The following is a 56,539-nucleotide window of genomic DNA, read 5'->3' on the forward strand; positions in this document are numbered from 1 at the left end:
ACCCCGGCCATCTCCTCAGGTGTCACACCACCCCAACGACACCCAGGCATCAACAGACACGCCGCTCACGGATGAAGATGACCAAGCCCTACTAGGGGCAGGCCCGGCTCGCCTCGTACAGCATCTCGATGTAGAAGTCGTCCCAGGGCTGCTGGTCCTCCGGCTTCAAAGGTGCGTGGAAGTAGTGGTAGACGGCTCGGTGGGCGCGCATCACGGCCAGCGCCCGGTGCCGGGGCGGAGGCGTGAAGTTCACGAGGTCGAGACCCTTGGTGACCAGCGGGATCGTCTGGTCCTCGTACGGGGCGAGCACCTGGGACTCTCCCGAGCCGAACAGGCCGATCTCGCCGATGCGGCACAGCAGTTGACCCAGATTGCGCACCGGGGTCGGCGGGTCGATGGACAGGCGCAGAGCCAGTGTGCGCGGACGGGGCGGTCCGGTCGGCACCGCGGCGCAGACCCGCTGTTCCGGCGGCACCGGCTCGGGTTCCCGCTCGAACTCGCGGAACGGCAGGTTGTTCCAGAGCCCGCCGTCCACGTACGTGCCGCAGGGCGGCCAGCCGTCGCGCTTGCCCTTGATCACGTACGGCTTGTAGATGAAGGGCAGGCTCATGGAGATGCGGACGGCGTCGGCGACCGGGAAGTCGGGCGTGTACTTGGCGGAGAACAGTTCGGTGCGGCCGGTCGAGAGATTGGACCCGGTCATCAGCAGGTCCTTGCCGAAGACGCAACGGTGTTCCCGGAAGGTGACGGCCTCGCCGGACGGTCTGCGCCCGCGCAGCCGCATCCGCTCCCTGAGCAGGGACTCCCAGGCGTTGCGCGCCTCCATCCCCGAGAACAGGCCCATGTCCCGGCCCAGGAAGGCGACGTACGTCGGCCAGTGCTCCAGAAGGATCTTGTACGGCTGCTTGTGCAGGTGGCCCTTCACCTCCTCCCACAGTTCCGGCGCGAAGGCGGAACCGAGCAGCGGCAGCAGCCGCTTGAGCGAGAACTTGGAGACGGACAGCGCGAGTTGCACCGTCCTTTCGATCTTGGTCCAGTCCGGTTCGACGCGCTGCCCTCCGCTTCCCGCTTCCGGGCGCCACCGGGGCTGCGGCGGCTCGAAGAACTTGTCGAATTTCGTGATCTCCATGTACTGGTCGATCGCCTTGCTGTCCATGCCGGTGGACAGCATGAGCGCCGTGATGGCGCCCGCCGAAGCCCCGCCGAAGCCCCGGATGTTCGGCATCACACCCAGCTCCTCCAGGGCCCGCACGGCGCCCAGGTAGGCGTGACCCTTGCCGCCGCCGCCCTCCATTACGAGATAGCGGACGTCGTCCTTGAGAAGCCTCCGGCGCGGCTCGGGGTCGCTCATGCCCCACCCACTTCCATCGTGCTCGGCACCGGACCCGCCCCCAGCGGCCTGGCCTGCGGCGGGTCCGGGAACTTGGCCTCGGCGTTGGTCTTGGGCAGGACGGGGTCGGGGTCGAGCCACACGAGGGTGGTGGGCAGCCGTACCTCCCAGGAGTCACCGACCGGTTCCCCGTCGTCCGGCGCGCCGGTCTGCGCCTGGATCTCCTTGGCCACGGACACGTACGCGGCACTGCCGGGCGCGGGTGCCGGGCCGCCGCCCCAGGGCTTGCCGGTGCCCAGGAAGTACAGCACCTGGCGGGCGTGCCCGGGCCGGGCCGACAGCACGACACGTGCCGAGCCCGCGCGCAGGAACCGCGCGTAGTCCGGGTCGGAGGATTCGATGCCGCGCAGCTCGTCCCACCGGTCCCCGGCCGCCCACAGGTACGGGTACAGGACGTAGGTGAGGTTCTCCCACTCGAAGGACTGCTCAAGGAACTGGATCATCGCGGCGTGCTTGCGGGCGTTGGCGATGTGGGTCCACGGCCGCCCGTCGGTGGCGTCGAACTCAAGGCCGTCGTAGCCCTTGTAGCGCTCGCCCAGCAACAACTCGACGACCTGGCGTTTGATTTCCTCGCGCATGACCCGTGCGTTCTCCGCGGGACTGCGTCCCTCGATCCGGATGCCGGCCCGTACCGCCCGCTCGTCGCGTTCCTGGCGGTGGGCGCGCAGCAGCTCGAAGTAGGCGGTGCGCAGCTTCTCGTAGGTGGTGGCGCGCCATTCGCGCAGCGCCGCTTCCTCGCGCCGGCACACCACCCGCACCTGTACGGAGAACAATCCGTAGTTGGCGGCGAGCACGGTGATCGGCAGTTTGCCGGTGCGTCGGCCGTCCAGTTGGCCGCCGATCGGTTTGGAGATCCAGCTGCGCTCGCCCCAGGCGATCACCCGGTTCTTGACCGGGTCCGGATCGGACTCCGGCGGCACGTTCGCGCTGTCCCCGACGGTGATCACGGCGGCGGGCGGCACGATGTCGCAGGAGGAGTAATCGGAGGTGTTCCAGCCGGGCTTGACCCAGTCGTCCTGGTCCCAGGCCACGACCCAGCCCGACCACCGGTCCTCGGCCCGGTATCCGGGCGGGACGGTGACGGGGGCGCCCTCGACTCCGCCGGTGCCGCTCGTCGAGCCCTCCAGCGGGGTCAGCCACACGTCGTGCGAGGTCTTGTCACCGCTGGGGTCGGTCTGCGGTACATGCAGATAGCCGTGTGCGACGACCTCGTCCGCCGGGGGCGCGGTGATGCCCACGGCGTGCCAGCGGGCGGCGAGCTCCAGGTAGTACCCCGGGTCCGCCGGGTTCTCCGAGATGTCGGTGGGGAGCAGTGCGGCGGGGTGTTCCTCAGCCGGGTTGCCGCTGAGTGTGAACGGGGTCGGCTCCGGGGTGTCGTAGCCCTCGCTGGTCCCGCGCTTGTCCCACCACCGTACGTACGCGGCGGGCTCGGGGATCTCGAACTCCAGCAGGAACCGGTGCGGATAGCGGTACGTGCGCAGCCTGACGACCTTGTCGACCCACCGGTACATCCCGCACACGGACGCGTCCTCGGCCTTGACCTGGTGGGTGTCCTTGGACTCGGTCCGGGTGAGGGTACGCGTCGTGCGCTGCTCGCTGACCCGTTCCTCGACCCGGTGCACGGCGCGGTTCACCAGCTCGGTGGCCTGGCGCAGGGCCTGGCGGGTCGACTCCTCGGCGGAGAAGTCGAGGCTGCCGCCGAGGTGGGTGGTCACCTGGGTGGGCCCGTACTGCCCGGAGGTGTCGACCTGGCCCTCAAGATGCACCTTGGACGCGGTCAACTCCGATGATTCCTGGGAGAGTTCGAAACGTGCCGTGGACTGGTTGTCGCGTTCCTGCGTCTCGCCCCGCTCGGTGCTCACCATCAGCGTGGACTCTGTCTCGTCGAGCCGCGTCAGGACGCGTTCCTTCATCTCGTGCGCGAGGATGTTCTCGATGTGGGCCAGCTCGCCGGATACGTAGCGGTTCCATTCCTGGCGGACGACGTAGAGGTCGGCGAAGCCGGGTTTGCGGACGAGCGCGGCCCGCACGGGCCTGGGAAACAGCTTGTGCGGCAGCAGCACGATCCGGTCGCGCAGCGCCCACAGGACATCTTCCGGCAGGCGCAGCACACCGTCGTTGAACAGGACCAGTTCGACCAGGCCGAGGACCAGGACGGCCCGCTGCACCACGAGCTGGGTGGTGGGCTCGGCGTCGACGTGGGCCAGGGCGACGAGTTGCTCGGCCAGGGCCAGCGCGGTGGGGTACAGGCCGTCGCCCACCGGGATGCTCGGCGGGTCGGCGGAGCCGTCCACCTCCTGCTCGACCGGGTCTCGGTCGAAGAATCGGTGCACGGCGGCGCGTACCTCTTCCGGGGTCGCGCGGTTGTCGCCGCACAGCAGCCACGAGTCCAGCCTCGCGAGCGCCTCGCACTGGGGTACGCCGGTGTCGGCCACCGAGGTCAGCGGCGGCCCGGCGGGATCGACGACCGGGACGACGCTCACCGCCATGTCCCGCGCCGCGTCCTCCTGGGCGGCCAGGAGCCTGTCCGGTAACGCCGATTCGACGAGCCATGCGTCCAGGCGCAGAACGGGTCGCCCCTGAACACGCGGGCATTGCCGTTGCGGTGCGCGTACCACCTGGAACCGGGTGACTTCGCTGGACATACCGGCCTCCTCCCCCATGAACTGCCGGTGATGACAGGGGAATTGTGGCGACGACGGCAGGGGCGGCACATGCGCGGAAGGTCGCTTGTGCGGGTATAGGCGGATCTGCTACGAGACGCCTGTCCCGCGGCTCTCTGATCGTCCGTCAATTCCGGAACCAGTAAGGAGGTTCGAGCGTGTTCGAATGCGGCGGTTGTCTTCGGACGGGGGTTTGAGGATGAGTACGCGTTGGGGACTCGGGGCTGTGGCGCTGGCTGCCGGGGTGGCGGCCGCGGTACTGACGGGATGCAGCCCGCCCACGGACTACAGCGAGATCGTCACGTTCACCGACGAGCACGGCCGGGTCTGCACCGCGGCGGTGGTCGTCGACCAGGAGCAGAGCGAGGGCGACGACTACGAGATCAGCAGCCTCGACTGCGACTATCCGCCGGAGGGCACGACCCCCGGGCCGACTCGCTACTCACCGCTTCCGTCCCGGGACGGGGACTGAACCGACCTGATGAGCGCCGTGTGCCACGCGCCGACGGACAGCTACGGGCTGGACGAGGGCAATGTCCGAAGCCGTCGTACGGGGAGTGTCGCCTTCCTGCCCGTACGGAATGCTGCCGGCCATCGACATCGACGCCGGCCGGCAGACACAATGCACCGATGGTTGATCTTGCTCGGACCGCCCCACGCCCGGACTTCCGCATCAAGCCCACGCTGACAGGGGAGCGCGTACTGCTCCGGCCCGTCACCGCGGATGACGTGGCCGCGCTGATGCCGGTGTTCCTGGACCCCGAGGTGTCACGGCTGACCGGGAGTCATGACGACGGCGGGCTCGACGAGGGGCGGCTGCGGGCCTGGTACGGCAGTCGTGGGGAGCAGGACGACCGGCTGGACCTCGCCGTGGTGGAGCGTGCGACGGGGAACGTGGTCGGAGAGGTCGTCCTCAATGGCTGGGACCCGGCGAACGAGAGCTGCGGCTTCCGCATCGCCCTGGCGCCCGGCGCGTACGGCGGCGGTCTGGGGACGGAGGCGACCCGGCTCGTCGTCGGGTACGGCTTCGAGAAGCTGGGGCTGCATCGCATCGCCCTGGAGGTCTACGCGTTCAATCCGCGAGCCCGCCGGGCCTACGAGAAGGTGGGCTTCGTCGCCGAGGGCGTCCTGCGTGACGCGCTGCTGTGGGAGGGCGAGCGGGTGGACGCCACGGTGATGTCGATCCTCGCGCCGGAGTGGTTCCGGCACGGGGGTCGCCACGAAGCGGGCTGACGGCGCGGACCGCCGGCACCCCGATCGGCCCAGTACCGCTCGACGCACGCCACCGCCCCGCCTTGACTGACCTCGACGGCTCGGTGTTCGAGCGGGAGGCGGCATGGCGTGGACGGCGCGGCTGAAGCAGTTGCACGTCCGTGCCGAGGAGCGCTTCCCCGTGCTCAGCGATCTGACCGGGCGCCTGGTTTCGGCGAATCTGCTGGACTCCGCGACGCGGATCGCGGCGCAGGCGTTCCTGGCCGCGGTACCGCTGCTGTTCGCCGTCGCCGCCTTCGCCCCGCAGAGCATCCGCGACCAGATGAAGGACTCCCTGCGCGCCGTGTTCGGGCTGTCCGGTGAGTCGCAGCGGGAGCTGGACAAGGTTCTTCAGCACCCGCCCGGTGACGAAGGAGTGCAACAGACCACCGGCGTCATCGGGCTGGTCGTGGTGCTGGCCGGCGCCACCAGCTTCAGCCGGGCCATGGCCCGGGTCTGCGAGCGGGCGTGGCGGCTGCCGCGGGCGGGGACCAGGATCGCGGCCTGGCGGTGGGTGGTGTGGCTCCTCGTCATCGTGCTCGTCGTGCTGCTCCAGGGCCCCATCCGCGACGGATTCGGCGCCGGGCTGTGGCTCGGCGTGATCCTGTACTTCCTGGTCAGCACCGGGCTGTGGCTCTGGACGCAGCACCTTCTGCTCGCCGGACGCGTGCCCTGGCTGTCACTGCTGCCGGGCGCCCTGCTGGCCGCGGGCGCCACCAGCGCGCTCGCGCTCACGGCGCGCGTCTACATCCCGAACGCCCTCAACCGCGCCCTCGCCGAGTACGGCTCCCTCGGCCTGATCCTCACCCTGCTGTCCTGGCTCATCGTCGTCTCCGCGGCCGTCGTCGCCGCGGTGATCATCGGGGCGGTGCTGGTCGAGGACCGGAACCGGCGGAGCGACGGGGGCGGGGGCGACGCCCCGTAGCCGCCGCGAAGCAGGGTCTCACCAGACCCCGGGCTCGCTCCCCACCAGCGCCTCCGACGGCTTCCCGTCCACGCCCACCGGCACCTCCCCCGCCAGCATCACCCGGTGCATGATCCGCGGATGGTCCAGGTGAGCGGTGTCGCCCGGGGCCAGGTGGATCGTGGCGCGGTTGTCCCAGAAGGCGACGCTGCCGGGCTCCCAGCGGAAGCGGACCGTGTACTCGGGACGTACGGCCTGGGCGATGAGGAGGTCGAGGAGGGCCTGGCTCTCGGCGCGGGAGAGGCCGGTGATGTGGTCCACGTAGTAGCCGTTGGCGTACAGGATGCGCTCGCCCGTCTCGGGGTGGACCCGTACCAGGGGGTGGTGGGTGGCGATCTGGTGGTCGAGGAGGTGGCGGACGTAGGCGTCGTCGCCGGGGCGGGGCTGGTAGCCGACGCCCAGGCGGTGCTCGGCCCGGAGTGTCGACACGAACTCCCGCATGGGGGCGGACAGCCCCGCGTACGCGGCGGACAGGTTGGACCACGTCGTGTCGCCGCCGTAAGGGGGTACGGTCTCGGCGCGCAGGATGGTCGCGGCGGGCGGGTCCACGCGGGCGCCGTGGTCGCAGTGCCAGCCGCGCAGCAGGGTGTGCCTGCGGCGGTGCAGCCACTCCTCGTGGTCCATGCCGAACCGGCCGCCCAGTTCCAGGCGGTCCGCGGTGGTCTCCACCTCCGGGAAGTCGGGCGGGGAGGCCTTGCCGCGGCGCGGCAGCACGACGGGGGTGCCGAAGCGGCGGGCGAACGCGATGTGCCCGGCGTGGTCGAGGCGCTGCTCGCGGAAGAAGACGACCTTCCAGCGCAGCACCGCCGCCCTGATCGCGGCGACCACGGCGTCGTCGAGGTCGGCGGCCAGGTCCACGCCCGTGATCTCCGCGCCGATGTGCCCGGCGGCGGGTTTCACCTCGATCCCCGCGATCGGCTCCGCTCCCTGCGCCGTGGCCCGGTCGGTCGTCATCCGCACTCCGTCCCTCCTCGGCGGCGGCTCCGGTGGCCGCCGGTCCCCAAGATCGTGACAGGAACAGGCGGGCGTGGCGAGAGCGCCTGTCTCGGCTGGGTTGGCCGCGTGAGCGAGCAGGGCTATCGGTACGTCGGACCCGCCGAGCCGCGCTCCGCCGTCCGGGCCGGTGACGGCGGGCGTCGGATCGGCTCGGCGGCCGATTTCGAGGCCTGGGTCGGGGAGCAGTCGGCGGCGGAGCTGGGCGAGCCGTTCACGTACGTCGTCGGCATGGACGGGGTGCTGCGGCCGGCGGCGCGGCGGAGCGAGCACGTGGCCTGTGCCGGCGGGGGCCGGGTGCTCGGCGCCGGGGAGATCGGTTTCGTGCGGGTGGCCGGCCGGTGGGGTGTCGGCGAGGTCAGCAATCAATCGACCGGGTACTGCCCTGACCTCACCTCCTGGTCCGCGGTCGCCCGTGCGCTGGACGCCGTGGGGCTGCGGCGGCCTTCCGGCTTTACCTACGAGGTGGTGTTCCGGCGGTGCGGCGACTGCCAGGAGCACAGCATCGTGCGTGAGGACGACTACGTCTGCGTCTTCTGCGGCGGCGAGCTGCCTCCCGTGTGGAACGTCGACCCCACCGCGTAGGCCCCACCACCGAGCGGCGCCCGACCCTACCTGACCTAACTCGTTAAAGGTCAACACGCGCACGACCCTTGACAGCCCCTGCGCGACCTCCACATCATCTGGGGCGTCACTGCTCGACTAACACGAGTTAGGCCCGTCCGATGACCGACGCGCACCTCACCCGCCGCACGCTGTTGCGGTACGGCGCCTACGGGGCGGGAGCCGCCGCGCTGGCGGGGACCGCCGCCTCCTGGGACCGGCTCACCGGAGCCGACATCCCGGGCCGTGACGACGGCTCCCTCGTCGTCGCCACGCTCGGCCCCGCCTACGGCCCGGAGGCCGTACGCACCCTCACCAAGGGCTTCAAGGAGGTCCATCCCGACATCAAGCTGCGGATCAACGCGGTACAGGCGGTCGACTGGTCGGACTTCTTCGCCAAGATCCTCACCCAGATCGCCGCCGGTACGGCCCCGGACCTGGTCTACGTCGCCACCGAGGGCGTCCAGCTCTTCGCCGAGCGCCTCGGGGTGGCCCTGGACACGTGGGTGAAGCGGGACGCGGAAGAGCTGCGCGAGTACTTCGCCGACGTCCACCCCTCGCTGGTGGAGTCGATGATGTACGAGGGGAGCCTGTACCAGCTGCCCGTCGAGTTCAACGCCGCCGACATGTACCTCAACCGGCAGGTGCTGGACCGCGCCGGGGCCGGTTTCCCCGCCGCCGACTGGACCCGCGACGACTTCACCGCGCTGCTGCGGGAGATGAAGCGGTCCAGCGGATCGCAGGTCACGCCGTACTTCTGGACCAACCGCCTGTGGGGCGGTGTGGTGCCCTGGCTGTTCGCCAACGGCACCAACCTGCTCGCCGAGTCCAGGGCGCCGGGCGGCGAGTGGCTGTGGAACGACTTCTACCCGGCCGCCGAACGCCGGGGCCGCGGCGGCGGGTTCCGCTGGACGACCCCGCAGGCCACCGACGTACGGGTGGAGGAGGCGTACGACTACCTCGCCTCCCTCATCCAGGAGGACCTGTGCACCCGCCCCGAGGGCGGCAACGGCCAGAACCTGGTCGGTGTGTTCTCCACCGGCCGGGTCGGTGTCACCCCCGCGGGCGGCTTCTGGGCGGGCGGTCTGCATCTGGCCGGGATGAGGGCCAGGGACTACGACGTCCAGTACTTCCCGCGCTGGCGCACCCAGCGCATGCAGTTCGGCGCCGCCGGCTACGCCCTGCTGCGCACCTCCCAACGGCAGGAAGAGGCCTGGGAGTTCATCAAGTACGCCGCCCGCCGCGACACCCTGATGCGGCTGTTCGCGACCAACCAGACCACCCCGGCGCGCCGTTCGATGCTCACCGCCGACCGCTACCGGGAGACCGGACCGCGCCACTGGCAGGTCTTCTACGACACCCTCGACAAGTTCCCCGACACCGGGCCGATCCCCGCGCCGCCGCAGGTCGCCGAGGTGGAGCAGGTACTGCTCAAGCACACCGGCACGGCCCTGGCCTCGCGCCGCTCGGTGGGCCCCGCGCTGCGCCGGATGCAGAGCGACCTGGAGCGAGCCATGGAGCGTGAGATATGACGGACACCAAGATCCCCCAGGTCCAGGTCGTACGGCCGCGAGCGGCGACCCCCGTCGCGCCCCCGCCGAAGGCGTCCGCCCGCGACCGGGGCACCCGGCTGCTCGCCGCGCTGTTCCTGGCGCCCACCGTCGTCGGCATCGTGGTCTTCACCGTCGTACCGATCGCCGGATCGATCGTGCTGAGCCTGTTCCACTGGAACGTCATCGACGACCCGGAGTTCGCCGGGACCGCCAACTACCGTGAGGTGTTCACCGATTCGACGGTGCTCGTGTCGTTCCGCAACACCCTCGTCTTCATGGTGCTCGCGGTCGCGCTGCAACTGCTGATCGCGCTGGTGCTGGCCCTCGCCGTGAACGGGCGGATGCCGATGTGGCTGCGCTCGGTGTTCCGGTCGGCTTTCTTCTTCCCGCTGGTGCTGTCGGCGGCGTCGATCTCAGTGATGATGAAGTACCTGTTCAACCAGGACTTCGGGGTGGTCAACTGGCTGCTCGGGCTGATCGGGATCGCGCCGGTGCCGTGGCTGACCTCGGAGCACGCGGCGATGACGGCGGTCGTTCTGGTCTATGTGTGGCAGCAGTTCGGGTTCTCGTTCCTGCTGTTCGTGGGCGGGCTCAACAACATCCCGAAGGAGATCCACGAGGCGGCCGCGCTGGACGGTGCGACGGGCCTGCGCAAGCACCTCACGGTCACGCTGCCGCTGCTCTCCCCCACTCTGCTGGTCGCCTCCGTGGTCGGCATCATCAACGCGCTCCAGGTCTTCGAGCAGCCCTACGTCCTCACCAACGGCGGGCCGGGCGACGCCACTCGCACGGTGGTAATGGTCATCTACGAGAGCGCCTTCGAACAGCTCCGCTTCGGCGAGGCGTCCGCGGTGGGCGTGCTGCTGTTCGTACTGATCATGGCGGTCACCGCCCTCCAGTTCCGGCTCAGCCGGCGTTTCGTCCACTACCAGTGAGCCGGGTGAGTCCCTTGAGCCAAGCCACAGTGAACCTCAGCCGTGCCCGGCACAGCCTCGCGCCCTGGGCGCGCATCGCCGGACTGACCGTGTGCGCCCTGCTGACCCTCGGGCCGGTGGTGTGGACGGTGTCCACGTCCCTGCGCACGCCCGCCGAGTCCTTCGACCTGCCCCCGAAGATCATCCCGACGGATCCCACCGTGGACTCCTACCGAGGTGTCTTCGAGCAGATCGACGTCTGGCTGCTGGCGTTGAACTCCACCCTGGTGACCGCGCTGATCGCGGTCGGGCAGATGATCACCGCCGGACTCGCCGGGTACGCGTTCGCGCGCCTTGAGTTCCGGTTCAAGAAGCCGCTGTTCGCACTGGTGCTGGCGACCATGATGGTGCCGCTCCAGGTGACCATCGTGCCGGTGTTCCTGGTCCTGAAGTCGATGGGCCTGACGGACACCTTGCTCGGCCTGATCATCCCGGCCTTCCCGACCGCCTTCGGCACGTTCCTGATGCGCCAGTACTTCCTCGGCATGCCGAAGGACCTCGGCGAGGCGGCCATGCTGGACGGCTGCGGGCCCTGGCGCACCTTCCGGTCGGTCTACGCGCCGCTGGCCACGCCCGGTCTGGCGATCGTCGGCGTGCTGGCCTTCAACTACCACTGGAACGAGTTCTTCCGTCCTCTGATCCTGGAGACCTCCGGGCAGAACTACACACTCCCGCTGGGCCTGGTCTCCCTCCAGGGCAACCTCGGCACCGGGTCGATCTCGGTGGTGCTCGCCGGAGTCGTCCTCTCCATGATCCCCGCCGTCGCCGTGTTCGTCGTCGGCCAGCGCCCTCTGCGCGAGGGCATCACGTCCGCAGGAGTCAACCGTTGAGCCGCGCCCCCGCGTCCCTGGACCCCAACGCACCGCGTTTCCGGGTCCGTCCGCCCGCCAACTGGGTCAACGATCCCAATGGGCCGTTCCGTTGGCGTGACCGGTACCACCTGTTCTTCCAGCACAACCCGGACGCACCTGTGCACGCGAACGTCCACTGGGGCCATGTCTCCAGCGCCGACCTGGTGACGTGGGAGCACCACCCGATCGCGCTCACCCCGACCCCGGGCGGTCCCGACGAGGCGGGCTGCTGGTCGGGGGGTGTGGTGGACGACGACGGCGTGCCGACGGCGGTCTACACGGGCGTGGACCGCGCCCACTCCGGCCTCGGCACGGTCTGCCTGGCCCGCGCCACCGACCCCGCGCTCGACGGGTGGCGGCCCGTGCCGGTGCCGGTGGTCTCCGGGCCGCCCGCCGGTCTGGACGTGGTGATGTTCCGCGACCCGTTCGTCTTCAGCCACGGGGGCCGACGCTGGGCGTTGCTCGGCGCGGGCCACGCCGACGGCACCGCGTCGGTGCTGCTCTACGCCTGCGACGACCTGACCGACTGGCGGTTCGCGGGAGTCCTGCTCGACGGCAACGACCCGGTGGCGGCGGGCGCGTTCGGCGACCGCGCGGTGGGCTGGGAGTGCCCGCAGATGTATGTGACGGACGCCGGGGACTGGGTGTTGGTGGTCTCCCTATGGGACGGCGAACCGTGGGCGACCGGGTATGTGACGGGTCGTCTGTTCCCTGACGGGGACGTTCGGTTGGTCTTCGACCCACGGCACGCCGGCCGTCTCGACCTGGGTCGCGACTTCTACGCCCCCGCCGTCCTCCAGAGCGACGGCCGCGCCCTGATGTGGGGCTGGTCGTGGGAGGCGCGCGAGCAGGCCGAGGTGGACCGCGCCGGGTGGGCCGGAGTCCTCACCGCGCCAAGGGTGGTGGCTGTGCACGCGGACGGGGCGCTGCGGGTCTTCCCGGCACCGGAATTGGAGTCGCTGCGCGCGGAGAAGCCGTTCGTACGGACGCCGGGCACGGCCATGCTGCCGGTCTCCTACGACCTGACCGTCACCGCGCAGAGCCCGACCACGGTGACCCTGCTCCGCTCCGCCACGGGCGCGGAGCTGACGGTACGGCTGGACCCGGCGGCGGGGCTGGTGACCCTGGACCGCTCGGGCTGGCCCCGGACGGGCGGCGAGGGGCCTGTTGAGGCGCGGGTGCCGGGTGGCCCGGCGCTGGAGCTGCGGGTGCTGGTGGACGGCTCGCTGCTGGAGCTGTTCGTCGGCGACCGGGCGACGATCACCGAACGGGTCTACCGCCGCCCCGACGACGTGGCCGAGCTGGTGGTGACCGGCGCGGCCGCCGCCGTCACGGGGTGGGAACTGGTCCCACCGACTCCCGGCTGACCACCTCACACGCCAACCGCCCCACCGACGAACCGGAGGCGACGCACGCGGCCGCCACCGTCACAGGCCGGGAACCGGCCCCACCGACTCCCGGCTGACCACCCCGCACGCCAACCGCCCCACCGACGAACCGGAGACGACCCACGCGGCCGCCACCGTCACAGGCCGGGAACCGGCCCCACCGACTCCCGGCTGACCACCCCGCACGCCAACCGCCGAACCGTCGCCGGCGGTGTGCGGCCCGTCTCGATGGCGTCGAGGAGGAGGCGGGCGGCGGCCTCCCCCATCGCCCGGTGCGGCAGCGCCACCGTCGTCAGGGGCGGGGCCAGGTGGGCCGCCATGTGCTCCTGGTCGTCGTAGCCGACGACCGACAGGTCGGCGGGGACCGTGAGGCCGAGGCGGGTCGCGGCGTGCAGGATGCCGGCCGCGACCCGGTCGTTGTAGGCGAAGACGCCGGTCGGGCGCTCGTCGGCGGGAACGTTCTCCAGGAGGCGGAGCGCGCCCTCGTAGCCGCTGGAGATCTCGCCGCCGGTGCGGACCACCCAGGGCCTGGGGACGGTGATGCCCTCGGCGCGCAGAGTGTCCCGGAAGCCGCGCAGGCGTTCCACGGAGGCGATGTCGTCGCTGCCGCCGATGTGGGCGATGCGGCGGTGTCCCTGGTCCAGCAGGAGTCGGGCCGCCGTGCGGCCGCCCGCGCGATCGGCGGGGATGACGGCGGGCAGGGAGTCGTCCTCGGGCAGGCAGTTGGCGAGGACGGAGTGGGTGCGGTGCAGTCCCTCGGGGACGCGGACCCGGCGCAGGGACATGGCCGCGTAGATGATGCCGTCGACGCGGCGGTCGAGGAGTTCGGCGACGGCCGCGTCCTCCTTGGCCGGGTCGCCGCCGGAGTCCACGGTCAGCACCAGGTGGTCGTCGGCCCAGGCGGTCTCCATCGCGCCGCGCAGCAGGCGGCCCGCGAAGGGCGAGGAGGCGATCTCGTCGGTGACCAGGCCGATCACGGCCGTACGGCGGCGGCGCAGGCCGCGGGCGACGGGGTCGGGCCGGTAGCCGAGCTGGACGGCGGCCTGCCGGATGCGTTCCTGGGTGGCGGGCGACAGGTTGCCCTCGGCGCGGCCGTTGAAGACGAAGGAGACCGCGGTGTGGGACACCCCGGCGAGCCGTGCGACATCCCGTGACGTGGGCCGTGCGGCCCCCGTCGGCTGCCTGTCCTCACCTGCGCCCATGCCGTCCGCCGCCCTCTGTCCCCGCCCACCGGTTGATCACTCTCACCCTAGCCTGGGAGGACTGTGCGGAGTGAGCGGCTGTGGCCCCGGGCGGGCGGTCAGCCGGGCGGCAGTGTCTGTTCCGCCCAGATGGTCTTGCCGCGCCCGGCCTGCCGGCTGCCCCAGCGCTGGGTGAGCTGGGCGACCAGGAGCAGCCCGCGGCCGCCCTCGTCGAAGGCGTGGGCCCGGCGCAGGTGCGGGGAGGTGGAACTGGCGTCGGAGACCTCGCAGATGAGGCTGTGGTCGCGGATCAGGCGGAGCTGGATGGGGGGTTCGCCGTAGCGGATGGCGTTGGTGACCAGTTCGCTGACGACGAGTTCGGTGACGAAGGCCGCCTCCTCCATTCCCCAGGCGGCCAGTTGCTCCGTGGTCACCTGCCGGGCGACGGACACCGAGGCCGGGTCGGGCGGCACGTCCCAGGTGGCGACCCGGTCCGTGTCCAGCGCCCGGGTGCGGGCCAGCAGCAGGGCCACGTCGTCGCTCGGCTCCTCGGGCATGACCGCCTTGAGCACGACGTCGCACAGGGCGTCCAGGGAGTCGGTGGGCGTGCCCAGCGCCCGGCACAGTTCACCGGTGGCGTGGTCGAGGTCGCGGTCCCGTTCCTCGATCAGGCCGTCGGTGTAGAGGGCGACGACCGCGCCCTCGGGCAGCGTCAACTCCATGGCCTCGAAGGGCAGTCCGCCGACGCCGAGCGGGGGTCCGGCGGTCAGCGGGACGAGGCTCGCGGTGCCGTCGGGGAACAGGATCGCCGGGGGCGGGTGGCCGGCGGCGGCCAGGGTCAGTTTGCGCGAGACGGGGTCGTAGACCGAGTAGAGGCAGGTCGCGCCGAGTTCGGCGGTCTCGTCGTCCAGGTCGTCCGAGGCGAGGTGGCTGACCAGGTCGTCGAGGTGGGTGAGCAGTTCGTCGGGCGGCAGGTCCACGTCGGCGAGGGTGCGTACGGCCGTGCAGAGCCGTCCCATGGTCGCCGAGGACGGGATGCCGTGGCCGACCACGTCCCCGACCACCAGCGCGACGCGGCTGCTGGAGAGCGGGATGACGTCGAACCAGTCGCCGCCGATGCCGGCGGGTGAGCCGGACGGCAGATAGCGGTGGGCGACGTCCACCGCCACCTGTCCGGGCAGTCCGCGCGGCAGCAGGCTGCGCTGGAGGGCGAGGGCGGTGCTGCGCTCGCGGGCGAAGCGGCGGGCGTTGTCGATGCAGACGGCGGCCCGGCTGGCCAGCTCCTCCCCCAGCGCGGAGTCGTCCCCGCCGAAGTCCTCCGGATGCCGGATCCGCACCCCCACGACCACACCCAGGGTGGTGCCGCGGGCCCGCAGCGGCAGCGCGATCACCGAGTGGGCGCCGGTGCGGTACGGCCGTCCGGCGGGGCCCCTGGCGTTGCGCTCGGCGACCCAGCCGACGAAGTCGGGCTCCCCGGCCTGGGCCAGGACCGCCCGCCCGGAGTGCAGGGCGCGGGCGGGCGGGGAGAAGGCCGGATAGATGTCGGTCTCACCGAGGTGGACCGCGGCCTCCGGGGTGCCCTCGCGGGCGGAGCCGTGGGCGACACGGCGCAGGACGACGTCGCCGTCCGCGACGGTGGGCAGTTCCTCGGCGCCGAGGACCCACTCCAGCAGGTCGACACTGACGAAGTCGGCGAAGCCCGGCACCAGCAGTTCGACCAGCTCCTCGGCGGTGCGCACCACGTCCAGGGTGGTGCCGATGGAGGTGGCGGCCTCGTTGAGGAGGGCGAGCCGCTGCCGGGCCCCGTACTGCTCGCTGCTGTCGAAGGTGGCGAGCGCGACCGCCTCGACCTGGCCGCGGTCGTCGCGCACCGGCCAGATCTCGATGCTCCAGGCCTGCTCCCGGTTGAGCGCGGGCGCGGTCATGAAGCTCTCGTAGCGGACCGGGCGGCCGGTGTCGGCGACCTGGCGCAGATGTCTGTGCAGGCCGTGACTGGGCTCGGCGTTCTCGACGGTCTCCGGGAAGGCGCGGCCGATCAGGGCCTGCTCGGGGACGCCCATCATCCGGCAGGCGGCGGCGTTGAGCCGTAGATAGCGCTGCTGGGTGTCGAAGACGGACATCGCCATGGACGCCTGTTCGAAGGCGCGGGCCCCGAGTGCGGCCTCCGGGCCCTCGCGGGGGCGCACGGTGGTGATCGCGTAGCCGGTACGGGCCCCGTCCGGGCCGAGCAGCGGGCACGCGCAGACACAGACGGCGACGGTGCCCTCGTCCCGGTGGCGCAGAACGACCCGCCCGATGCGGGCGACCAGCGCCTCGGAGGGCACGTCCTCGGCAAGCAGATCGGCCACGGGATGCCCCACGACCTCCTCGGCCGGGTATCCGGTGAGTGTCCGGGCGCCTTCGCTCCACGCCGTCACGATGCCGTGCGCGTCTACGGTCGCCGCCGCGGCGACTTGCTCCATAGTGTCCAGAATGGTCCCCCCGGCGCGGGGCCTCAACCGCGCCGGGACCCGGGGGCCTCAGTCCTTGAGGCGGCGCAGCGCCTCCAGCGCCCGGTCCGCGTGGGTGTTCATGCGCAGTTCGCTGCGCACGACCTCCAGCACCTTGCGGTCCTGCCCTATGACGAAGGTGGTCCGCTTGGTCGGGGCCAGCGACAGGCCGCGCTTCACACCGAAACGCTCACGGACGGTACCGTCGGTGTCGGACAGCAGCGGCATGCCGAGGGTGTGCTTCCCGGCGAACTCCTGCTGGCGCTCCACGGGATCGCCACTGACGCCGACGGGCCGGGCTCCGACGGCCGCGAACTCGGCGGCCAGGTCCCGGAAGTGGCAGGCCTGCGCGGTGCAGCCCGCGGTCATCGCGGCCGGGTAGAAGAACAGCACCACCGGGCCGTCGGCGAGCAGTTCGGACAGTTTGCGGTCGGTGCCGGTCTCGTCGGGGAGGGTGAAGTCCTCGACCGTGTCCCCGATCTCCACACGCGCGCTCAACTTCTGTCCCTCCGTGGTCGGGCCGTATGCGGCGCGATGCTACCGGAGAGTAGAGGCGCGGGTTCCGCTCGGTCCGGCGAATTCCGGTCAGTCCCGCGCGGTGACCGGCGCCCGCCACATGCCGACGAGGGCGTCGACCAGTCCGGTCGCGGCGTCCCGCCAGTCGGCGCGCGGGGTGGCGGCGCCCTCGGCGAGGGCCCGTTCCCGCTCGGCGGCCATCTGGACGATGAGGTGGCGGGCCATGTCGCCGCGCTCGGCCCGGACCTCGTCGGGCAGGTCGGGCAGGCAGCGGCGCAGCCCCTCGACGATCTCCCGGAGCGCCGCGGAGCCGAGGGCTTCCTCGACCATGATCCGGTGCAGGCTGGGGTCGGCCATGACCTGGGCGCAGAAGCGGGCGTACCAGGTGGGGCTGCCGAGGGCGGCGAGGTGCTCGAAGACGGGCCGGACCAGGCAGTCCAGCCAGTCGCGCAGCTCGGTGGAGCCGGTCACGCGGGCGACCAGGCCGGTCCTGATCTCCTCGACGGGCCCGGCGTGCTTACGGACGATGGCGCGGACCAGGTCGGTGCGGGTGCCGAAGTGGTAGCCGACGGCGGTGTTGTTGCCCTGGCCCGCGGCCTCGCCGACCTGGCGGTTGGAGACCGCGTAGACGCCGTGCTCGGCGTACAGCCGCTCGGCCGCCGTGAGGAGCAGCTCCCGGGTCGCGCTGGCCTGCTCCGCCCGGACCGCCCTGCCTGCCATGATCGTCTCCACTTCGGGGCCGGGTGCTCCTCCCGCCGGACCGGCCCCTCGGCCCGCGCGGTGTCTGCTCAGGAACGGAAGCCTACGGGGCCCCCGGCGCGGCCCGCGCGGCGGCCGTTCAGGCGAAACCCGAGGCCGGGGCGCGTGACGGCCGGTCACCGCGTCGAGAACTGAGCCGTGAGTCTGCCGCTGATCCCTCCGATGCTCGCCACACCCGGCTCCCTCCCGCCCGCCGCGCAGGACGCGCGCTGGGCGTACGAGACCAAGCAGGACGGCCAGCGGGTGGTGGCCTACGTCGACGGGGCCGGCGGTCTGGTGCTGCGGGCCCGCTCGGGCGACGAGGTGACGGCCGCCTACCCCGAGCTGCGTCCGCTGGCCGCCGCCCTCGGCGGCACGCCCGCGGTGCTGGACGGGGAGGTGCTCGCGCTGGACGAACAGGGCCGCGCGGACTTCCAGTTGCTGCAGTCCCGGATGGGCCTGGCCCACTCCCCCGGCCGGGCCGCGCGCCGGGCCGCCCGGGTGCCGGTGCACTACGTCCTGTTCGATGTCATGCACCTCGCCGGGCACTCCCTGGTGCGGCTCCCCTATGTACGGCGGCGGGAGCGGCTGGAGGAGCTGGGGCTGGCGGGGCCGCACTGGTCGACGCCCGCCGCCCTCGTCGGCCACGGCCGGGAGGCGCTGGCGGCCACCCGTGAGCACGGCCTGGAGGGCCTGGTGTGCAAGCGGCTGGACTCCGTGTACGAGCCGGGGGTGCGGTCCCGGGCCTGGATCAAGATCCGGAACATGACGAGCGTGGATGTCGTGGTGGGCGGCTGGCTGCCGGGCAAGGGCCGGATCACCGGCCTGCCGGGTGCGGTGCTGGTGGGGCAGCGGGCGGGCGGGCGGCTGCGGTACGTCGGCGGGGTGGGCACGGGGTGGAGCGCGAAGGAGCGGGAGGAGCTGGGTGCGTTGCTCCGGGCCGCCGAGACGGACGTATGCCCGTTCGATCCGGTGCCGATGGTGGCGGGGGCTCACTGGGTGGTGCCCCGGCTCGTCGGCGAGGTGCGGTTCAGTACGCGGACCCGGGCGGGGCTGCTGCGTCAGCCGTCGTGGCTTCGGCTGCGGCCCGATCTGACGCCGGAGGAGTCGGCGGCCGAGCTGCCGGACGACGCCCTCTGAACCCGTTGCCTACTCGCCCGTAACCGTAGTGATAACTGCTTCCTCTTGGCGCGGACATGGAAAACCGGGAAGCTGAACTTCCTTTTCCCCCACGCCCGTTGGGCTGCGCCCGTATCACGAGGAGGACGCAGTGTCGTCACCGTCGACGAAGAAGCACCGCAGGAGATGGCTCACCGGTATCGCCGGGGCAGCCGTGTTCGTCATCGCCTTTCCCGGCGTGGCGTTCGCCGCCCCGCCGCCGGGTCTGCCCGCCAACGCCGAGGCCGCGGAGTTCACTTATCAGCCGGCCTTCGACTACGACAAGGACGGCTGCTACGCCACACCCGCGATCGGCACCGACGGGAGCATCAACTCCGGCCTGAACCCGACCGGTGCCCTCAACGGCAACTGCCGGGACGCCTCCGACCTCGACAACACCAACAGCTATTCGCGCTACAAGTGCAACAACGGCTGGTGCGCCTACATGTACGGCCTGTACTTCGAGAAGGACCAGGCCATCCCGGGCATCAGCCTCGGCGGGCACCGGCACGACTGGGAGCATGTCGTGATCTGGGTGCAGGACGGCGCGGTGAAGTACGTGGCGACGTCCAACCACGGCTCCTTCACGGTGAGTCCGGCGTCCTCGGTCCGCTTCGAGGGCACGCACGCGAAGGTCGTCTACCACAAGGACGGCGTCAGCACGCACTGCTTCCGGCTCGCCAACTCCAATGACGAGCCGCCCGAGAACCACAAGGGCACCTGGCAGTACCCGCCGCTGGTGGGCTGGAACGGCTATCCGGCCGGACTGCGCGACAAGCTGGTCAACCACGACTTCGGCAGCGCCCACTTCGGCCTGAAGGACTCCAGCTTCAGCGACCACCTCAACAAGGCCAAGCCGTCCGGGATCCCCTTCGACGCGTACGCGTAGGGCCTGGGGCCCGGGGACTAGGACCAGCGCCGTCCGGCGCCTCCGCCCCGGGCCCGATCCGCCCGCCCCGGCCGCTGTCTAGCGTGATCGGCATGAACACCACCACCGACACGAACGGACAGCTCGAAGAAGCCCTCGAACGCCTCCACTTGGCCGGACCGGAACGCGACGGCTGGCTCACCAACCACGCGCCCATGGTCGTCGAGGCGCTCGCCGCGCACGGGCACGCGGGGGCCGTGCACCGCTGGGTGGACCGGTACCGGGCCCGGCTGGAGGACTTCCCCGGCCGACTGGCCCCCGTCACCGACGACAACTGGCCCGAGGCGCTGGGCGATCCGCGCCGGATCGCGGACTGGACGGACCACTTCTCCCGTACCCTCGCCGAACGGCCCTGGCGGGACGTCCTCGCCGAGTGGTGGCCGCGGCTGCTGCCCGGGATGTACGGCGGCGCCACGCATGTCGTCATCCGGCTCGGCCACGCCGTACGCGCCCTGGAGTCCGGCGAGTCCGCGCCCCGGCGCAACGAACTCGCCCATGCCCTGGGCTACTGGGCCGCCCGCCACCAGCCATTGACCGGCATCGCCGAACTGCGGGGCGCGACGAGCGCCCGGGACTCGCTGGAGGCCGTACCGGCGATCACGCCGGGCATCACGGGGTTCCGCAACCGGCTCGCCGCCGTGCACCGACTGCCCGTCTGGGGCGAGGACATCACCGACCCCGACACGGCGCGCGAGCACCTCACCGAGCTGGTGCGGGCCACCACCCACCGCTACGCCACCCACGGCCACGGCGAACCCACGATGCTCGTGCACGCGGCGACGGCCCCCAACGCCGTGCTGCGCACGCTGGATTCGCTGCCACGCGAGCTGTGGGCACCGAGCCTGCGCGCGGCGTGGACGGCGGCCGCCGCCGTCACCGCGATGTACACCCCGAGGGAGCCGGTCGACTACCGCCCCGCCGCCCGGCTCACCGCCGAGGAGGTCATGGAGCAGGCGCTCGCCCACGGCGACGAGCACGTCATCAAGCTCGCCGACACCGCCCTGGACGTCGGCGACGAACAGGCGCTGGCCGCGGCGCGGCGGGCGATCGAGATCAGCGACCCGCTGGACTCCTGACCAGCGCGTCGCCCAACTCGGTGCGGGCGTACAGGACGTGGAACCCGGCGCGGCGGGAGGTCAGCAGGCCCGCCTCCCGCAGGACGGACAGATGGGCGGAGACGGTCGACGGGGCGAGGCCGTGGCGGACGGCGAGTTCTGTGGTCGAGGCGGGGGCGGTCAGGCCGGTGAGGACGGCGGCGCGGTGGTGGCCCAGCAGCCGGGCCAGGGCCTGCGGAGGGTCGGGCGGGGCGGTGTCGTGGAGGCCGCCCATGCCGCGTGCCGGGTAGATGACGGTGGGCTGCCAGGGGCGGGCGAAGCCGCTGACGACGTCCGGCCAGACGAACACGCTCGGCATCAGCAGCACGCCCCGGCCGTCGGCGCGTTGGGCGTCCGCGTGGTTGCCGTACATGCGCAGGGTGAGGGTGTGGCCGGACCAGTCGATGCCGGGGTGCAGTGCGGTGAGCAGGGCGTCCAGTCCGCCGTCCGCCGCCTGCCGGGAGCGGTGGGCGATGTCGGCCTCCAGGACGGCGCGGTGGCGCGGCCACTCCGGTGCGAGCAGGGCGTGCCAGGCCCGCTCGGTGAGGTCGGCGAGCCGCCGCACGGTCGCGGCGGGATCGTCCAGTGCCGCGCGCCCCTCGGGGGACCTCGCGGCGGCGGGCCGTCCCGCGAGCGAGCGGAGCATTTCGGCGTGGGCGAGGGCCGGGTCGGTGGCCCGCATCCGCGCCAGTTCGTCCTCGATCGTGGGGTAGGGCTCGGCGGGCGGCGGGCCGAGGAAGTCGGGGGTGTAGCCGCCGGGGGGCGGGATGAACAGCCACAGCGGGGACAGGTCGAGCCCGGCGACGGTACGGCGGACGCGGCGCAGCCAGCCGCGGTGGTAGCCGTGCCGGGCGGGGCGGCGCAGCAGCCGGAGCGCCTCGTGGGTCTGGCACAGCGGCGAGATCGCGAACCGGCAGCGGCGCAGGTCGTCGGTGCCCAGGTCCAGGGTGAGGGGCAAGGCGGCCTCCGCGGGTGATTCGTCCCAGGACGAAAGAGTAGAGCGGCGCCGGCGGGCTCAGCACGCTGACCCTGATGACCGACTACCGATCAACCACCGTCTCCTACAAGGCCCGGGGCGCCGTCGTCGCGGCGCTGATGCTGGCCGCGTTCACCTTCAACACCGCCGAGAACCTCCCGGTCGGCCTGCTGCCCCTGATGGCGGACGACCTCGGGGTGTCACAGCCCACCGTGGGCCTGCTGGTCACCGGCTACGCGCTCACGGTCGTCGTGGTCTCCCTGCCCCTCGCCCACCTCACCCGGGCGATCCCCCGCCGCCCCTTGCTCACCGTCCTCCTGGCCCTGCTTGCCACCGCGAGCTGGGCCACGGCCTGGCACGCGGTCTCCTACGGCCCCCTGCTCGCGGCCCGCGCCGCGACCGCGCTCGCCCAGGCGCTGTACTGGGCGGTGATGGGCCCGGTCGCGGTCGGCCTGTACCCGCCCGAACGGCGGGGCCGGATCATGGGCCTGCTGTCGGTGGGCGGCTCGCTGGCCACGGTGCTCGGCGTACCGACGGGAACCTGGCTCGGATCGCACACGGGCTGGCGTGCCCCCTTCGCGGTCCTGGGCGCGCTGGCCCTGCTGTCCCTGATCACGGTCGCCGTCCTGCTGCCGACCACTCACCCGCGGGAGAGCCACTCGGCCTACGGCGTCACCCCCGACCGGCGCCGCTTCCTCCTGGTCGTCACCACGACCGCCCTGTCGGTGACGGGCGTGTTCACGGCCTTCACCTACATCGCGACCTTCCTCGACGAGGTGAGCGGCTTCGACACGGACGCCACCGGGCCGTTGCTCCTGGCCTTCGGCGCGGCCGGCCTGGCCGGGGTGGCGGCCACGGGCCCCCTCCTGGACCGCTTCTTCCAAGCCACCCTCGTCGTACCGATAACCACCCAACTGACAGCCCTGCTCGGCCTGTACGCGTTCGGCCACCACCAAGTGGCCTGCGTGGCCCTGCTGATGCTGCTGGGCGCCTCGGTGGCCCCGGCCTTCACGGCCTCCCAGAGCCAGGTCCTGCACTGGGCCCCGGCCCGCACCGAGTCCGCCCTCGCCGCCAACTCGGTCGCCTTCAACGTGGGCGTGGCCGTGGGCGCACTGCTGGGCGGCGCCGTGTTCACGGGATTCGGCGTGCGCGGCACGTTCCTCGCCGGGGGACTGCTGACGGCGGGGGCGCTGGTGGCGCTGTCGCGGGGCGTACGAAGTCATGAAAGCGACCGTCGGCGAATCGAGCCGTAGTGGACGGAAGCACCGGCCCGAAGGTCTATCGTGTCCCGCATGTCCGTGCCCGAACTGATCCGTATCGTCTCCCGCGACTCGCCCATGGCGCTCGCTCAAGTGGAGCGTGTCCGTGCCGAGTTGGCGGTGCTGCACCCGGGGGTGCGCACCGAGGTCGTGCCGGTGAAGACCACCGGTGACAAGTGGCTGGGAGACCTGGCGAAGGTCGAGGGGAAGGGGGCGTTCACCAAGGAGGTGGACGCGGCCCTGCTCGCCGGTGAGGCCGATCTCGCGGTGCACTGCGTCAAGGACATCCCCGCCGACCGGCCGCTGCCCGCGGGCACGGTGTTCGCCGCGTTCCTCAAGCGCGACGACATCCGGGACGCCCTCATCCATCCCGGCGGGCTCACCCTGGACGAACTGCCGGACGGGACCCGGATCGGTACGTCCTCGGTGCGCCGGGTCGCCCAGCTGGCCGCCACCCATCCGCATTTGGAGTGCGTGCCCTTCCGGGGGAACGCCAACCGGCGGCTGGCGAAGCTGGCGGCGGGGGAGGCGGACGCGCTGCTGCTCGCCGTGTCGGGGCTGGAGCGCATCGGGCGGACGGATGTGATCAGCGAGATCCTCTCCCCGGAGACGATGATGCCGCCCATCGGCGCGGGCATCCTCGCCCTGCAGTGCCGGGAGGACGACACCGAGCTGATCGACGCCGTCAGCGGGCTCGGCGACCCCGGCACCCACCGGGAGGCCACCGCCGAGCGGATGTTCCTGCATGTGCTCCAGGGACACTGCAACAGCCCCATCGCGGGGTACGCGCGCGTGGATCACGGCGGGGAGCTGTCCCTGCGGGCGTGCGTGTTCACGCCGGACGGCAAGACCCGGCTCAACGCCCACGAGTGGGCGGGGCGACTGGATCCGGCCACGCTGGGCACCTCGGTCGCGGTGGCGCTGCTGCGTCAGGGCGCCCGCGAGATCATCGACGGCATCCCGCACTGATCCCGTACGAAGGGGCGGCACCGCGTCAGGCGGTGCCCTCCTCGGCCTGGTCCCGCAGGAAGTTGCTGATCTCGTGGACGAGGCACTCGCGCCCGGCCCCCGGCTGCGAGGAACCTTCGGCGAGCCCGATGCCGCCCGCCCAGAGCCGGCGGTCGGTCCACTCCTCCTCGACGCGCAGCTGGATCTGCACGTCCACCTGGCCGAGGCTCGCCTCCGGACCGGCCGCGTAGATCACGGCGGTGGCCCGGCGCAGCGGGTACACGTCGAAGCCCTCGATGAACTGCGAGTTCCGCCAGTCGATGAACGCGCTCTCGCCGTCCGGACCGATCCGGATGTCGATCTGGCCGTCCTCCAGGTGGATGCCGTAGTGCCGCTCGCCGCGGTTCTCGACCGTCACCCGGAGAAAGAAATACGTCAGCCCGGCGGCGGCGTCATCACGTCCCCGCGGAGGCTCGGCGTTCTCCAGACGGTGGACGCGGACGCGCAGACCGGCATGCTCGTCGTACTCCTGCCAGTCCCCGACCACGTTCGGCTCGCACACACTGCACCTCTTCGACCTCAGAGAGCTGCTTCCTATCTGTGTGCTCAGCGCACTGTCAAATGAGCAGAATGCGCTGTGGCCAGCACATTCACCCGCTTTGATCGCTGATCAAGCGCTGCCCAGCAGGAATCCCCCGACGCGGCTCGGCACGGGGCCGCGACAGCGTGCCGCACATCACGTCCGGCGCCCTGTTTCCCGGGGCGGCTCACGCACCGAGACCAGCCGACTTCGGATTGTGCATCATTTTCCCTTATATCCTGACAATTGTTTCGAGCCCTGTGTGGCCGGGAACCGTCTATGAAGTGCTTCGGACCGGAGGCACGTCTGTGGGAGCCCGCCAGCAGGGCCCCGGATGTCCTCCGCGGTTTTCGTGGCGCGCCTCCCACGGTGACTGTCCCACCCCAGCACCAGCGAGGGAGGTGCGCTTCATGCGCACCGTCGCGAAGACCAAGCAACACCCGCACGACGACGCCCCCGACACGGCCGCCGATTTCCGACGGCTGGCCGAACTGCCCGAGGGTGAGGAGCGCAAGGCACTCCGTGACCGACTGGTTAGCGCCTGGCTGCCCATGGCAGAGCGCATCGCGGTCCGGTTCAAGGGGCGGGGCGAAGCCCTGGAGGACCTGTACCAGGTGGCCGCCCTCGGCCTCGTCAAGGCCGTCGACCACTACGACCCGGACCGCGGCTGCGCCTTCGAGGCGTACGCGGTGCCCACCGTCACCGGTGAGATCAAGCGGCACTTCCGCGACCACATGTGGACCCTGCATGTGCCGCGCCGGGTCCAGGACCTGCGCAACCGGGTCCGTCAGGCGGCGAAGGAGCTGTCGCAGACCATTCCGGGCCGACCGCCGACCGTCCGGGAGATCGCCGACCTCACCGGTCTGACCGAGGCCGAGGTGCGCACCGGCATGGAGGCGCTGGACTGCTTCTCCGCGCTGTCGCTGGAGGCCGAGATGCCCGGCACCGACGGGTACGCCCTCGGTGACTCGCTGGGCGCCCCCGACCCGGCCTTCGACACGGTCGTCGACCGGGTGGCCGTCCGGCCCTGTCTGGAGAAGCTGCCCGAGCGCGAGCGGACCATCCTCTACCTGCGGTTCTTCGACGGCATGACGCAGAGCCGGATAGCCGAGCAGCTCGGCATCTCGCAGATGCACGTCTCCCGGCTGCTCAGCGGCTGCTTCGCGCACCTGCGCGAGGAACTGCACGCGCCGACGCCCTGACGCGGCTACGACTCCCCGGACCGGCCCGGAACCTGCGTGGGACCGTGCCGGTCCAGGGCGGCCTCCAGCGCCTCGCGGATCTGCGGGGGCATCTCCCCGTTCCGGCCCCAGATCAGGATCAGGTCCGCGACCTGGCGGAGCTTGATGTTGGTGTGCTGGGACACGTCCTTCAGGACCGTCCACCCCTGGGACGGCGCGACCCTGCCGAGGGCCACGACCATCCCGATCGCCTGGTCCACGACGGCATGCGAGCTGACGGCCTCCTTGAGCTGCTCCACCTCTTCCTGCAGTTCCGCGATCCGGCCGCTCTGGTCGACGGGTTCGTGCGGTACCTGGGTCACGCATCCCATACTCGTCACTCGCGCGGCGGTATGCCACCGCGCGAGCGGTGGAAATCATCGTTGTTTCGGCGCCCGGCCGGGGTACTCGGCAGGCGCGCTCAGGGGTTGCGGCCGGACACTGGGAAGAGGCACCGGTGGCCGCCGGCCCGGCGAGACCAGGACACGACACGTCATGAACCACGATACGAAGCTCCCCGGCACACGGAACGTCGTCTCCACGCACTCCGTGTACGGCGCCCCCTGCTGGGTGAGCCTGACCAGCCGGGACCTGGAGACCACCCAGGACTTCTACCGCGCCGTGCTCGGCTGGCGCTGGCGGACCGGCAAGCTCGGCGACCGCTTCCGGATCGCCCTGGCCGACGGGGTGCCCGTCGCCGGGATCGCCGCCGTCGCCACGATGTGGCAGATGGCGGTCGCCTGGACGCCGTACTTCGCGGTGCGCAGCGCCGACGAGGCGGTCTCCCGGGTGCAGGAGCGGGGCGGTACGTCCGCGGTGGGGCCGATCTCCTTCCCGCCCGGACGGGCGGCGCTGCTCGCCGACCGGGACGGCGCGACCTTCGGTATCTGGGAGGGCGAGCTGGTCAGCGACTGGGAGACCTGGCGCCGCTCCACCCCCGCCTTCATCCGTCTGCACACCCGCGACGCCTTCGACGCCGCGATCTTCTACGGCGAGGTCCTCGACTGGGCCACCGAGCGCCCCGGCTGCTGCGAGGTGCACTACGAGGGCGGGGAGGTCGTGCTGCGCAGCGGCGGCGACGTGGTGGCCCGGATCGTGTCGGGCGCCCTGGGCGCGGCACCCGACCCGACGATCCGCCCGCACTGGCAGGTGCACTTCGCGGTCCAGGACGTGACGGCCTGCGCCCGCGTCGCCGAGCAGAACGGCGGCAGCGTCCTGTCCAAGAGCGAGGACGAGGCCGTACTGCGCGACCCCGACGGCGCCCAGTTCACGGTGACGTCGCGGCGCGAGCGCTGAGCCGCGGGCGCTCATTCCTTCGTGACGGGCGGGACAGGAGAACCAGGCTGCGCGGGGTCACCGTGACCGTCGTCGCGGCCTTGTGCTCGGTCTCGTCGGGCATCCCCTGGGGGTCGGCCGTGTCGATCAGCGCGGTCCAGCGTTCGCCGTAGGCGGTTCCCGGCAGGCGGAAGTCGACCGGTTCCCAGTAGCTGTTGAGCAGGAGCAGGAAGGAGTCGTCGACGACCGGGTGGCCGCGGCGGTCCGGTTCGGCGATGGCGTCGCCGTTGAGGAAGACGCCGACGCAGTGCGCGTCGGAGCGGCGCCAGTCCTCCTCGGTCATCTCGCGGGCGTCGGGCAGCAGCCAGACCAGGTCGGGCAGGTGCCGGCCCGCGTGGGTGACGGTCTCGCCGCGGAAGAAGCGGCGGCGGCGCAGTACCGGGTGGGCGGCGCGCAGGCCGATGACGTACCGGGTGAAGTCGACGAGGTCGCGCTGTTCCTCGGTGAGCCGCCAGTCGATCCAGGAGACCTTGTTGTCCTGGCAGTAGGCGTTGTTGTTGCCGCGCTGGGTACGGCCGAGTTCGTCGCCGTGGCAGAGCATGGGGATGCCCTGGGACAGCAGCAGCGTGGCGAGGAAGTTGCGCTGCTGGCGGGCGCGCAGCTCCAGTACGGCGGGGTCGGCGCTCTCGCCCTCGACGCCGCAGTTCCAGGAGCGGTTGGTGGACTCGCCGTCCCGATTGCCCTCGCCGTTGGCCTCGTTGTGCTTGTCGTTGTACGAGACGAGGTCGCGCAGGGTGAAACCGTCGTGCGCGGTCACGAAGTTGACGCTGGCGCGCGGACGGCGCCTGCTGTGCTGGTACAGGTCGGCCGAGCCGGTCAGCCGGGACGCGAAGTCGCCGAGGACGTGTTCGGTGCCGCGCCAGAAGTCCCGTACGGTGTCGCGGTACTTGCCGTTCCACTCCGACCACAGCGGCGGGAAGTTGCCCACCTGGTAGCCGCCCTCGCCGACGTCCCACGGCTCGGCGATCAGCTTGACGCGGCTGATCACCGGGTCCTGCTGGATCAGGTCGAAGAACGCCGAGAGCCGGTCCACCTCGTGGAACTGCCGGGCCAGGGTGGCCGCGAGGTCGAAGCGGAAGCCGTCGACGTGCATCTCGGTGACCCAGTACCGCAGCGAGTCCATGATCAGTTGCAGCACGTAGGGGTGCCGCATCAGCAGGCTGTTGCCGGTGCCGGTGGTGTCGTAGTAGTGCGACCAGTCGCCGTCCACGAGCCGGTAGTAGGAGGCGTTGTCGATGCCGCGGAAGGACAGCGTGGGGCCCTTCTCGTTGCCCTCGGCGGTGTGGTTGTAGACCACGTCGAGGATCACTTCGAGGCCGGCCGCGTGCAGGGCCTTGACCATCGACTTGAACTCGGCGACCTGCTGGCCCCGAGTGCCGTGCGCCGCATAGCCGTTGTGCGGTGCGAAGAAGCCGATCGTGTTGTAGCCCCAGTAGTTGGACAGGCCCCGGTCGACGAGCACGCCGTCCTGCACGAACTGGTGCACCGGCATCAGCTCGACGGCGGTGACGCCCAGCGAGGTCAGGTGCTCGACGACGGCGGGGTGCGCGAGTCCGGCGTAGGTGCCGCGCAGTTCGGCGGGGACGTCGGGGTGGGTGCGGGTCAGACCGCGCACATGGGCCTCGTAGATGACCGTCTCCGCGTACGGGCGGCGCGGCGGGCGGTCGTCGCCCCAGTCGAAGTACGGGTCGGTGACCACGCCGAGCATGGTGTGCCCGGCGCTGTCGGCCGGGGACGGCCCGTCGGGGACGCGTTCGAAGAGCGAGGCGTGGTTGTCCATCTGCCCGTCGACGGCCCGCGTGTACGGGTCCAGCAGCAGCTTCGCCGGGTTGCAGCGGTGGCCGAGGGCCGGGGCCCAGGGGCCGTGCACCCGGTAGCCGTAGCGCTGGCCGGGTCCGACGCCGGGCAGGTAGCCGTGCCAGACGAAGCCGTCTACCTCGGTCAGCTCCACATGCGTGCTCTTGCCGGCATGGTCGACCAGGACCAGTTCGACCCGCTCGGCGACCTCACTGAACAGGGCGAAGTTGGTGCCCTGTCCGTCGTAGGAGGCGCCCAACGGGTAGGGGTGCCCGCTCCAGGCGGACACCCCGGTGCGTTTCTTGCGCGCCGTCACCGCGCGCCCTCCAGCACCCGTTCGGGCTCGGTCGCCGGGGCGGCCAGCGCGGCGGCCGGGATCTCGCGCGGCACCTGGCGCACCTCGCGCAGGCTCGGCACCGGACCGGTGGGCACCAGCGGCATGCGCTCGCCGGCGCGGGCCCGCTGGGAGAACCAGATGACCTTGCTGCCGGTGTCCGTGGCGCAGCAGCCCCAGCCGTCACTGATGGCGGCGATCTGCTCCAGGCAGCCGCGCAGCTCCTGGTCCGGACGCAGATCGCGGTCGTGGTCCCCGATGGCCGTGATCAGGTGCTGGCCGTTCCACCACATCTCGATCGACGTGTTCTTGTCCGTCGCGTGTTCGTCGATGGCGGTCAGCAGCAGTTCGGCGCCGCCGCAGACGGGTTCCACGAGGGTCTCCAGGTCCCAGTACCGGAGGTGAGCGGCCAGGATACGGCTGACCTGGCCTACCCGTTCAGGGCTGACTTCCACGTCGAGGTGGTAGTAGCAGGGCACTGCGGTCTTCATCTCGTTGGCTCCTCACCGGCGAGGGCTCGGCGCTTCCTCCGTCCCCGCGGGACGGGCCCCGAACACGAAGCGTGAGCGTTGATCGCTTCTGAGTCACCTCAAGAGTGAGAGCACTACGCCATCCGTGCAACACGAGCATCGTGCGACACGCGACATGGTTGAAGCTCTAACAAGACGTTGAGTCATCGTACGTGCACCATGTGTGAAGACCCGCGCGCCCGTGAGGAACCTGCGTGTGTCCGCGCATGGCCACCCCCCGTCCTGCCCGTGGCCTGCGCCATGAATCCCGAGAGGTGAACGGCGTCATGTTGCTACCGGCAAAAGCCGAAGTAGCCCGCCAGCTTGGGCGGTACCGGGCCTGGGAGCGCGTCATGCTCGCGTCCCCGTCCGACCGATCGGTGCGGGCCACCTTCGAGGACTCGGGGTACACGCTGTGCGTGCTGATGGGCAAGCGCTGTGCGCGCGAGGCGGCCGAGGCCGCCGAGCGGTACCTGCGCAGCACCGTCGGCGCGTACTTGCGCGAGCAGAGTGAGCGCGCCCGCTCCGGGGGCGCCGCGCGCCGGGGGCCGCCGACCGCCAAGCGACGTACTCCGGCGGGAAGGCAGAGCCCTTCCGGCGCAGCTTGATTCCATCGGCCGGGCCTCGTTCGGGGCCCGGCCACCAGCACGACGGAGGCGAGACCATGAAGGCAACCGCGGCCATCGGCCGCATCCCGGTACGGCATGTGCAGCCTGCCGTGGAGTGCGGCAGGCGCCCGGCGAAGGCGGTCGTGGGCGAGACATTCCTGGTCTCGGCGACCGTGTTCCGGGAGGGGCACGACGCCGTGGCCGCCAATGTCGTGCTGCGCGACCCGCTGGGCCGTCCCGGCCCCTGGACCCCGATGCGCGAACTCGCCCCCGGCAGCGACCGCTGGGGCGCCGAGGTCACCCCCACCGCCACCGGCAACTGGACGTACCACGTGGAGGCGTGGAGCGACCCCGTGACCACCTGGCAGCGCACCGCCCGCATCAAGGTGCCGGCCGGTATCGACACCGGGGTGGTCCTGGAGGAGGGCGCCGATCTGCTGGAGCGCGCGGCGGCCGGGGTACCCGCCAAGCGCCGCCCGGCGCTGCTGCGCGCGGTGGAGACCCTGCGCGACGACTCCCTGCCGGTCGTGGCACGCCTCGCGGCCGCCTTCCGTCCCGAGGTGGAGCGGGTGCTGGCGCGGTATCCGCTGCGGGAGTTGGTGACCGCCTCCGAGCCGCTGCCGCTGCTGGTGGAGCGGGAGCGGGCGCTGTTCGGGTCCTGGTACGAGTTCTTCCCCCGCTCGGAAGGCACCGCCGAGGAGCCGCACGGCACCTTCCGCACCGCCGCCCGGCGCCTGCCCGCGATCGCCGGGATGGGCTTCGACGTCGTCTACCTCCCGCCGATCCATCCCATCGGCACGACCTGGCGCAAGGGCCGCAACAACACCCTCGACCCCACCCCGGACGATGTCGGCGTGCCGTGGGCGATCGGCTCGCCGGAGGGCGGCCACGACGCGGTGCACCCCCAGCTGGGCACGCTGGAGGACTTCACCTGGTTCGTCGAGCAGGCCCGCGGCCACGGTCTTGAGGTGGCCCTGGACTTCGCGCTGCAGTGCTCCCCGGACCATCCGTGGGTGAGCAAGCACCCGGAGTGGTTCCACCACCGCCCGGACGGGACGATCGCGTATGCGGAGAACCCGCCGAAGAAGTACCAGGACATCTACCCCATCGCCTTCGACGCGGACATGGACGGCCTGGTCGCCGAGACGGTGCGGGTGCTGCGGCACTGGATGGGCTGCGGGGTGCGGATCTTCCGCGTGGACAACCCCCACACCAAACCGGTCGTCTTCTGGGAGCGGGTGATCGGCGAGATCAACCGCACCGACCCGGACGTGATCTTCCTGGCGGAGGCGTTCACCCGCCCGGCGATGATGCGCACCCTGGCCCAGATCGGCTTCCAGCAGTCCTACACCTACTTCACCTGGCGCAACACCAAGCAGGAGCTCACCGACTACCTGACCGAGCTGTCGGGCGAGGCGGCGGCCTACATGCGGCCAAACTTCTTCACCAACACCCCCGACATCCTGCACGCCTTCCTCCAGCACGGCGGACGCCCCGCCTTCGAACTGCGCGCCGTGCTCGCCGCGACCCTCTCCCCCACCTGGGGCATCTACAGCGGCTACGAACTGTGCGAGAACACCCCCCTGCGCGAGGGCAGCGAAGAGTACCTGGACTCCGAGAAGTACCAACTACGCCCGCGCGACTGGGACACCGCCGACACCATCGCCCCCCTCATCACCAAGCTCAACACCATCAGGCGCCGCCACCCCGCGCTGCAGCGGCTGCGCAATCTGCGCTTCCACCACGCCGACAACGACGCCGTTCTGGTGTTCAGCAAGCGCACCGGGCAGGACACGGTGCTGGTGGTGGTGAATCTCGATCCACACCACACCCAGGAGGCGACGGTCTCGTTGGACATGCCGCAGCTCGGCCGTGACCGGGACGAATCCCTGTCCGTGCACGACGAACTGACGGGTGAGACCTATGCGTGGGGCACGCACAACTATGTGCGGCTGGAGCCCGGCCGGGCACCGGCGCATGTGTTCCACGTCCAGGCAGCGCCCGCCTCGCCGCAGATCGGAGGGTCTCCCGCGTCATGACTGTCAATGAGCCCGTCCCGGACACCTTCGAGGACACCCCGGCCAAGGACCGGCATCCCGACTGGTTCAAGCGAGCCGTCTTCTACGAGGTGCTCGTCCGTTCCTTCCAGGACAGCAACGGTGACGGCATCGGTGATCTCAAGGGCCTGACCGCCAAACTGGACTACCTCCAGTGGCTCGGCGTCGACTGCCTGTGGCTGCCGCCGTTCTTCAAGTCCCCGCTGAGGGACGGCGGCTACGACGTCTCCGACTACACCGCCGTCCTGCCCGAGTTCGGCGACCTCGCCGACTTCGTGGAGTTCGTGGACGCCGCCCACCAGCGCGGCATGCGGGTGATCATCGACTTCGTCATGAACCACACCAGCGACCAGCACCCGTGGTTCCAGGAGTCCCGCAAGAACCCCGACGGGCCGTACGGCGACTACTACATGTGGGCCGACGACGACAAGCAGTACGCGGACGCACGCATCATCTTCGTCGACACCGAAGTCTCCAACTGGACCTTCGACCCCGTGCGCGGGCAGTACTACTTCCACCGTTTCTTCTCCCACCAGCCGGACCTCAACTACGAGAACCCGGCCGTACAGGAGGAGATCCTGGGCGCCCTGCGCTTCTGGCTGGACCTCGGCATCGACGGCTTCCGCCTCGACGCCGTGCCCTACCTCTACGCGCAGGAGGGCACCAACTGCGAAAACCTTCCGGCGACCCATCAGTTCCTCAAGCGCGTACGGCGCGAGATCGACGCGATGTACCCGGACACGGTGCTGCTGGCGGAGGCCAACCAGTGGCCCGAGGACGTCGTCGACTACTTCGGCGACTACCGCAGCGGCGGCGACGAGTGCCACATGGCCTTCCACTTCCCCGTCATGCCCCGCATCTTCATGGCGGTACGGCGTGAATCCCGCTACCCCGTCTCGGAAATCCTCGCCAAGACACCCACCATCCCCTCCGGGTGCCAGTGGGGCATCTTCCTGCGCAACCACGACGAGCTGACCCTGGAGATGGTCACCGACGAGGAACGCGACTACATGTGGGCCGAGTACGCCAAGGACCCGCGGATGCGCGCCAACATCGGCATCCGCCGCCGCCTCGCCCCCCTCCTCGACAACGACCGCAACCAGATCGAACTCTTCACCGCACTCCTGCTCTCCCTCCCCGGCTCGCCGATCCTCTACTACGGCGACGAGATCGGCATGGGCGACAACATCTGGCTCGGCGACCGCGACGCCGTCCGCACCCCCATGCAGTGGACCCCCGACCGCAACGCCGGCTTCTCCACGGCCGACCCCGGGCGCCTCTACCTCCCCACGATCATGGACCCGGTCTACGGCCACCAGGTGACGAACGTCGAGGCCTCCATGGCCTCCCCCTCGTCCCTGCTGCACTGGACCCGCCGGATGATCGAGATCCGCAAGCAGAACCCCGCCTTCGGACTCGGCTCCTTCACCGAACTCCCGTCCTCCAACCCGGCGGTCCTGGCCTTCCTCCGCGAGTACGAGGACGATCTTGTTCTGTGTGTGAACAATTTCTCCCGTTTTGCCCAGCCCACCGAGCTCGACCTGCGCGAATTCGACGGGCGGCACCCAGTCGAACTGTTCGGCGGGGTCCGCTTCCCGGCCATCGGCGAACTGCCGTACCTGCTCACTCTGGGCGGTCACGGCTTCTACTGGTTCCGGCTCTCCCGAGTCGCCTCCCGGATCGGCCGCCGTCACTGAGCGTCTGCCCCTTGCACGTGTGCCCTTGAGCGTGTGCCGACGAAAGGACGCGTCACCATGACGAAGACCGCACCACTCAGGCCGAGCCCCACGGCCGTCGCCGACATCATGGTCTCGCTAGGCGGTCTGCTGCGTCAGTGGCTGCCGCGGCAGCGATGGTTCGCGGGCAAGGACCGGCCCGTCACGGACCTGGCCCTGCTGTCCATGACCGAGCTGTTCCCCGGCTGTCTGCATCTGCTGATCCACGCCGGCCACGTCCCCGTGCCCGCGCCCGGCGGCACCACCGCGCCGCCGGCCGGCGACTGCTACCAACTCCTCCTCGGCGTACGGGAACACCCCTCCCCGCGCCTCGGGCGCAGTCTGGTCGGACGGGCCGAGGAGGGCCCGCTGGCCGGGCTGACGGTCTACGACGCGCTGCAGGACCTGCGCTCCGCGCAGATGCTGTTCGACCGGCTGCGGCACCCCGGGACGGCCGGTCCGCTGCGCTTCGAGTCCTGCTTCTCCGTACCGGTCCCGCCGGGGCTCACACCTCGGCTGATGGACGCCGAACAGTCCAACTCCTCGCTGGTGTACGGCGACGCCTTCGTGCTGAAGGTGTTCCGGCGCATCCAGCCGGGCGTCAACCCGGATCTGGAGGTGCCGGGCGCGCTGGCCCGGCAGGGCTGTGCGCGGGTGCCCGCGCCCGTGTCCTGGTTCCGCACCACCCGCCCCTGGGAGGCCACCCTCGGGGTGCTCCAGCCGTTCCTGCCGAACGCCACCGACGGCTGGGCACTGGCGCTCCAGGCGCTCGCCTCCGGTGACGACTTCACCGCCGAGGCCTACCAATTGGGGCAGGCCACCGCCGAGGTCCACCTCGCGCTGGCCTCGGCGTTCCCGTGCGAGAAGGCCCACGAGAACGACCGTACGGCGGCCGCCATGACCGAGCGGCTGGACGCCGCGGCGCACTGCGTGCCCGCACTGCGGCCGTACGTCGCGGGCCTGCGGTCCGCGTTCGGCACGCTCACCACCTGCGACTCCGGCCCGCCCGCCCAGCGCATCCACGGCGACCTGCACCTGGGCCAGGTGCTGCGCGCCGGACGCGACTGGTTCGTCATCGACTTCGAGGGCGAGCCGTCGCGTCCGCTGGCCGAGCGGCGCAGCCCGCACTCCCCGGTGCGGGACATCGCCGGAATGCTGCGCTCCTTCGACTACGCGGCGCGCCAGCGCCGCCCGTGGCGGCCCGAGTGGGCCCGCCGCTGCCGGGAGTCCTTCTGCGCGGGCTACGCGTCCGCCGCGGGCTGGGACCCGCGAAAGAAACACGGTCTGCTCCGCGCCTACGAGACCGACCGTGCCGTTTACGAAGTGCTGTACGAAGCCAGACACCGCCCGGACTGGCTGCCCGTGCCGATGGCGGCGATCGAACGACTCGCCGTACGAGGAGGCTGACCCCCCATGGCCCTGCGTGACACCACGCTGCCCCAGCCGACCAGCGCCGCCCGGCGCGGGGCGGCGCCGCCGCTGGACCCGACCGACCGCGGTCGGCTGCTGGCCGGCGCGCATCATGATCCGCACGCGCTGCTCGGGGCCCATGTGGTCCCGGGCGGGGTCGCGGTGCGGGCGTTGCGCCCGTTCGCGCGGGCGGTGAGTGTGGTGGTCAACGGCAAGCGGATCCCGCTGGTCTCCGAGGGCGACGGCCTCTTCTCCGGCGTACTGCCGCGCAGGCGGAAGACTCCCGCGTACACGCTGCTGGTGGCGTACGAGGACGGGGAGCACGAGGTCGAGGACCCGTACCGCTTCCTGCCCGCGCTCGGTGAGCTGGATCTGCATCTGATCCGGGAGGGGCGGCACGAGCAGTTGTGGCGGGCGCTCGGCGCCGAGCCGATGGTCCATCAGGGTGTGGCCGGGACCCGGTTCACCGTGTGGGCGCCGAACGCGCAGGGCGTGCGGGTGGCGGCGGACTTCACGTACTGGGACGGCACCGCGTTCCCGATGCGCTCCCTCGGTGCGTCGGGCGTGTGGGAGCTGTTCCTGCCCGGGGTCGCGGAGGGGACGAAGTACAAGTTCGAGATCCACTCCCGGCACGGGCACCGCTTCCTCAAGGCCGACCCGATGGCGCGGTACGCGGAGGTGCCGCCGGACACCGCGTCGATCGTGCACTCCTCGCACTACGAGTGGGGCGACGCGGAGTGGATGGCGCACCGCGGGGACGTGCCGGTGCATGTGGCGCCGTTCTCGGTGTACGAGGTGCATCTGCCGTCGTGGCGGCCCGGTCTTTCCTACCGCGAGCTGGCCGAGGTGCTCCCGGCGTATGTGAAGGATCTCGGTTTCACGCATGTGGAGTTCATGCCGGTCGCCCATCACCCCTTCTCGGGCTCCTGGGGCTATCAGATCACCGGGTTCTACGCGCCGATGGCACGGCTGGGCACACCGGACGACTTCAAGTTCCTGATCGACTCGCTGCACCGGGCCGGCATCGGCGTGATCATGGACTGGGTGCCGGCCCACTTCCCGAAGGACGACTGGGCGCTGGCCCGCTTCGACGGGGAGCCACTGTACGAGCCCGGGGACGCGCGGCGGGCGGAGCATCCGGACTGGGGGACGTACGAGTTCGACTTCGGGCGGGTGGAGGTGCGCAACTTCCTCGTCGCCAACGCCGTGTACTGGTGCGAGGAGTTCCACATCGACGGGCTGCGGGTGGACGCGGTCGCCTCGATGCTCTACCTGGACTACTCCCGTGACTCGGGCCAGTGGACGCCGAATGTGTACGGCGGGCGCGAGGACCTGGACGCGGTGGCCTTCCTGCGGGAGATGAACGCGACCGTGTACCGGCGGGCGCCGGGCGTGGTGACGATCGCGGAGGAGTCCACCGCGTGGGAGGGCGTGACCCGGCCCACCGACAGCGGCGGGCTCGGCTTCGGCCTGAAGTGGAACATGGGCTGGATGCACGACTCCCTGGAGTACATCTCGCACGAGCCGGTGCACCGCAAGTACCACCACAACGAGATGACCTTCTCGATGGTGTACGCCTACAGCGAGAACTACGTTCTTCCGATCTCCCATGACGAAGTCGTCCACGGCAAGCAGGCGTTGGTGTCGAAGATGCCCGGCGACTGGTGGCAGCAACGCGCCAATCACCGCGCCTATCTGGGCTTCATGTGGGCCCACCCCGGCAAACAACTGCTGTTCATGGGGCAGGAGTTCGCCCAAGGTGCCGAGTGGTCGGAGCCGGAGGGCCCGCACTGGTGGCTGCTCGATCCGGAGTACGGGGCCGAGGCCGATCACCGGGGTGTGCGCGATCTGGTGCGTGATCTCAACACCGCCTACCGGGCGACCCCGGCACTGTGGCAGCGGGACACCGACCCGGGCGGCTTCCGCTGGGTGATCGGGGACGCGGCCGACGACAACGTCTTCGGTTTCCTCAGGTACGCGGTCGACGGCACCCCCCTGCTCGCGGTGTCGAACTTCTCCCCCGTCGTGCGGGACGACTACCGGATCTGGGTGCCCGAGGACGGCCCGGTGTGGGAGGAGACCCTCAACACCGACGCGGCCCGCTACGGCGGCGGCGATGTCACCAACCCCGGGCCGATCAAGCCGGAGGAGGACGGCATCCGGATCACTCTGCCCCCACTGGCCACGGTCTGGCTGACGCCTTACCCCTGCTGAGACGCATGGCCCGGTGCGAGGTGTCCGAATGCCCTGAAAGGGGCAGTCGGGGCGTACGGCGAAACCCTCGTCGTCCTCGCATCGGGCCACAGAAGGGGTGCCTCAGGTGCGCACCGTCGGAGTGGAGGAGGAGCTCCTCCTCGTCGACCCGGAGACGGGTGATCCGCGGCCGCTGTCCGCCGCGATCGTCGCCCGCGCCGCGCTGGACAACGCGGACGGGCGGGATGTGTTCGAGAAGGAACTGCACGAGCAGATGCTGGAGTACGCAACCGCTCCGCAGTCCGACATGGACGTTCTGGGCAGGGAGATCGTCCGCTGCCGCAAGGAGGCGGCACGGCACGCGGGTGAGATCGGCTGCGCGGTCGCGGCCATGGCCACCTCCCCGCTGCCGGTCCGGCCGAGCGTGGGCGCGCACCAGCGCTACCAGTGGATGGACGAGCAGTTCGGCATCGCCACCCGGGAACAGCTCGTCCTCGGCTGCCATGTCCATGTGGCGGTGGACTCCGACGAGGAGGGCGTCGCGGTCATCGACCGGATGCGGCCCTGGCTGTCGGTGATCTCGGCGCTGAGCTGCAATTCCCCGTTCTGGCAGGGCACGGACACCGGGTACGCCAGCTACCGCAGCCGGGTGTGGCAGCGCTGGCCGTCGGCGGGTCCGACCGAGGTGTTCGGGTCCCCGGAACGGTACCGCGAGGTCGTCACGAGCATGGTCGACACCGGGGTGATCCTGGACGAGGGGATGGTGTACTTCGACGCCCGGCTGTCGCGGAACTACCCGACGGTGGAGATCCGGGTGTCGGACATCTGTCTGCACGCCGACACGCCCGTGCTGATCGCCACCCTGGCGCGCGGGCTGGTGGAGACGGCGGCCCGGGACTGGCGGGCCGGTGTGCCGCCGGCCGCGCACGGCGTGAGCGTGCTGCGCCTGGCCGCCTGGCAGGCCGCCCGCGCCGGCCTCGACGACACCCTGCTGCACCCGGTGACCATGCGCAGCGCACCGGCGCCGGTCGTCGTGCGGGCGCTGCTGGACCATGTCGCGGACGCGCTGGAGGACACCGGCGACCTGGACGCCGCGCGGGCCCGCGTGGCCCATCTGCTGGCCCGCGGCAACGGCGCCCGCACGCAGCGCGAACTGCTGCGGCGCACCGGCAGCCTGCGGGAGGTCGTCACCGAGTGCGTGCGGCGCACCCAGGAGTAGGACCGCGCGCGGCGCCCCGGGGTGACCCGGGTCTTCCGGGTCGCCCGAACTCCAAGAGATCATCAGGGTCTTCGGCTTGTCGGATTCGGGCACGGTTCGCTCGTACCTCGGCTAGATTCGAGCACCGCCGATAACCCTGCTCGTCGGTGGCGTCACACCCCGTACACATCAGGAGCTGCGCATGCGCGACTTCGCCCTGGCTCCCTCCATCGCCGCGCCGCCGGTCGGCGGCCTCGCCGACAGTGTCTTCGAACGCGCCAGGCTCGAACCGACACTGCCGGTCCTGGCACGCCGTGTGCCGGGCTCCTCCGCGTGGACGGAGATCAGCGCGGTGGAGCTGCGGGACACGGTGGTGGACCTGGCCAAGGGCCTGGTCGCCTCCGGGATCTCGCCGGGCCACCGCGTGGCCGTCATGGCCCGCACCCGCTACGAGTGGACGGTGCTCAGCTACGCCCTGTGGGCGGTGGGCGCCGAAATCGTCCCGGTGTATCCGACGGCCTCCCGCGACCAGGTGGAGTGGATCCTCCGGGACGCCTCCTGTGTGGGCGTGGTGGTGGAGGACGAGCAGGCGGTGATGACCGTCGGCTCGGTGTGCGCCTCGCTGCCGATGCTGCGGCACGTGTGGCAGCTGGACGCGGGCGCGCTGGACGATCTGGTGGCGCGCGGCGAGGTGGTGCCGGTGACCACCGTCGACTCCCTGCGCCGGATCGTGCTGCCGGACTCCACGGCCGTGATCTCCTACACCTCCGGCTCCACCGGCCGCCCGCTCGGCTGCGCGCTGAGCCACCGGAACCTGGCCGCCCCGTGCGACACGCTGCTGGCGGGCTGGGGGCACCAGGTGGTGCCGCCGGGCGAGCAGGCGTCCGTCCTCGCCTTCCTGCCGTTCTCCCATGTGTACGGGCTGATGGTGCAGGGGCTGTGCATCCGTGGCGGGATCCTGATGGGCCACCAGGGCGACCCGGGCGGGGAGGCGCTCGGCGAGGCGCTGCGGTCCTTCCGGCCGACGTACTTCTGCGCGGTCCCGTCGGTGTACGAGCGGATCTACAAGGGCTTCCTGCGCGCCGCCCGGGAGTCGGGGCGCAGCGCGCTGTTCGAGCGGGCGGCGGGCACGGCGCGGGACTTCGCGCTGGCCTCGGAGCGGCACCGGCTCGGCGAGGGGCCGGGGCCCGGCTTCGATCTGCGGCTCCAGCACGCCCTGTACGAGCGCACGGTGTACCGCGGGCTGCGGGCGGCGCTGGGCGGCCGGGTGCGCCGCGCCTCGTCCGGCGGCACGCCGCTGCACCGGGAGCTGGCCCTGTTCTTCGAGGGCATCGGGATCTACCTGAACGACGGGTACGGGCTCACCGAGACCGCGGGCGGCGTCACCGCGCAGCCGCCGGGCCGGGAGAAGTCGGGGACGGTGGGCAAGGTGCTGCCCGGCATGGATCTGCGGGTGGCGGACGACGGGGAGATCCTGGTGCGCGGGCCGTCGGTGTTCCAGGGCTACATCAACGACGACGCGGCGACCCGGAACGCGCTGCGCGGCGGCTGGCTGGCCACCGGGGACCTCGGGGTGCTCGACTCCGACGGCTATCTGACGATCACGGGCCGGAAGAAGGACGTGATCATCACCAGCAACGGCAAGTCCGTCGCGCCGGCCGCACTGGAACAGCGGCTGCGGATGCACCCGCTGATCCACCAGGCGGTGGTCGTCGGCGACGGCCGCCCCTGTGTGGGGGCGCTGATCACCCTGGACCCGGACTTCCTGGCGTACTGGCGCGGCACGCTGGAGCCGCGCCCCGATCCGCGCAGCCGGGACGCCCGGGAGGAGAACGCGCTGCGCGAGGAGGTCGCCCGGGCCGTGGCCGCCGCCAACAGCACGGTGTCGCGGTCGGAGTCGATCCGGGTGTTCCGGGTGCTGCCGGAGCCGTTCGACGTCGCCAACGGGCTGCTGACGCCCTCGATGAAGCTGCGCCGGGACGCGATCGTGGAGCGCTACGCGCTGGAGATCGACGCCATGTACCAGGCGCGGCCGAAGACCCGGCGCGATCCGGCGCCGGACGAGCCCGCGGTGTGGGACGACTCCGACAACGTCTTCAGGGCAACGTGAGTAGACCGCGGCGAGCGGGGAAGCCGGACATCCTCAGAGGTTGGGGGGAGAGACGGACGACGACGCATTGGGTGCACAGGAGATCGCGGACCGTCTCGTCCGCTTCACCGGCGCGCTCGGGGACGTGACCGAGGCGCGGCTGGCGGCCGAGGCGTTTCTGCGGGACCTCACACGGGTCCTGCCCCCCGCCTCACCGGACCACTACGACGACATCCTGCTGGTGGTCACGGAACTGGCGGCGAACAGCGTGGAGTACGCGCCCGGCCCCTTCGAACTGCGGCTGCGCCGTGCCTTCGACGGGGTGCATGTGGTCCTGCGGGACACCAGCACCGAGGTGCCGGTGGCGCGGTCGTTCGATCCCGGGCGCGGGGGGCGGGGCATCGGCTGGTACCTGGTGCAGTCCCTCAGCCACCAGGTGGGGGTCTTCACCCATGAGCGCGGCAAGGACGTGCACGCGTTCCTGCCCTGGTGAGCCGGTGACCGATATCGGCGAACCGGGTGTGGGCGGGGTTGCCTTGGGGCAAGGTGGCCGGAACAGGCGTGTTGGCTCGAAATCGTCGTTCATCTGCCTGCCGCACCCGACTGGCGGAGCGGCCGGGGGCGCGGTGGGATCGAAGGGGTGCGAGGCAGCGACCCGGGGCAGGCGAGCGACGCCGAAGCAGACCGCCCGGAGCCGCAGAAGGGATGAACACCGTGACACGACCCAGGATCCTGGTGGTCGGCGCAGGCTTCGCCGGCGTGGGGTGCGTGCGCCGCCTGGAGCGCAGGCTCACCGCCGACGAGGCCGACGTCACCCTGGTGACGCCGTTCGCCTACCAGCTCTACCTCCCCCTGCTGCCCCAGGTCGCGTCCGGGGTGCTGACACCCCAGTCGATCGCCCTGTCCCTGCGCCGCAGCAAGCGGTACCGCACCCGGATCATCCCGGGCGGCGCCGTCGGCGTGGACCTCGACGCCAAGGTGTGTGTCATCCGCACGATCACCGACGAGATCGTCAACGAGCGCTACGACTACATCGTGCTGGCCCCCGGCAGCATCACCCGCACCTTCGACATCCCGGGCCTGACGGACCACGCGTACGGCATGAAGACCCTCGCCGAGGCCGCCTACATCCGTGACCACGTCATCTCCCAGCTCGACCTGGCCGACGCCAGTCACGACCCGGACGAGCGGGCGGCCCGGCTGCAGTTCGTGGTGGTCGGCGGCGGCTACGCGGGCACCGAGACCGCGGCCTGTCTGCAGCAGCTGACCCACAACGCCGTCAAGCGGTACCCGCGGATCGACCCGGCGCTGATCAAGTGGCACCTGATCGACATCGCGCCGAAGCTGATGCCGGAGCTGGGCGACAAGCTCGGCCAGGAGGCGCAGAAGATCCTGCGCCGGCGCGGCATCGAGATCTCGCTCGGAGTGTCCATCGCCAAGGCGGGCGCGGAGGAGGTCACCTTCACCGACGGCCGGGTGGTGCCCACCCGCACCCTGATCTGGACCGCCGGGGTCGTCGCCAGCCCGCTCATCGGCACGCTCGGCGAGGAGACGATCCGTGGACGGCTCGCGGTGACCCCGCAGCTGGCGTTGGCGGGACGCGACGGGGTGTTCGCGCTCGGCGACGCGGCGGCCGTACCGGACCTGGCCAAGCCCGGCGAGGACGCGGTCTGCCCGCCCACCGCGCAGCACGCGATGCGGCAGGCCAAGGTGGCCGCCGACAACGTCATCGCCTCGCTCCGGGGCGGGCCGCTGCGGCCGTACGAGCACAAGGACCTCGGTCTTGTCGTCGACCTCGGCGGCGCGGACGCGGTGTCCAAGCCGCTCGGGGTGGAGCTGCACGGACTGCCCGCCCAGCTCGTGGCACGCGGCTACCACTGGTCGGCGCTGCGCACCAACGTCGCCAAGACGCGGGTCCTGACGAACTGGATGCTCAACGCGATCGCGGGCGACGACTTCGTGCGCACCGGCTTCCAGGCGCGCAGGCCCGCCAAGCTGAAGGACTTCGAGTACACCGACGCGTATCTCACCCCCGAGCAGCTTCGCGAGCACATCACGGGCGCGGAGGGCCGGGGATAGGCACGGGTCCGGGTGGGCGCGGGCTCGCGGTGGGCGCGGCTGCGCGACCGGATCGCGGCATCGGATCCGGGGCTGCTGCGGCTGGCCTCGGGCCTGCGCACGGTGGCCTCGATCGTGCTCACCCTGGTCGTGCTCGTCCTGTTCGGGGCGTCGGTGCCGCATCTGGTCGCGGGTGCCATGGCGGCGATGGTCTCCAACTTCGCCGTACGGGAGCGGGAGCGGCGCGCCCAGGCCGTCACGCTCGCGCTGGGGCTGCCGGTGGCGCTCGCCTCGGTGTCGCTGGCCGCGCTGCTGCACTCCCATGTGGTCGCCGGTGACCTGTTCTTCGTCGCGCTGATCTTCCTGGCCGTCTACGCGCGCCGGTTCGGGGACCGCGGTACCGCGCTCGGGCTGTTCGGGTTCCAGCTGTACTTCGTGTCCCTGTTCGTCGGCGCCACGGTCGACGGCCTTGGGGTGCTGTGCGCGGTGGTCACCACGGCGGTGGTGTGCAGCGCCGTGGTGCGGTTCGCGTTGGTGCCGCAGACCCCGACGGGGGTGCTGGAGCGGCTGCGGGAGGCGTTCCGGGCCCGGTTCGCCCAGCTGGTGGCGGCCCAGCTGGAGCTGCTGGACGCGGGGCCGGAGGACGCGGACCGGGCGCTGGCGAACGTACGGGAGGGCAATGCGCGGCTGCACGAGACGGCGCTGCTGATCCAGGGGCGGCTGGAGGAGGGCACCGGCGACGAGCACACGGCCCGGCTGCTGCAGCGGCGGGTGGCGGACGCGGAGATCGCCGCCGAGCGGCTCGGGCTGCTCCTGCTGACCGCGCGCAGCGCCGAGCGGACGGACACGCTGACCCTGCACCTGCCCGGTGCGCCGGTGCCGGAGGCCGGGCGGCTGCCGGTGCGGGACGAGGGCGTGGAGGCGCTGCGGCGGGACCTGCGGGCGCTGCGGGTGCTCGTACGGCGCCCGGGCGGGACCGGGCTGGCCCAGGTGCGCAACCGGCTGCTGTCGTACCGCGAGGAGGAGAACCTGCCCGCTGCCGCGCCGCCCGTGCAGGACGTGTTCCGTGGAGTCGGGGAGGCCGCGCGGGCGGTACTCGGGCTGCGGATCGCTCTCGACGGGCCGCAGGACGAGTCGCACGACACGCCGTCCACGGCCCGCTCCCGGGAGGAGCTGGACGCCGAGGACGCGGCCATCGACGCGGCGGAGGAGACCCCGGTGGAGGAGCCGACGGGGCTGCGGCGGCCGACCACACGGGCCGCCGTGCAGGTGGCGGTGGGCTCGTCGATGGCCATCGTGGGCGGGGAGCTGCTGTCCAGTCACCGCTGGTACTGGGCGGTGCTGACGTGCTGGATCGTGTTCGTGAACACCTCCTCCACCGGCGAGATCCTGGTCAAGGGCTACCGGCGGCTGCTGGGCACGGTGTTCGGGGTGGTCGCGGGCATCGTGCTGGCGGGTGCGGTCGGGCACCACACCGCGACGGCGTTCGCGCTGGTGCTGCTGTTCGTGTTCCTGATGTTCTACGTGGCGCCCCTGTCGTACACGCTGATGTCGTTCTTCGTCACGGCCGCGCTGGGGCTGTTGTACACGCTGCTGCACACCTACAGCCTGTCGGTGCTGGTGCTGCGGATCGGGGAGACGGCGCTGGGGGCGGCCTGCGGGGTGTTCGCGGCGGCGGTGGTGCTGCCGGTGGCGACGGACCGGCGGACCAACGACCTGCTGGTGGATGTGCTGGACCGGCTGCGCGAGGTGACGACCACGGCGGTGGACCAGCTCAGCGGCGGCCCGCCGGTGGAGCTGCTGGACCAGGCCCGCGAGCTGGACCAGGCACTGGCGGATCTGCGGGCGGCGATCCAGCCCCTGACCCACCCGGTGACCCCGCTGCGGGCCCGCCGCGACACGGCCCGCTATGTGGTGGCCCTGCTGGAGACGTCGGCCTACCACGCCCGCTCCCTGGCGGCGACCGCCGAACTGCTGCCCACCCACCCGTCGATCGCCGCCGACCCCCGGCTGCGCGGCGCCGGGCGCCGGATCGCCACGAACATCGAGGCCATCGCCGCCCACCTCACCGACCACCGGGCCAAGGCCCGCGTCCGGACCGGCCCGAGCATCGCCTCCCTGCTGGAACCCCAGCTCCCGGGCAGCCCCCGCTACGGCAGGGTGACGGACCGGGTGCTGCGGCATCTGCAGCGGCTGGACGAGTCGGTGATGGGGCTGGCGCGGCCGCTGGGGGTGCCGGTGGGCAAGGAGGAGGCGCGGGCCGGGTAGCCCGGGGCGGCGCGCCGTGGCTCAGAAGTCCGTGGGCAGGCCGCTCGCCGCCGCGATGCCGCGCAGCACCTCGTCGTCGTGCCGGCGTTCCTGGAGGTAGGTCGCGATCTCGCCCAGGCGGACCGGGTCCGCGGCGGTGGCGGCGTCGGTGACCAGGCGGACCGAACCGGTGTCGCCGAGGTCGATCTCGACCACCTCGTTGTCGAGGCGGCCGGTGACCGCGGCGGCGATGACCAGGGCGGCCTCGTCGCGTATCTCCTGGGGCAGTGCCTCGGCGCCCTCGCCCTCCAGGGCGATCTCGGAGGGTGGCAGGCGCCGTTCCTCGATGGCGCGCAGGACCGGCTCGACCACGTCGAGCAGGCGCAGGAATTCCTCGGTGTCCATCCGCGAACGCAGCAGGCCGAGATAGATGTCCACGGGCCGGCCGTCTGGCGGAAGCTCGTAGTCGCTCATGGGCACCGCGTTCCCCGTACGCGGCGTCTCAGACACGCCGCCGGGCAGCGAGGACGAAGGAGAACACACCGAACAGCACCAGTCCGAGGGCGACGGCGGCCAGCAGCCAGGGGCCGAGGGCGGTGTCGGCGAAGGTGCGCAAGGTGTCGTCGAGTCCCTTGGCCTCGTCGGGCTCGTGCTCGACCGCCGCGCGCAGGGCGAACGTGCCGATCGCGGCGAAGACCAGGCCGCGGGTCACTCCCCCGCCGATGCCCGTCACGTCCGCCAGCCGGCGTCCGGCCGGGGACATCTCGCCCGTCTTGAGTGTCTCGCGGTACGTCCGGCGCACCGCCTGGACGCCGATCCACACGCCCGCGACGACGATCACCACGCCGCCCAGGGCGACGAGCCAGCGTCCGGCGGGCAGGTCGAGGGCGGTGGCGGTGATGTCGCGGGACTGTTCGTCGCCGGAGCCGCCGCCGTCGCCGCTCACCGTGAAGCGCAGCACGGAGTACGCCACGAAGGAGTAGAACAGGCACCTGCCCAGGGCGAGCAGCCGCATGTGGGGCTTGCGTCCGTCCGGGCCGGCGCCGCCGAAGACGGCCTCCAAGAGCCGCCACAGGGCCATGCCGACGAGGCCGATGCCGAGGGCCCACAGCAGGACGGCGCCGAACGGCTGGTCCGCGAGCGTGGCCAGGGCGCCCTGCTGGTCCGCCTCGGCGTCCCGCCGCCCGAAGGCGACCTGGAGGGCGAGCAGGCCCACCAGCAGGTAGATCACTCCTTGTGCGGCCAGTCCGGCCCGTGCGGCGGCCTCGGTGGCCGGCGCGGCCACCTTCGGCTGGGCCGGTGTGCGGCCCGGCCCCGCCATGATGCTCAGGTTCATCTCGACCTCCCGGACACCGGATGCCCAGGTTCGGGCCGCTCTCACCTGGCGGATCGGGGCGGCTTTCAGCGGCGCCCGTTCCTCCGCCCCAGCGCGTGCAGGTGTTCCAGGGCGTCCACGACCACCGTGCGCTGGTGCCAGGCGAGCCAGCGGCCCGCCTCGGCGCCGACCACGTCCAGGGCCTTGGTCTCTGCGGCGGTCAGGGGCTCGATCCGGTGGTCGAGGTGGCCGGAGACCATCCCCACGCACAGGCCGCCCGCGGTGGTCAGCGGCACGCTGTGGCAGGACACACTGCCCTCGGCGAGGACCATCTCCCGGGCCCGGTCGGTGAAGAGCGGGTCGGTCCCCACGTCCCGGACGGTGATCTGGGCGACGTTCACGGCGGCCTGCCCGCAGGAGGTGCCCACGGCGCCGACGTGCGCGAAGAAGTCCACGAACTCCTCACTGAGCCCGGTGTGCTGCTCCAGGCGCAGTCCGCCCCGTGCGCGGTCGGCGATCTGCACGTTGCCCATCGGGGTCTGCAGCACCGAGAGCGTCTGGCTCAGTACGGCCCGCAGGACCGCGCCGCGGGTGCCGGTGCCGGTGGCGCGGGCGGTGGGGAAGGTCAGGGCCGGTTCGGTGGTGCGGGTGCGGCGAGGGAACCACAGGCCCGCGCGCTCGTCGGGCCGGGGCAGGGTCACCAGCGCTTCGGCCAGGGTGTGCATACGGACATTGCGCTGCTGGGAGGCCCGGCGGATGAGCGCGAAGGCGCTGTCCGCGTCGGGCAGGGCGTAGCGCTCCTGGACGATGCCCTGGGCGTGGGCGATCAGCGGGTGGGTCAGCGCGCGGGCGCGCAGATCGCGCACCTCGGCCCGCAGCCGTTCCAGTTCGTCGTGCTCGGACGCATGATCGGACGCATGATCGGGTTCTGTCATCGGACTCCTCGGATGGACGGGAACTGTGCCGAGTACCCCCGTCCGCGCGGTTCACACCCGAGGCGGGTCAGTCGAGGGGGACCAGCGCGCTGATCCGCTTGCCGCCCGCGGGCAGCACCGCGACCTCGACGTCGGTGGCGAGGCGGCACACGATGGGCCAGCCGTGGCCGCCGAAACGGTGGTGCACGCGGTGGTCGCCGGGTGCGGTGGTCATCGGCAGCCGTTCGCTGCGGTCGCTGACCGTGACGCGGACCCCGGGTTCGACCAGGTCCACGCGGAAGTCGGTGATCCCGCCGCCGTGCAGGATCGCGTTGGTGGTGAGTTCCGAGGCGACGAGCAGCGCGTCCTGGACGGCCTGGGCGTCGCAGGGGGTGCCGGTGGCCCTGCAGTGCTCGGCGACCGCGCAGGCGACGGCCCTGCGTGCCTCGGCGGGGGCGTGTACGGGTGGTGTCAGGTGTTCCCCGCGCATCATCGGACTCCGTGTAGGGGTGGATCGTTCGCGACGTTCCGGGCGCCACGGGTCTCTCCCTTGTCTGGTGGCCCTCGAACGGCCGGTCAAACCTTCCGGCGCCGCCGAGCCTGCGCGAACCGGCCGCGATGGGGTACGCGGAACCCATGACGGAAGTCGTGGACTCGGACGAACTGCTCCGCCGTATGCAGCGTGCCCGCGCCTGGGCCCGGCAGGAGGAGCGGACCTGGCGGACCCGGAGCTTCGGCCTGCGCTCCAGCGACCCGGACGGCTCCCGCGAGGCCGCCGTACGGATGCTCGCGTACGAGGTGGTGCTCGGGGTGCTGGACGAGATTCTGACGCCGGGAACGCATACCGAGGAGCCGTGAGCGGACGGCCGGATTCGACGCCCTCAGGCCGGGAACCCGGCGGGCATGAACGACGACCACGCACGGGCGCCGGTGCTGGAGGCGTTGACGGAGTACCACCGCCGGGGGCGGACGGCGTTCTCGCCGCCGGGCCACAAGCAGGCGCGCGGCGCGGACCGCGCCGTACGGGAGGTGCTGGGGGACGCGGTGTTCCTCGGGGACGTGCTGGCGTCGGGCGGTCTCGACGACCGGCTCACCCGGGGCCGGGTGCTGCAGCGGGCCGAGGAGCTGATGGCGGACGTGGTCCACGCCGACCACACCTTCTTCACCACCTGCGGCTCCTCCCTGTCCGTCAAGGCGGCGATGCTGTCGGTGGCCGGACCGCACGAGCAGTTGCTGATCGGGCGGGACGCCCACAAGTCCGTGGTGTCGGGGCTGATCCTGGCCGGGATCGAGCCGGTGTGGGTGGAGCCGTGCTGGGACGCCGAGCGGCATCTGGCGCATCCGCCGGCCCCGGCGGACTTCGAGCGGGCCTTCGAGGCGCATCCCGGCGCCAAGGGCGCCCTGGTCACCAGCCCGACGCCGTACGGCACCTGCGCGGACCTGCGGGCCCTGGCCGAGGTCTGCCACCGGCGGGGGCTGCCGCTGGTGGTGGACGAGGCATGGGGCGCGCACCTGCCGTTCCACCCGGATCTGCCCTCGTGGGCGATGGACGCGGGCGCGGACATCTGCGTGACCAGCGTGCACAAGATGGGCAGCGGGCTGGAACAGGGTTCCGTCTTCCATCTCCAGGGTGATCTGGTGCCGCCGCAGGTGCTGAAGACGCGCGCGGACCTGCTGGGCAGCACCAGTCCCTCGGTGCTGATCTACGCCGGCCTGGACGGCTGGCGGCGGCAGATGGCGCTGCACGGCAAGGAGTTGATGGGTGGGGCGCTGGAACTCACGGCCCGGCTGCGGGAGTCGGTGGAGCGGCTGGACGGCATGCACGTGAACGGCTGGGACGACTTCTGCGGCCCCGGGCTCGCCCACGATCTCGATCCGCTGATCGTGATGATCGAGGTGGACGGGCTCGGCATCTCCGGGTACCGGGCGGCGGACTGGCTGCGGCAGTACCGGGAGATCGACGTGCACCTCAGCGACCACCGGCGGCTCGGCGTACAGATCACCCACGGGGACGACGAGGAGACCACCGGCGAACTGCTCGCCGCGCTGACCGACTTGGCGGCGGCCGCCCCCGGACTGCGCCCGGTCCCCGGGGTCGTGGTGCCCGGACCCGGCCAACTCCGGCTGGAACAGGTGCGGATGCCGCGGGACGCGTTCTTCGGACCGGCCGAGGACGTACCGGCGGACGAGGCGGCCGGGCGGATCGCGGCCGAGATGATCACGCCGTATCCGCCGGGCATCCCGGTCGTCCTGCCCGGGGAACGGCTCACCGAGCCGGTACTGCGGTATCTGTTCAGCGGCCGGGACGCGGGCATGAATCTTCCGGATCCGAGCGATCCGCATCTGGCCACGATCCGGGTGACGGCGGCCGAGGCGGACCCCGCGGAGTGAATCAGGTCACTTGACCCGGTGGCGATTTCTCACCAGCACCAAAAATGGTTTACGGTTCATACAACGTGGTCGCGGGGTTGACGCAACCGTCCCCCGTACCCCGCATACGGCCCTGGCTGGCTTCCCCCGTCCAGCCAGGGCTTTTACATGCTCCGGCAAGTCTCCACCGGTTCTGTGGTCCGCCGAGGTGCCCTACCCGCCGGCAACGGCTGAAATGGGCGTAGGGAAAGCCCCGGAACCCCGACGCCGGCGAGGAGCCCCGTGTCATGACCAAAGCGACGAAACTGCTGCCCGCCCTTCCCCCGCCGCAGCGCGAGCGGCTCATGGCTCTGGCAAGGGAGGTCTCCTTCCCGGAGGACGCCCGGATCTTCGAGGCGGGCGCTGTCGCCGACCGCTTCTGGGTGATCCGCTCCGGCGCCGTCTCCCTCGACCAGAAAGTCACCTCCCTGCAGCGGGTCACCGTGGCCACGCTCGGCGCCGGGGACCTGCTCGGCTGGTCCTGGCTGTTCCCGCCGTACGCGTGGGACTTCGGCGCGGAGGCGTTCAGCCCGGTGCGGGCCTACGAGTTCGACGCGGCGGCCGTACGGCGGCTGTGCGACGAGGACCAGCACCTCGGGATGATCCTGCTGCGCCAGGTCGCCGAGATCCTCGCGTACCGGCTGGAGGCCACCCGGGGCAAGCTGCTGGAGCAGTACGGCAGGCACCGGCACACCGCCCTGTAGGTCACGTCAGACGCGGTAGCGGCGCAACGCGGGGACCGTGACGGCGAGGGCGAGCATGGCCGCCACGACCAGCAGACCGCCGCCCGCGACCGCCTGCCGGGCCCCGAAGGCGGAGCCCGCCGTGCCGTGCAGCACGTCGGCCAGCCGGGGCCCGCCCGCGACGACGACCGTGAACACGCCCTGCATCCGGCCGCGCATCTCGTCGGTGGCGGCGGACAGCAGGATGGCGCCGCGGAACACCATGGACACCATGTCGGCCACCCCGGCCACGATCAGGAACGCCACCGCCAACCAGAGGCTGCGGCTCAGCCCGAACCCGGTGATGGCCAGGCCCCAGGCGACGACTGCGCCGATCACCATCCAGCCGTGCCGCCGGGCCCGGGAGAAGGTGCCGGAGAACAGCCCGCCGAGCACCGCCCCGACCGGGATCGCCGCGAACAGCAGGCCGAGCGCGAGGCCCTCGCCGTAGGAGCCGTAGGTCTCGGCGGCGAGCTGCGGGAACAGGGCGCGGGGCATGCCGAGGACCATGGCGATGACATCGGCGAGGAAGGACAGCAGCAGCACCTTGTGCAGGGCGATGTAGCGGAACCCGGCGCCGATCTCCCGCACGCCCGCCCGGCGCTTGGTCTCCCCCAGCGGCGGCAGCGCGGGCAGCCGGTGCACCGCCCACACCGTGACGCACAGCGCGAGGGCGTCGAGGAGATACAGCTCCGGCAGGCCGATGACCGGGATGAGGGCACCGGCCAGCAGCGGGCCGGCGACCAGGCCGGTCTGCATGACGGTCGAGCCGAGGGCGTTCGCGGCGGCGAGCTCGTCCGGCGGGACGAGGCGGGCGATGGAGGCGTTGCGGGCCGGGGAGTTCAGTCCGAAGAACGCCTGCTGGGCGGCGAGCAGGAGCATCAGGACCGGCACCGAGTCCAGGCCCGAGACCGCCTGGAGCCAGAACAGCACCGAGGTGGCGGCGATGCCGGAGTTGGTGATCAGCAGCAGCTTGCGCCGGTCCATGCTGTCGGCGACCGCCCCGCCCCACAGGGCGAAGACCACCAGCGGCAGCAGTCCGGCGAGGCTGGCGTAGCCGACCCAGGCGGAGGAGCCGGTGATGTCGTAGATCTGCTTGGGCACGGCGACGGCGGTGAGCTGGCTGCCGATCGCGGTGACGATCGTCGAGGACCACAGTCGCCGGTAGGCGGGGCGGCGCAGCGGGCGGGTGTCCATGGTCCAGCGGCGCGGGCCGCGCCGGGCCCGGGCGGGCGGTGTCTGCTGTTCTTCGGTGTCCACGGACGTCCTGGTCGCTCGTCGCAGTGCTGGTTGCCCAGTACATCTTTTCCGGACCAGGATTCACCATGGCACCGCCCGCCGGGAGTTCGGGGTCGGCTCAGCTGCCGGCGATCAGCGTCACCCCGAGCACGAGCATGGTGGCGGCGACCAGGCCGTCCAGGATCCGCCAGGCGACGGGGCGGGCCAGGTACGGGCTCAGCAGCCGGGCGCCGAAGCCGAGCGCGGCGAACCAGCACAGGCTGGCGACGGCGGCGCCGAGCCCGAAGGTCCAGCGCAGGTCGCCCCGGTCGGCGGCGATGGAGCCGAGCAGGAAGACGGTGTCGAGGTAGACGTGCGGGTTGAGCCAGGTCAGGGCGAGGCAGGTGAGGACCGCCCGGCGCAGTGAGCCCGCCGCCTCCCCGTCCGCCCTCAGCGCGCCCTCGGGACGGAACACGCGCCGGGCCGCCATCAGGCCGTAGGCGATCAGGAACGCGCCGCCGACCCAGCCGACCACGGTCAGCACCTCGGGCCAGGCCACGACCACCGCCCCGACCCCGCCGACCCCGAGTGCGATCAGGACGACGTCGGACAGGGCGCAGATGCCGACGACGGCGAGGACCGCGTCGCGGCGGATCCCCTGGCGCAGGACGAAGGCGTTCTGGGCGCCGATGGCGACGATGAGCGAGAGACCGGTGCCGAATCCGGCGGCGGCCGTGGCGAGTGCGGTGGACATGGTGTCGACGGTAGGGACGCCGGGATCATGTGTACAGCTAAAGATTCTTACGTACCATTAGCGCTCGTGATGGTTTCGGAGCTTCCGCTGGACCAGGTGCGGACCCTGCTCGCGGTGGTGGACGAGGGGACGTTCGACGCGGCGGCGGCCGCCCTGCATGTGACGCCGTCGGCGGTCAGCCAGCGGGTCAAGGCGCTCGAACAGCGCACCGGGCGCGTGCTGCTGGTGCGCTCCAAGCCGGTGCGGCCCACCGAGTCCGGCGCGGTCGTGGTGCGGTTCGCCCGGCAGCTCGCCCGGCTGGAGCGGGACGCGCGCGCCGAGCTGGGCATGGGCGGCGCCGAGGAGGAGACGACGCGGGTGTCGATCGCGGTGAACGCCGACTCGCTGGCGACCTGGTTCCTGGACGCCCTCACCGCCGTACCGGCCGAGCCCCGGCTCTGCTTCGAGCTGAGCCGGGAGGACGAGGCCCACACGGCGGCGCTGCTCAGGGAAGGGCTGGTGATGGCGGCGGTGACCTCCGCGTCCGAGCCGGTGGCGGGGTGCTCGGTACGGCCGCTGGGGAAGATGCGGTACCTGGCTGCCGCGAGCCCGGACTTCGCCGAGCGGTTCCTCGACGGGCCGTTGCCCGAGGCGCTGCCGAGGGCGCCGGTGGTGACCTTCGACCGCAGCGACGAACTCCAGGACCGGTTCCTGCGGCGGCTGCGCCCCGACGGGGGCGTTCCGGCGCGGCCGCGGCACCAGATCCCCACCTCGGAGGGGTTCCTGGCCGCCGTCCGGGCCGGTCTCGGCTGGGGCATGGCACCGGAGATCCAGGCCGGGGAACTGCTGCGTACCGGGCGCCTGGTCTCCCTCGCCCCGGACCGGCCCCTGGACGTCCCGCTGTACTGGCAGCAGTGGAAGCTGGACTCCCCCGCGCTGGCCGCGGTGGCGGACGCGGTGGCGCGGACGGCGGAGCGGGCGCTCCGCACCTGACCAAGGGGCTCAGTCCCAGACCGCGCCGTCGTGCGGGAGGGCGGCGAAGTGGTCGGGGTCGTGGGACAGGAAGACGCGCACGCCCGCCCGTGCCAGGGCCCGCAGCCGGCCATAGGTGAGCAGCTTCTCCTGGACGTTCCAGTCGCTGGTCATCGGGACGTTCGAGTCCAGCGCTTCCTGCAGGTGCGCGGCGTCGCCGAGGAAGGCGACCCGGCCCTGGTGGTCGAGGTCAAGGACGATGCCCTGGTGGCCGGGGGTGTGGCCGCTGGTGCGGAACACGCGCACGGAGCCGTCGAGGAACAGGTCGGTGTCACCGTCGAGTTCGAGGAAGTCGAAGCCGCGTGTGTCCCGGATGTCGTTGAAGGCGTATCCGCGGGCCGTCCAGCGGTCGGGCCACCAGGCATGGCGCAGCTCGTCGTGCTGAACCACGTGCACGGCGTCCGGGAAGTAGCCCATGCCGCCCGCGTGGTCGAGGTGGAGATGGGAGTAGATCACGTAGGCGACGTCGGACGTGCGGTGGCCGAGGCGCTCCAGCTGGGCATCGATGGCGTGCCCCCGGGTGAAGCCCTGGGCGCCGTACGCCTCGCGCAGGCCGGGGCCCCAGTGGGTCTTCGCGGTCTCGGGGTCGGCCACCAGGTGGTTGATGCCGGTGTCGAAGAGGATCAGCCCGTAAGCGGCGTGCTCGATGACGGCCACCGTCGAGGGGATGGTGATCGTGCCGGTCGCCCCGTACATGAGGTCGCCCTTCGGCATGGTGAAGGGTCCCGCGTCCACGGCCGTCACTGTCAATTTCGCAGCCACGAGCACCACCGTCCCCGTACCGCCCTCCAAGCCCATGGCACCACGCGTGGGGTGGGTTCGCCTCCCGCGGCTACCCGCCGAGGGCCCTCAGCCGGGCCTCGGCGCTGTCCAGCAGCATCTCCAGGGCCGTCGGGTAGGCGCTGGTCACCATGCGGGTCGCCAGCAGGGGCGCGGCCTCGGCGATCCGCGGGTGGGTGGTGCGGGGCAGCCGGGCGTACGTCGAGCGCCACATCTCCTCGTCGGCGCGCTGCGAGGCGCTGGGCAGGGTCAGGGAGGCGGCGTCCAGGGCGGCGAAGGCCAGCGTCTGGTCGATGAAGGCGTGGTAGATCCGGACCGTCTCCGGCAGCGGGAAGCCGGCGGTGCGCAGGACGTCCAGGACGGCCTCGTCGGCGGCCAGTTCGTTGGCGCGGCCGGTGACGCGGTTGGTGGTGAGCAGGGCGGCCTGCGGGTGGGAGACGTAGGCGGCGTGGATGCGCAGGCCCACTTCCTTGAGGTCGGCCCGCCACTCCCCCGTGCGCCGCCAGCCCTTGAGCGCCTGGCCGATCAGCGCGTCGCCGATGGCGAGGGTGAGGTCGTCCATGCCGCGGAAGTAGCGGTACAGGGTGCTCGGGTCGGCGTCCAGGGCCAGGCCCAGGCGGCGGGCCGTGAGCCCGGCGCTGCCGTGCTCGCGCAGCAGGCGCAGCGCGGTCTCCACGATCAGTGCCTCGGACAGCACGGTGCCGCTCTTGGTCGGGCGGCGTCGGCGCCTCTTCTCCTCGGGGACCACCGGTTTGGGCATGCCCGCTCCCTCTCACCCGTTCGGCTTATGCCAACGCCATTGACCTTAACCGAGGCGCGGGCGTTGTATCTCTCCCAGGGGCCCCTCGTTCCGCCACCTCCAGCAGGGAGTTCTCGATCATGCGTGTACTGCTCGTGGGCGCCGGCGGTGTCGGCACCGCCGTCACCCGTATCGCCGCCCGCCGTCCGTTCTTCGAGGCGATGGTGGTCGCCGACTACGACCCGAAGCGGGCCGAGGCGGCCGTCGCCCACGTCGGCGACCCCCGTTTCGTCGCCGAGCGTGTCGACGCGAGCGACGAGGCGGGCGTGACCGCACTGCTGCGCCGCCACTCCTGCGACGTGCTGCTCAACGCCACCGACCCGCGCTTCGTGATGCCGCTGTTCCGGGCGGCGCGGGCGGCCGGTGCCACCTATCTCGACATGGCGATGTCGCTGTCGCGCCCGCACCCCGAGCGCCCGTACGCGGAGTGCGGGGTCAAGCTCGGCGACGAGCAGTTCGCCGAGGCCGACGACTGGGCGAAGGAGGGCACCCTCGCCCTGGTCGGCATCGGCGTGGAGCCGGGCCTGTCAGACGTCTTCGCCCGGTACGCGGCCGACGAGCTCTTCGACGAGATCGAGGAGATCGGCGTCCGCGACGGCGCGAACCTCACCGTCGACGGCTACGACTTCGCGCCCTCCTTCAGCATCTGGACCACGATCGAGGAGTGCCTGAACCCGCCGGTCGTCTACGAGGCCGACCGGGGCTGGTTCACCACCGAACCCTTCAGCGAGCCCGAGGTGTTCGACTTCCCCGAGGGCATCGGCCCGGTGGAGTGCGTGAACGTCGAGCACGAGGAGGTGCTGCTGGTGCCGCGCTGGGTCGACGCGCGCCGCGTCACCTTCAAGTACGGCCTGGGCGAGGAGTTCATCAGCACGCTCAAGACGCTCCACCTGCTGGGCCTGGACCGCACCGAGCCGGTGACCGTACCGGGCCCGGACGGCCCGGTGAAGGTCTCGCCGCGGGACGTGGTCGCGGCCTGTCTGCCCGACCCGGCGACGCTGGGCGACCGGATGCGCGGCAAGACCTGCGCGGGCACCTGGGTGCGGGGCACGAAGGACGGGGCGCCGCGCGAGGTGTACCTGTACCACGTCGTCGACAACGAGTGGTCGATGGCCGAGTACGGCAGCCAGGCCGTGGTGTGGCAGACGGCCGTGAACCCGGTCGTCGCGCTCGAACTCCTCGCCACCGGCGCCTGGTCGGGCTCCGGGGTGCTCGGCCCGGAGGCGTTCCCGGCCCGCCCGTTCCTGGATCTGCTGACCGAGTACGGCACCCCGTGGGGCCTGCGCGAGCAGTGACCGGAGGGGCGGCCCGGCACCAGCGGTTTCACTCCCGTACCGGCAGATGACCCGA

General features: G+C 71.7%; 50 protein-coding genes. 30 read left to right on the forward strand and 20 right to left on the reverse strand.

Annotated elements, in window-relative coordinates; all coding sequences use genetic code 11:
• Positions 1-91: 91 nt before the first annotated feature.
• The gene (locus ACZ7L7_RS30620; protein WP_453603667.1) at positions 92-1,351 is read right to left on the reverse strand and encodes a patatin-like phospholipase family protein; all 1,260 of its coding nucleotides are present in this window, start codon (positions 1,349-1,351) and stop codon (positions 92-94) included.
• A complete protein-coding gene (locus ACZ7L7_RS30625) occupies positions 1,348-4,035 on the reverse strand; it encodes a hypothetical protein (RefSeq protein WP_285514072.1) in 2,688 nt (895 codons plus the stop codon). The genes ACZ7L7_RS30620 and ACZ7L7_RS30625 overlap by 4 nt, the downstream gene beginning before the upstream one ends.
• 217 nt (positions 4,036-4,252) lie before the next feature.
• Here ACZ7L7_RS30625 and ACZ7L7_RS30630 point away from each other — a divergent pair, with 217 nt between their 5' ends.
• The 3 genes from ACZ7L7_RS30630 (at position 4,253) to ACZ7L7_RS30640 (ending at position 6,229) form a co-directional block, all read left to right on the forward strand.
• Positions 4,253-4,525 carry a hypothetical protein gene (locus tag ACZ7L7_RS30630; RefSeq protein ID WP_285514073.1) on the forward strand — a complete coding sequence of 91 codons (273 nt, stop codon included), beginning with the start codon at positions 4,253-4,255 and terminating at the stop codon, positions 4,523-4,525.
• Between the two features lie 158 nt (positions 4,526-4,683).
• Complete coding sequence (locus ACZ7L7_RS30635; protein WP_285514074.1) at positions 4,684-5,286, forward strand: GNAT family N-acetyltransferase; 603 nt, start codon at positions 4,684-4,686, stop codon at positions 5,284-5,286.
• A 103-nt stretch (positions 5,287-5,389) separates the two neighbouring features.
• Complete coding sequence (locus ACZ7L7_RS30640) at positions 5,390-6,229, forward strand: YhjD/YihY/BrkB family envelope integrity protein (RefSeq protein ID WP_285514075.1); 840 nt, start codon at positions 5,390-5,392, stop codon at positions 6,227-6,229.
• An 18-nt stretch (positions 6,230-6,247) separates the two neighbouring features.
• On the opposite strand, the gene ACZ7L7_RS30645 is transcribed toward ACZ7L7_RS30640, so the two are convergent.
• A complete protein-coding gene (locus ACZ7L7_RS30645; RefSeq protein WP_453603664.1) occupies positions 6,248-7,222 on the reverse strand; it encodes a TauD/TfdA dioxygenase family protein in 975 nt (324 codons plus the stop codon).
• Positions 7,223-7,330: 108 nt separating this feature from the next.
• Here ACZ7L7_RS30645 and ACZ7L7_RS30650 point away from each other — a divergent pair, with 108 nt between their 5' ends.
• The 5 genes from ACZ7L7_RS30650 (at position 7,331) to ACZ7L7_RS30670 (ending at position 12,609) form a co-directional block, all read left to right on the forward strand.
• Positions 7,331-7,846: a hypothetical protein gene (locus ACZ7L7_RS30650; RefSeq protein ID WP_472077688.1), complete on the forward strand. Its 516-nt coding sequence runs from the start codon at positions 7,331-7,333 to the stop codon at positions 7,844-7,846.
• Positions 7,847-7,986: 140 nt separating this feature from the next.
• Positions 7,987-9,396: an extracellular solute-binding protein gene (locus tag ACZ7L7_RS30655; RefSeq protein WP_285514078.1), complete on the forward strand. Its 1,410-nt coding sequence runs from the start codon at positions 7,987-7,989 to the stop codon at positions 9,394-9,396.
• Positions 9,393-10,352, forward strand: coding sequence for a carbohydrate ABC transporter permease (locus ACZ7L7_RS30660; protein ID WP_472077689.1), 960 nt, complete (start codon positions 9,393-9,395; stop codon positions 10,350-10,352). Before ACZ7L7_RS30655 ends, ACZ7L7_RS30660 begins: the two co-directional genes overlap by 4 nt.
• 14 nt (positions 10,353-10,366) lie before the next feature.
• Positions 10,367-11,221: a carbohydrate ABC transporter permease gene (locus ACZ7L7_RS30665; RefSeq protein ID WP_285514080.1), complete on the forward strand. Its 855-nt coding sequence runs from the start codon at positions 10,367-10,369 to the stop codon at positions 11,219-11,221.
• Entirely contained in the window at positions 11,218-12,609 is a 1,392-nt protein-coding gene (locus ACZ7L7_RS30670; RefSeq protein WP_453603659.1) for a glycoside hydrolase family 32 protein, read from the forward strand. Before ACZ7L7_RS30665 ends, ACZ7L7_RS30670 begins: the two co-directional genes overlap by 4 nt.
• Positions 12,610-12,767: 158 nt before the next feature.
• Here the strand turns inward: ACZ7L7_RS30670 and ACZ7L7_RS30675 are convergent, their stop codons facing one another.
• The 4 genes from ACZ7L7_RS30675 to ACZ7L7_RS30690 form a co-directional block, all read right to left on the reverse strand.
• Positions 12,768-13,832 carry a LacI family DNA-binding transcriptional regulator gene (locus ACZ7L7_RS30675; protein WP_472077690.1) on the reverse strand — a complete coding sequence of 355 codons (1,065 nt, stop codon included), beginning with the start codon at positions 13,830-13,832 and terminating at the stop codon, positions 12,768-12,770.
• 98 nt (positions 13,833-13,930) lie between these two features.
• Positions 13,931-16,273, reverse strand: a complete 2,343-nt coding sequence (locus ACZ7L7_RS30680; protein ID WP_472077691.1) for a SpoIIE family protein phosphatase — start codon at positions 16,271-16,273, stop codon at positions 13,931-13,933.
• A gap of 57 nt (positions 16,274-16,330) precedes the next feature.
• The gene (locus tag ACZ7L7_RS30685; protein ID WP_285514084.1) at positions 16,331-16,798 is read right to left on the reverse strand and encodes a peroxiredoxin; all 468 of its coding nucleotides are present in this window, start codon (positions 16,796-16,798) and stop codon (positions 16,331-16,333) included.
• Between the two features lie 87 nt (positions 16,799-16,885).
• On the reverse strand, positions 16,886-17,536 hold the full coding sequence (locus ACZ7L7_RS30690) for a TetR/AcrR family transcriptional regulator (RefSeq protein WP_285514085.1): 651 nt from the start codon (positions 17,534-17,536) through the stop codon (positions 16,886-16,888).
• 177 nt (positions 17,537-17,713) lie between these two features.
• Here ACZ7L7_RS30690 and ligD point away from each other — a divergent pair, with 177 nt between their 5' ends.
• The 3 genes from ligD (at position 17,714) to ACZ7L7_RS30705 (ending at position 20,716) form a co-directional block, all read left to right on the forward strand.
• The gene (ligD, locus tag ACZ7L7_RS30695) at positions 17,714-18,694 is read left to right on the forward strand and encodes a non-homologous end-joining DNA ligase (protein WP_285514086.1); all 981 of its coding nucleotides are present in this window, start codon (positions 17,714-17,716) and stop codon (positions 18,692-18,694) included.
• 130 nt (positions 18,695-18,824) lie between these two features.
• The gene (locus tag ACZ7L7_RS30700) at positions 18,825-19,601 is read left to right on the forward strand and encodes an NPP1 family protein (protein WP_472077692.1); all 777 of its coding nucleotides are present in this window, start codon (positions 18,825-18,827) and stop codon (positions 19,599-19,601) included.
• 92 nt (positions 19,602-19,693) lie between these two features.
• Positions 19,694-20,716: a questin oxidase family protein gene (locus tag ACZ7L7_RS30705; protein WP_472077693.1), complete on the forward strand. Its 1,023-nt coding sequence runs from the start codon at positions 19,694-19,696 to the stop codon at positions 20,714-20,716.
• Here ACZ7L7_RS30705 and ACZ7L7_RS30710 read toward each other — a convergent pair.
• Positions 20,694-21,692 carry an ArsR/SmtB family transcription factor gene (locus tag ACZ7L7_RS30710; RefSeq protein WP_285514089.1) on the reverse strand — a complete coding sequence of 333 codons (999 nt, stop codon included), beginning with the start codon at positions 21,690-21,692 and terminating at the stop codon, positions 20,694-20,696. The genes ACZ7L7_RS30705 and ACZ7L7_RS30710 overlap by 23 nt on opposite strands.
• Positions 21,693-21,766: 74 nt before the next feature.
• On the opposite strand from ACZ7L7_RS30710, the gene ACZ7L7_RS30715 reads away from it, so the two are divergent.
• Positions 21,767-22,963, forward strand: coding sequence for an MFS transporter (locus ACZ7L7_RS30715; RefSeq protein WP_471431730.1), 1,197 nt, complete (start codon positions 21,767-21,769; stop codon positions 22,961-22,963).
• A gap of 39 nt (positions 22,964-23,002) precedes the next feature.
• Positions 23,003-23,938, forward strand: a complete 936-nt coding sequence (gene hemC, locus ACZ7L7_RS30720) for a hydroxymethylbilane synthase (RefSeq protein WP_285514091.1) — start codon at positions 23,003-23,005, stop codon at positions 23,936-23,938.
• 25 nt (positions 23,939-23,963) lie between these two features.
• On the opposite strand, the gene ACZ7L7_RS30725 is transcribed toward hemC, so the two are convergent.
• Complete coding sequence (locus ACZ7L7_RS30725) at positions 23,964-24,479, reverse strand: hypothetical protein (RefSeq protein WP_285514092.1); 516 nt, start codon at positions 24,477-24,479, stop codon at positions 23,964-23,966.
• A gap of 428 nt (positions 24,480-24,907) precedes the next feature.
• Here ACZ7L7_RS30725 and ACZ7L7_RS30730 point away from each other — a divergent pair, with 428 nt between their 5' ends.
• Positions 24,908-25,699, forward strand: a complete 792-nt coding sequence (locus ACZ7L7_RS30730; protein ID WP_285514093.1) for an RNA polymerase sigma factor SigF — start codon at positions 24,908-24,910, stop codon at positions 25,697-25,699.
• 5 nt (positions 25,700-25,704) lie between these two features.
• Here ACZ7L7_RS30730 and ACZ7L7_RS30735 read toward each other — a convergent pair whose 3' ends face one another.
• Complete coding sequence (locus ACZ7L7_RS30735) at positions 25,705-26,040, reverse strand: ANTAR domain-containing protein (RefSeq protein WP_285514094.1); 336 nt, start codon at positions 26,038-26,040, stop codon at positions 25,705-25,707.
• 172 nt (positions 26,041-26,212) lie between these two features.
• Between ACZ7L7_RS30735 and ACZ7L7_RS30740 the strand changes: the two genes are divergently transcribed.
• Positions 26,213-27,013, forward strand: coding sequence for a VOC family protein (locus ACZ7L7_RS30740; RefSeq protein ID WP_285514095.1), 801 nt, complete (start codon positions 26,213-26,215; stop codon positions 27,011-27,013).
• Here the strand turns inward: ACZ7L7_RS30740 and glgX are convergent.
• Positions 26,985-29,165: a glycogen debranching protein GlgX gene (glgX, locus tag ACZ7L7_RS30745; protein ID WP_453603638.1), complete on the reverse strand. Its 2,181-nt coding sequence runs from the start codon at positions 29,163-29,165 to the stop codon at positions 26,985-26,987. The genes ACZ7L7_RS30740 and glgX overlap by 29 nt on opposite strands.
• Complete coding sequence (locus tag ACZ7L7_RS30750; RefSeq protein WP_285514097.1) at positions 29,162-29,674, reverse strand: pep a2; 513 nt, start codon at positions 29,672-29,674, stop codon at positions 29,162-29,164. Before ACZ7L7_RS30750 ends, glgX begins: the two co-directional genes overlap by 4 nt.
• 305 nt (positions 29,675-29,979) lie before the next feature.
• On the opposite strand from ACZ7L7_RS30750, the gene ACZ7L7_RS30755 reads away from it, so the two are divergent.
• From ACZ7L7_RS30755 to ACZ7L7_RS30800, 10 genes are all read left to right on the forward strand, one after another.
• The gene (locus ACZ7L7_RS30755; protein WP_093724683.1) at positions 29,980-30,300 is read left to right on the forward strand and encodes a DUF5133 domain-containing protein; all 321 of its coding nucleotides are present in this window, start codon (positions 29,980-29,982) and stop codon (positions 30,298-30,300) included.
• A gap of 56 nt (positions 30,301-30,356) precedes the next feature.
• Positions 30,357-32,339 carry an alpha-1,4-glucan--maltose-1-phosphate maltosyltransferase gene (locus ACZ7L7_RS30760; protein WP_472077694.1) on the forward strand — a complete coding sequence of 661 codons (1,983 nt, stop codon included), beginning with the start codon at positions 30,357-30,359 and terminating at the stop codon, positions 32,337-32,339.
• The gene (gene treS / locus ACZ7L7_RS30765) at positions 32,336-34,054 is read left to right on the forward strand and encodes a maltose alpha-D-glucosyltransferase (protein ID WP_453603136.1); all 1,719 of its coding nucleotides are present in this window, start codon (positions 32,336-32,338) and stop codon (positions 34,052-34,054) included. Before ACZ7L7_RS30760 ends, treS begins: the two co-directional genes overlap by 4 nt.
• A 57-nt stretch (positions 34,055-34,111) precedes the next feature.
• Positions 34,112-35,479 carry a maltokinase N-terminal cap-like domain-containing protein gene (locus tag ACZ7L7_RS30770; protein WP_285514101.1) on the forward strand — a complete coding sequence of 456 codons (1,368 nt, stop codon included), beginning with the start codon at positions 34,112-34,114 and terminating at the stop codon, positions 35,477-35,479.
• Between the two features lie 6 nt (positions 35,480-35,485).
• Positions 35,486-37,696, forward strand: coding sequence for a 1,4-alpha-glucan branching enzyme (glgB, locus tag ACZ7L7_RS30775; RefSeq protein WP_472077695.1), 2,211 nt, complete (start codon positions 35,486-35,488; stop codon positions 37,694-37,696).
• 106 nt (positions 37,697-37,802) lie between these two features.
• Entirely contained in the window at positions 37,803-38,894 is a 1,092-nt protein-coding gene (locus tag ACZ7L7_RS30780; protein WP_285514103.1) for a glutamate--cysteine ligase 2, read from the forward strand.
• A gap of 181 nt (positions 38,895-39,075) precedes the next feature.
• Positions 39,076-40,983, forward strand: coding sequence for an AMP-dependent synthetase/ligase (locus tag ACZ7L7_RS30785; protein ID WP_285514104.1), 1,908 nt, complete (start codon positions 39,076-39,078; stop codon positions 40,981-40,983).
• A 67-nt stretch (positions 40,984-41,050) separates the two neighbouring features.
• Entirely contained in the window at positions 41,051-41,455 is a 405-nt protein-coding gene (locus tag ACZ7L7_RS30790) for an ATP-binding protein (RefSeq protein WP_285514105.1), read from the forward strand.
• Between the two features lie 212 nt (positions 41,456-41,667).
• Complete coding sequence (locus ACZ7L7_RS30795) at positions 41,668-43,041, forward strand: NAD(P)/FAD-dependent oxidoreductase (protein WP_285514106.1); 1,374 nt, start codon at positions 41,668-41,670, stop codon at positions 43,039-43,041.
• 39 nt (positions 43,042-43,080) lie between these two features.
• Entirely contained in the window at positions 43,081-45,288 is a 2,208-nt protein-coding gene (locus tag ACZ7L7_RS30800; protein ID WP_472077710.1) for an FUSC family protein, read from the forward strand.
• Between the two features lie 21 nt (positions 45,289-45,309).
• Here the strand turns inward: ACZ7L7_RS30800 and ACZ7L7_RS30805 are convergent, their stop codons facing one another.
• From ACZ7L7_RS30805 to ACZ7L7_RS30820, 4 genes are all read right to left on the reverse strand, one after another.
• Positions 45,310-45,741 (reverse strand): hypothetical protein, encoded by a 432-nt coding sequence (locus tag ACZ7L7_RS30805; RefSeq protein ID WP_472077696.1) that lies wholly within the window; start codon positions 45,739-45,741, stop codon positions 45,310-45,312.
• Between the two features lie 28 nt (positions 45,742-45,769).
• On the reverse strand, positions 45,770-46,603 hold the full coding sequence (locus tag ACZ7L7_RS30810; RefSeq protein ID WP_472077697.1) for a DUF1206 domain-containing protein: 834 nt from the start codon (positions 46,601-46,603) through the stop codon (positions 45,770-45,772).
• Between the two features lie 65 nt (positions 46,604-46,668).
• On the reverse strand, positions 46,669-47,517 hold the full coding sequence (locus tag ACZ7L7_RS30815) for an ANTAR domain-containing protein (RefSeq protein ID WP_471431736.1): 849 nt from the start codon (positions 47,515-47,517) through the stop codon (positions 46,669-46,671).
• 67 nt (positions 47,518-47,584) lie between these two features.
• A complete protein-coding gene (locus tag ACZ7L7_RS30820; RefSeq protein ID WP_285514109.1) occupies positions 47,585-47,986 on the reverse strand; it encodes an ATP-binding protein in 402 nt (133 codons plus the stop codon).
• Positions 47,987-48,132: 146 nt separating this feature from the next.
• On the opposite strand from ACZ7L7_RS30820, the gene ACZ7L7_RS30825 reads away from it, so the two are divergent.
• The 3 genes from ACZ7L7_RS30825 to ACZ7L7_RS30835 all read left to right on the forward strand — a co-directional run bounded on the left by ACZ7L7_RS30825 (position 48,133) and on the right by ACZ7L7_RS30835 (position 50,609).
• Positions 48,133-48,354, forward strand: a complete 222-nt coding sequence (locus tag ACZ7L7_RS30825) for a hypothetical protein (RefSeq protein WP_285514110.1) — start codon at positions 48,133-48,135, stop codon at positions 48,352-48,354.
• Between the two features lie 45 nt (positions 48,355-48,399).
• Positions 48,400-49,887 carry an aminotransferase class I/II-fold pyridoxal phosphate-dependent enzyme gene (locus tag ACZ7L7_RS30830; RefSeq protein WP_285514111.1) on the forward strand — a complete coding sequence of 496 codons (1,488 nt, stop codon included), beginning with the start codon at positions 48,400-48,402 and terminating at the stop codon, positions 49,885-49,887.
• Positions 49,888-50,153: 266 nt separating this feature from the next.
• Positions 50,154-50,609, forward strand: coding sequence for a cyclic nucleotide-binding domain-containing protein (locus tag ACZ7L7_RS30835; RefSeq protein ID WP_453603155.1), 456 nt, complete (start codon positions 50,154-50,156; stop codon positions 50,607-50,609).
• 6 nt (positions 50,610-50,615) lie between these two features.
• Here ACZ7L7_RS30835 and ACZ7L7_RS30840 read toward each other — a convergent pair whose 3' ends face one another.
• Entirely contained in the window at positions 50,616-51,887 is a 1,272-nt protein-coding gene (locus ACZ7L7_RS30840; RefSeq protein WP_285514113.1) for an MFS transporter, read from the reverse strand.
• Between the two features lie 97 nt (positions 51,888-51,984).
• Entirely contained in the window at positions 51,985-52,599 is a 615-nt protein-coding gene (locus tag ACZ7L7_RS30845) for a LysE/ArgO family amino acid transporter (protein WP_285514114.1), read from the reverse strand.
• 69 nt (positions 52,600-52,668) lie between these two features.
• On the opposite strand from ACZ7L7_RS30845, the gene ACZ7L7_RS30850 reads away from it, so the two are divergent.
• Positions 52,669-53,571: a LysR family transcriptional regulator ArgP gene (locus ACZ7L7_RS30850; RefSeq protein WP_453603227.1), complete on the forward strand. Its 903-nt coding sequence runs from the start codon at positions 52,669-52,671 to the stop codon at positions 53,569-53,571.
• 9 nt (positions 53,572-53,580) lie between these two features.
• Here ACZ7L7_RS30850 and ACZ7L7_RS30855 read toward each other — a convergent pair whose 3' ends face one another.
• Positions 53,581-54,345 carry an N-acyl homoserine lactonase family protein gene (locus ACZ7L7_RS30855; RefSeq protein WP_285514115.1) on the reverse strand — a complete coding sequence of 255 codons (765 nt, stop codon included), beginning with the start codon at positions 54,343-54,345 and terminating at the stop codon, positions 53,581-53,583.
• 97 nt (positions 54,346-54,442) lie between these two features.
• On the reverse strand, positions 54,443-55,150 hold the full coding sequence (locus tag ACZ7L7_RS30860) for a TetR/AcrR family transcriptional regulator (protein ID WP_285514116.1): 708 nt from the start codon (positions 55,148-55,150) through the stop codon (positions 54,443-54,445).
• A 119-nt stretch (positions 55,151-55,269) separates the two neighbouring features.
• Between ACZ7L7_RS30860 and ACZ7L7_RS30865 the strand changes: the two genes are divergently transcribed.
• On the forward strand, positions 55,270-56,484 hold the full coding sequence (locus ACZ7L7_RS30865) for a saccharopine dehydrogenase family protein (protein WP_285514117.1): 1,215 nt from the start codon (positions 55,270-55,272) through the stop codon (positions 56,482-56,484).
• The last annotated feature ends 55 nt before the right edge of the window (positions 56,485-56,539 follow it).

Source organism: Streptomyces sp. NPDC110618 (assembly GCF_055657065.1).

Excerpts from the sequence above, each read along its gene's own strand:
- ACZ7L7_RS30620 (WP_453603667.1), bottom strand. The coding sequence starts at position 1,351 with ATGAGCGACCCCGAGCCGCGCCGGAGGCTTCTCAAGGACGACGTCCGC.
- ACZ7L7_RS30625 (WP_285514072.1), bottom strand. The coding sequence starts at position 4,035 with ATGTCCAGCGAAGTCACCCGGTTCCAGGTGGTACGCGCACCGCAACGG.
- ACZ7L7_RS30630 (WP_285514073.1), top strand. The coding sequence starts at position 4,253 with ATGAGTACGCGTTGGGGACTCGGGGCTGTGGCGCTGGCTGCCGGGGTG.
- ACZ7L7_RS30635 (WP_285514074.1), top strand. The coding sequence starts at position 4,684 with ATGGTTGATCTTGCTCGGACCGCCCCACGCCCGGACTTCCGCATCAAG.
- ACZ7L7_RS30640 (WP_285514075.1), top strand. The coding sequence starts at position 5,390 with ATGGCGTGGACGGCGCGGCTGAAGCAGTTGCACGTCCGTGCCGAGGAG.
- ACZ7L7_RS30645 (WP_453603664.1), bottom strand. The coding sequence starts at position 7,222 with ATGACGACCGACCGGGCCACGGCGCAGGGAGCGGAGCCGATCGCGGGG.
- ACZ7L7_RS30655 (WP_285514078.1), top strand. The coding sequence starts at position 7,987 with ATGACCGACGCGCACCTCACCCGCCGCACGCTGTTGCGGTACGGCGCC.
- ACZ7L7_RS30660 (WP_472077689.1), top strand. The coding sequence starts at position 9,393 with ATGACGGACACCAAGATCCCCCAGGTCCAGGTCGTACGGCCGCGAGCG.
- ACZ7L7_RS30675 (WP_472077690.1), bottom strand. The coding sequence starts at position 13,832 with ATGGGCGCAGGTGAGGACAGGCAGCCGACGGGGGCCGCACGGCCCACG.
- ACZ7L7_RS30680 (WP_472077691.1), bottom strand. The coding sequence starts at position 16,273 with ATGGAGCAAGTCGCCGCGGCGGCGACCGTAGACGCGCACGGCATCGTG.
- ACZ7L7_RS30690 (WP_285514085.1), bottom strand. The coding sequence starts at position 17,536 with ATGGCAGGCAGGGCGGTCCGGGCGGAGCAGGCCAGCGCGACCCGGGAG.
- ACZ7L7_RS30705 (WP_472077693.1), top strand. The coding sequence starts at position 19,694 with ATGAACACCACCACCGACACGAACGGACAGCTCGAAGAAGCCCTCGAA.
- ACZ7L7_RS30715 (WP_471431730.1), top strand. The coding sequence starts at position 21,767 with ATGACCGACTACCGATCAACCACCGTCTCCTACAAGGCCCGGGGCGCC.
- hemC (WP_285514091.1), top strand. The coding sequence starts at position 23,003 with ATGTCCGTGCCCGAACTGATCCGTATCGTCTCCCGCGACTCGCCCATG.
- ACZ7L7_RS30730 (WP_285514093.1), top strand. The coding sequence starts at position 24,908 with ATGCGCACCGTCGCGAAGACCAAGCAACACCCGCACGACGACGCCCCC.
- ACZ7L7_RS30740 (WP_285514095.1), top strand. The coding sequence starts at position 26,213 with ATGAACCACGATACGAAGCTCCCCGGCACACGGAACGTCGTCTCCACG.
- ACZ7L7_RS30750 (WP_285514097.1), bottom strand. The coding sequence starts at position 29,674 with ATGAAGACCGCAGTGCCCTGCTACTACCACCTCGACGTGGAAGTCAGC.
- ACZ7L7_RS30755 (WP_093724683.1), top strand. The coding sequence starts at position 29,980 with ATGTTGCTACCGGCAAAAGCCGAAGTAGCCCGCCAGCTTGGGCGGTAC.
- ACZ7L7_RS30760 (WP_472077694.1), top strand. The coding sequence starts at position 30,357 with ATGAAGGCAACCGCGGCCATCGGCCGCATCCCGGTACGGCATGTGCAG.
- treS (WP_453603136.1), top strand. The coding sequence starts at position 32,336 with ATGACTGTCAATGAGCCCGTCCCGGACACCTTCGAGGACACCCCGGCC.
- ACZ7L7_RS30770 (WP_285514101.1), top strand. The coding sequence starts at position 34,112 with ATGACGAAGACCGCACCACTCAGGCCGAGCCCCACGGCCGTCGCCGAC.
- glgB (WP_472077695.1), top strand. The coding sequence starts at position 35,486 with ATGGCCCTGCGTGACACCACGCTGCCCCAGCCGACCAGCGCCGCCCGG.
- ACZ7L7_RS30785 (WP_285514104.1), top strand. The coding sequence starts at position 39,076 with ATGCGCGACTTCGCCCTGGCTCCCTCCATCGCCGCGCCGCCGGTCGGC.
- ACZ7L7_RS30795 (WP_285514106.1), top strand. The coding sequence starts at position 41,668 with ATGAACACCGTGACACGACCCAGGATCCTGGTGGTCGGCGCAGGCTTC.
- ACZ7L7_RS30805 (WP_472077696.1), bottom strand. The coding sequence starts at position 45,741 with ATGAGCGACTACGAGCTTCCGCCAGACGGCCGGCCCGTGGACATCTAT.
- ACZ7L7_RS30810 (WP_472077697.1), bottom strand. The coding sequence starts at position 46,603 with ATGAACCTGAGCATCATGGCGGGGCCGGGCCGCACACCGGCCCAGCCG.
- ACZ7L7_RS30815 (WP_471431736.1), bottom strand. The coding sequence starts at position 47,517 with ATGACAGAACCCGATCATGCGTCCGATCATGCGTCCGAGCACGACGAA.
- ACZ7L7_RS30820 (WP_285514109.1), bottom strand. The coding sequence starts at position 47,986 with ATGCGCGGGGAACACCTGACACCACCCGTACACGCCCCCGCCGAGGCA.
- ACZ7L7_RS30825 (WP_285514110.1), top strand. The coding sequence starts at position 48,133 with ATGACGGAAGTCGTGGACTCGGACGAACTGCTCCGCCGTATGCAGCGT.
- ACZ7L7_RS30830 (WP_285514111.1), top strand. The coding sequence starts at position 48,400 with ATGAACGACGACCACGCACGGGCGCCGGTGCTGGAGGCGTTGACGGAG.
- ACZ7L7_RS30835 (WP_453603155.1), top strand. The coding sequence starts at position 50,154 with ATGACCAAAGCGACGAAACTGCTGCCCGCCCTTCCCCCGCCGCAGCGC.
- ACZ7L7_RS30845 (WP_285514114.1), bottom strand. The coding sequence starts at position 52,599 with ATGTCCACCGCACTCGCCACGGCCGCCGCCGGATTCGGCACCGGTCTC.
- ACZ7L7_RS30850 (WP_453603227.1), top strand. The coding sequence starts at position 52,669 with ATGGTTTCGGAGCTTCCGCTGGACCAGGTGCGGACCCTGCTCGCGGTG.
- ACZ7L7_RS30860 (WP_285514116.1), bottom strand. The coding sequence starts at position 55,150 with ATGCCCAAACCGGTGGTCCCCGAGGAGAAGAGGCGCCGACGCCGCCCG.
- ACZ7L7_RS30865 (WP_285514117.1), top strand. The coding sequence starts at position 55,270 with ATGCGTGTACTGCTCGTGGGCGCCGGCGGTGTCGGCACCGCCGTCACC.